General features: G+C 39.4%; 39 protein-coding genes (1 of these 39 cut by a window edge). 17 read left to right on the top strand and 22 right to left on the bottom strand.

Features of this window, described 5'->3' with window-relative positions; translation table 11 throughout:
• The 4 genes from JWG41_RS16065 to JWG41_RS16080 all read right to left on the bottom strand — a co-directional run.
• On the bottom strand, positions 1–270 hold the beginning of the coding sequence (locus JWG41_RS16065; RefSeq protein WP_205270787.1) for a hypothetical protein. The gene continues 474 nt to the left of window position 1, outside the view; 270 of the gene's 744 nt are visible here — the first part of the coding sequence; its start codon is at positions 268–270; its stop codon lies off the left edge, out of view.
• 53 nt (positions 271–323) lie between these two features.
• Positions 324–1280: an amidohydrolase family protein gene (locus JWG41_RS16070; protein WP_205270872.1), complete on the bottom strand. Its 957-nt coding sequence runs from the start codon at positions 1278–1280 to the stop codon at positions 324–326.
• Between the two features lie 43 nt (positions 1281–1323).
• Positions 1324–3081, bottom strand: coding sequence for an acyl-CoA dehydrogenase family protein (locus JWG41_RS16075; RefSeq protein WP_205270861.1), 1758 nt, complete (start codon positions 3079–3081; stop codon positions 1324–1326).
• Positions 3082–3207: 126 nt separating this feature from the next.
• Complete coding sequence (locus tag JWG41_RS16080; RefSeq protein WP_205270785.1) at positions 3208–4746, bottom strand: methyl-accepting chemotaxis protein; 1539 nt, start codon at positions 4744–4746, stop codon at positions 3208–3210.
• A 166-nt stretch (positions 4747–4912) separates the two neighbouring features.
• On the opposite strand from JWG41_RS16080, the gene zigA reads away from it, so the two are divergent.
• Complete coding sequence (gene zigA, locus JWG41_RS16085; RefSeq protein WP_205270784.1) at positions 4913–6157, top strand: zinc metallochaperone GTPase ZigA; 1245 nt, start codon at positions 4913–4915, stop codon at positions 6155–6157.
• A gap of 138 nt (positions 6158–6295) precedes the next feature.
• Here the strand turns inward: zigA and JWG41_RS16090 are convergent, their stop codons facing one another.
• From JWG41_RS16090 to JWG41_RS16125, 8 genes are all read right to left on the bottom strand, one after another.
• A complete protein-coding gene (locus JWG41_RS16090; protein ID WP_232374042.1) occupies positions 6296–6616 on the bottom strand; it encodes a DUF1330 domain-containing protein in 321 nt (106 codons plus the stop codon).
• Between the two features lie 73 nt (positions 6617–6689).
• A complete protein-coding gene (locus JWG41_RS16095; RefSeq protein ID WP_205270782.1) occupies positions 6690–7202 on the bottom strand; it encodes a VOC family protein in 513 nt (170 codons plus the stop codon).
• 74 nt (positions 7203–7276) lie between these two features.
• Complete coding sequence (locus JWG41_RS16100) at positions 7277–7834, bottom strand: dihydrofolate reductase family protein (RefSeq protein WP_205270781.1); 558 nt, start codon at positions 7832–7834, stop codon at positions 7277–7279.
• Entirely contained in the window at positions 7831–9393 is a 1563-nt protein-coding gene (locus JWG41_RS16105) for a HEAT repeat domain-containing protein (protein ID WP_205270780.1), read from the bottom strand. Before JWG41_RS16105 ends, JWG41_RS16100 begins: the two co-directional genes overlap by 4 nt.
• Positions 9394–9503: 110 nt before the next feature.
• Positions 9504–11015: a di-heme oxidoreductase family protein gene (locus JWG41_RS16110; protein ID WP_408611762.1), complete on the bottom strand. Its 1512-nt coding sequence runs from the start codon at positions 11013–11015 to the stop codon at positions 9504–9506.
• A gap of 20 nt (positions 11016–11035) precedes the next feature.
• Positions 11036–12862 (bottom strand): RCC1 domain-containing protein, encoded by a 1827-nt coding sequence (locus JWG41_RS16115; protein ID WP_232374040.1) that lies wholly within the window; start codon positions 12860–12862, stop codon positions 11036–11038.
• Between the two features lie 206 nt (positions 12863–13068).
• Complete coding sequence (locus JWG41_RS16120; RefSeq protein ID WP_205270779.1) at positions 13069–13746, bottom strand: hypothetical protein; 678 nt, start codon at positions 13744–13746, stop codon at positions 13069–13071.
• A 12-nt stretch (positions 13747–13758) separates the two neighbouring features.
• Positions 13759–15054 carry a hypothetical protein gene (locus tag JWG41_RS16125; protein ID WP_205270778.1) on the bottom strand — a complete coding sequence of 432 codons (1296 nt, stop codon included), beginning with the start codon at positions 15052–15054 and terminating at the stop codon, positions 13759–13761.
• Positions 15055–15280: 226 nt separating this feature from the next.
• Between JWG41_RS16125 and JWG41_RS16130 the strand changes: the two genes are divergently transcribed.
• The 5 genes from JWG41_RS16130 to JWG41_RS16150 are packed head-to-tail and all read left to right on the top strand — an operon-like array spanning position 15281 to position 22986.
• Positions 15281–16582 (top strand): imelysin family protein, encoded by a 1302-nt coding sequence (locus JWG41_RS16130; RefSeq protein ID WP_232374039.1) that lies wholly within the window; start codon positions 15281–15283, stop codon positions 16580–16582.
• Between the two features lie 21 nt (positions 16583–16603).
• Positions 16604–18130 (top strand): di-heme oxidoreductase family protein, encoded by a 1527-nt coding sequence (locus JWG41_RS16135; RefSeq protein ID WP_205270777.1) that lies wholly within the window; start codon positions 16604–16606, stop codon positions 18128–18130.
• Complete coding sequence (locus tag JWG41_RS16140) at positions 18127–19263, top strand: imelysin family protein (RefSeq protein ID WP_205270776.1); 1137 nt, start codon at positions 18127–18129, stop codon at positions 19261–19263. Before JWG41_RS16135 ends, JWG41_RS16140 begins: the two co-directional genes overlap by 4 nt.
• A complete protein-coding gene (locus JWG41_RS16145) occupies positions 19253–20608 on the top strand; it encodes an HTTM domain-containing protein (protein WP_205270868.1) in 1356 nt (451 codons plus the stop codon). The genes JWG41_RS16140 and JWG41_RS16145 overlap by 11 nt, the downstream gene beginning before the upstream one ends.
• On the top strand, positions 20605–22986 hold the full coding sequence (locus JWG41_RS16150) for a TonB-dependent receptor family protein (protein WP_205270775.1): 2382 nt from the start codon (positions 20605–20607) through the stop codon (positions 22984–22986). The genes JWG41_RS16145 and JWG41_RS16150 overlap by 4 nt, the downstream gene beginning before the upstream one ends.
• A 67-nt stretch (positions 22987–23053) precedes the next feature.
• Here the strand turns inward: JWG41_RS16150 and JWG41_RS16155 are convergent, their stop codons facing one another.
• Positions 23054–23944 (bottom strand): LBF_1199 family protein, encoded by an 891-nt coding sequence (locus tag JWG41_RS16155; RefSeq protein WP_205270774.1) that lies wholly within the window; start codon positions 23942–23944, stop codon positions 23054–23056.
• A 67-nt stretch (positions 23945–24011) separates the two neighbouring features.
• Entirely contained in the window at positions 24012–25283 is a 1272-nt protein-coding gene (locus tag JWG41_RS16160; RefSeq protein ID WP_232374037.1) for a Kelch repeat-containing protein, read from the bottom strand.
• Positions 25284–25466: 183 nt separating this feature from the next.
• On the opposite strand from JWG41_RS16160, the gene JWG41_RS16165 reads away from it, so the two are divergent.
• The 5 genes from JWG41_RS16165 (at position 25467) to JWG41_RS16185 (ending at position 28837) form a co-directional block, all read left to right on the top strand.
• The gene (locus JWG41_RS16165; RefSeq protein WP_205270862.1) at positions 25467–26567 is read left to right on the top strand and encodes a hypothetical protein; all 1101 of its coding nucleotides are present in this window, start codon (positions 25467–25469) and stop codon (positions 26565–26567) included.
• Positions 26568–26588: 21 nt separating this feature from the next.
• Positions 26589–27368 (top strand): helix-turn-helix domain-containing protein, encoded by a 780-nt coding sequence (locus JWG41_RS16170; protein WP_232374036.1) that lies wholly within the window; start codon positions 26589–26591, stop codon positions 27366–27368.
• Positions 27369–27469: 101 nt separating this feature from the next.
• Positions 27470–27778 carry an antibiotic biosynthesis monooxygenase family protein gene (locus JWG41_RS16175; protein WP_205270772.1) on the top strand — a complete coding sequence of 103 codons (309 nt, stop codon included), beginning with the start codon at positions 27470–27472 and terminating at the stop codon, positions 27776–27778.
• 268 nt (positions 27779–28046) lie between these two features.
• Positions 28047–28448 carry a hypothetical protein gene (locus JWG41_RS16180; protein WP_205270771.1) on the top strand — a complete coding sequence of 134 codons (402 nt, stop codon included), beginning with the start codon at positions 28047–28049 and terminating at the stop codon, positions 28446–28448.
• Positions 28448–28837 carry a hypothetical protein gene (locus JWG41_RS16185; protein ID WP_205270863.1) on the top strand — a complete coding sequence of 130 codons (390 nt, stop codon included), beginning with the start codon at positions 28448–28450 and terminating at the stop codon, positions 28835–28837. Before JWG41_RS16180 ends, JWG41_RS16185 begins: the two co-directional genes overlap by 1 nt.
• Positions 28838–29440: 603 nt before the next feature.
• Here JWG41_RS16185 and JWG41_RS16190 read toward each other — a convergent pair.
• The 4 genes from JWG41_RS16190 to JWG41_RS16205 all read right to left on the bottom strand — a co-directional run bounded on the left by JWG41_RS16190 (position 29441) and on the right by JWG41_RS16205 (position 33457).
• Positions 29441–30043 (bottom strand): YdcF family protein, encoded by a 603-nt coding sequence (locus JWG41_RS16190; RefSeq protein WP_205270769.1) that lies wholly within the window; start codon positions 30041–30043, stop codon positions 29441–29443.
• 257 nt (positions 30044–30300) lie between these two features.
• Positions 30301–31332 carry a beta propeller repeat protein gene (locus tag JWG41_RS16195; protein WP_205270768.1) on the bottom strand — a complete coding sequence of 344 codons (1032 nt, stop codon included), beginning with the start codon at positions 31330–31332 and terminating at the stop codon, positions 30301–30303.
• 225 nt (positions 31333–31557) lie between these two features.
• The gene (locus JWG41_RS16200) at positions 31558–32670 is read right to left on the bottom strand and encodes an MBL fold metallo-hydrolase (RefSeq protein WP_205270865.1); all 1113 of its coding nucleotides are present in this window, start codon (positions 32668–32670) and stop codon (positions 31558–31560) included.
• Positions 32671–32740: 70 nt separating this feature from the next.
• Positions 32741–33457 carry a hypothetical protein gene (locus JWG41_RS16205; RefSeq protein ID WP_205270767.1) on the bottom strand — a complete coding sequence of 239 codons (717 nt, stop codon included), beginning with the start codon at positions 33455–33457 and terminating at the stop codon, positions 32741–32743.
• A 269-nt stretch (positions 33458–33726) separates the two neighbouring features.
• Here JWG41_RS16205 and JWG41_RS16210 point away from each other — a divergent pair, with 269 nt between their 5' ends.
• Both JWG41_RS16210 and JWG41_RS16215 read left to right on the top strand, forming a co-directional pair.
• Positions 33727–34194, top strand: a complete 468-nt coding sequence (locus JWG41_RS16210; RefSeq protein ID WP_205270766.1) for a hypothetical protein — start codon at positions 33727–33729, stop codon at positions 34192–34194.
• Positions 34195–34342: 148 nt separating this feature from the next.
• Positions 34343–35029 (top strand): SH3 domain-containing protein, encoded by a 687-nt coding sequence (locus tag JWG41_RS16215; protein WP_205270765.1) that lies wholly within the window; start codon positions 34343–34345, stop codon positions 35027–35029.
• A 179-nt stretch (positions 35030–35208) separates the two neighbouring features.
• On the opposite strand, the gene JWG41_RS16220 is transcribed toward JWG41_RS16215, so the two are convergent.
• The 3 genes from JWG41_RS16220 to JWG41_RS16230 all read right to left on the bottom strand — a co-directional run bounded on the left by JWG41_RS16220 (position 35209) and on the right by JWG41_RS16230 (position 37566).
• Complete coding sequence (locus JWG41_RS16220) at positions 35209–35769, bottom strand: ClpP family protease (protein WP_205270764.1); 561 nt, start codon at positions 35767–35769, stop codon at positions 35209–35211.
• A 9-nt stretch (positions 35770–35778) separates the two neighbouring features.
• The gene (locus JWG41_RS16225; protein ID WP_205270763.1) at positions 35779–36357 is read right to left on the bottom strand and encodes an RNA polymerase sigma factor; all 579 of its coding nucleotides are present in this window, start codon (positions 36355–36357) and stop codon (positions 35779–35781) included.
• 135 nt (positions 36358–36492) lie between these two features.
• Entirely contained in the window at positions 36493–37566 is a 1074-nt protein-coding gene (locus JWG41_RS16230) for a M12 family metallopeptidase (RefSeq protein ID WP_205270762.1), read from the bottom strand.
• A 171-nt stretch (positions 37567–37737) separates the two neighbouring features.
• Here JWG41_RS16230 and JWG41_RS16235 point away from each other — a divergent pair, with 171 nt between their 5' ends.
• The 4 genes from JWG41_RS16235 (at position 37738) to JWG41_RS21265 (ending at position 41447) form a co-directional block, all read left to right on the top strand.
• Positions 37738–38085 (top strand): hypothetical protein, encoded by a 348-nt coding sequence (locus tag JWG41_RS16235; protein WP_205270761.1) that lies wholly within the window; start codon positions 37738–37740, stop codon positions 38083–38085.
• A 312-nt stretch (positions 38086–38397) separates the two neighbouring features.
• A complete protein-coding gene (locus tag JWG41_RS16240) occupies positions 38398–38898 on the top strand; it encodes a hypothetical protein (protein WP_205270760.1) in 501 nt (166 codons plus the stop codon).
• A gap of 242 nt (positions 38899–39140) precedes the next feature.
• Positions 39141–40061, top strand: coding sequence for an SH3 domain-containing protein (locus tag JWG41_RS16245; RefSeq protein ID WP_205270759.1), 921 nt, complete (start codon positions 39141–39143; stop codon positions 40059–40061).
• A gap of 261 nt (positions 40062–40322) precedes the next feature.
• Positions 40323–41447 carry a GGDEF domain-containing protein gene (locus JWG41_RS21265; RefSeq protein ID WP_332461302.1) on the top strand — a complete coding sequence of 375 codons (1125 nt, stop codon included), beginning with the start codon at positions 40323–40325 and terminating at the stop codon, positions 41445–41447.
• A gap of 363 nt (positions 41448–41810) precedes the next feature.
• On the opposite strand, the gene JWG41_RS16255 is transcribed toward JWG41_RS21265, so the two are convergent.
• Complete coding sequence (locus JWG41_RS16255; protein WP_205270758.1) at positions 41811–42275, bottom strand: ankyrin repeat domain-containing protein; 465 nt, start codon at positions 42273–42275, stop codon at positions 41811–41813.
• Positions 42276–42854: the final 579 nt, after the last annotated feature.

The following is a 42854-nucleotide window of genomic DNA, read 5'->3' on the forward strand; positions in this document are numbered from 1 at the left end:
AGTTCCTACAAGGCCACCGCTGAGAGAAACAGAAGAGGATGAAAAGCCGCTGGCAGCAAGAGCCGCATTCGCATCACCACGACAAGCAGTGAAATCAATCTTTCTTCCGGTGGAAGGAGAGGAAACATCAGTCACCGTACAACCGGCATTCAAAAGGAGAGCAAATAGTGCGTCGTTATTATCCTTCTTATCTTGTGACTGGAAGAGTTCCGCACAATTCATAACAGAGAAAAGGATGGTAGAAAATAGGAAAAGCTTGGCAAATTTCATAAATACCTCTGTGGAACAATCATTTGCAACACTGTTGCAAATGCAACCACGTTTCATTTAAAAAATAAGTTTTCTGCGTTCTGATAGAGAATTTTTTGTTTGGCCCGATCACTGATGGGTAGATCCAAAAGCCGAGTGATGGGGTGGTTTAGGTTGTAGGGGATGTTTGGGAAATCAGATCCAAAGTAAATTTGATCCTGGTAGGTTTCCAAATACGATACGGCCGAGTCCACATCTTCGGCTTTCCCTGTCGCGAGAAAGTCCACAAAAACCATAGTGGTATCAAGGCTTAAATTTGGATAAGTATCGAGTAACGAAGCATAGGCGGAGATTTCATTGGCTCCCATATGGGCCACAATGATCTTTAACTTAGGATAGGTTTCGAGAAATGGTTTGAAGAACTCGATCCCTGTAAACTCGCCCGGTAGGGGTGCCGTTCCTGTATGAATGAGAATGGGAATTTGTTTCTCTTGCAAATACGAGAAGGTATCCCCAAGTTCCGGTCGGTTTAAATTGAGTTTGGAAACTTCGCAGTGGAGTTTAAAACCAAGGAACCCATATTCTTCCACAGCTTTTTTTACATAAGTAAGAACACCCTCTTCTGGATAAAAAGTTCCAAAGGGAATGGCCCCTTTCCAATTTTTGAAATTAGCATAAGTCCAATCATTTAAAGACGAAGCCATATCGGCTTTGTGTGCATAATTGAGAGTGGTGAATCGTTTGATCCCATTGTGGTGGAGCCGCTCCACTCTTTCCGCTTCGGGAAGCCTATAACCAATGGCCCAGTTCACATTGTCAAACCAACGCCAAATTAGTTTCATCACGGTCTCAGGAAAAAAATGAGTGTGGATATCGAAGATATAAGGAATTCCCAAATTACGAATCCGATCCAAATGGTCGGGAGTTTCTGAATCTAGGATGGGAGGATAAGAATCTCCCCTCCAAGAAAAAGGAGAAGAGATCCGAGTGTCAGGTTTATTCGAAGATTCAAGTCCTTCCCCTTCTCCCATAAAACAAGCGTAACAAGGAAGAAGAGGAGAATGATCTACTGGTTTATGCAGTGACGGGAGCTTTTTTCTTTCCACGAATCTTTGTTAGGTTCGCTGCAAGGATCGCCGAACTGTCAAGAATGTAAGCATCAGAGATCGATTTACGATAGTTTCTTCTTTCTACCTTGGACCTGCCAATACTTCTTTCGAGTAACAAACTATTGTGAAAACGTGCTGCCGACTCTACTACTTCAAAAGCCAACTCTTCACGAAGAGGAGTGGAATCAATTTCTGCAAATTCTGCCACAACGGTTTCAAATTGTTTGAATAGGTCGTTTAGGCCTTGGCTCGAAGTAAAAGTAGCCATTTCCGATTTCAAATATTCGCGGTAAATTCCAGTTTCTGTCATACCAGAAACAATTCCACCGATACAAGCAACGGTTTGGAGTTGTGTGGTTCCTTCGTAAATATTAGTGATTCGCACATCACGATACAAACGTGCTACATCATAATCTTCCGTGTAACCCGATCCGCCGTGAATTTGCATGGAATCATAAGCAACAAGATTTGCCATTTCTGTGATATAGTATTTGGAAAGTGGAGTGAAGAGTGAGGCAAGTTTTTCCCATTTTTTGAAGGTTTCATCTTTTTTGATTTCCTTCTCTGTGAGACCTTTCATTTTTCCTCGTTCTTCTTTCCAACGATACTGGTCTACTGCGTAACTTGCTTCATATAAAATACAACGCATCGCAGCCACTTCTCGTTCCATTCTTTCCAACATCTTTTTCACTGCCGTGATGTTGTTGATGGTTTTTCCGAATTGAACTCTTTCTTCTGCATATTTTCTTCCTTCGAAGTAAGCAGCAGTAGCAATCCCCATCGCTTGGGCAGCAATGTTGAGTCGTGGTGGGGTCAGGATGGCCATGGAATATTTCACAAGGCCTTTCCCTTCTTCCCCAATGAGAATTCCAGGACTGTTTTCAAAAACCACTTCGCAAGTAGGAGAACAGTGAAGTCCCATCTTCTTTTCAATAGATGCTACAAATACATCTTTGGAATGAACTAAAAAGAAAGAGAGACCACGAGCACCACTGGTTGTATTTCCCGTTCTTGCAAGTGTTAGAATGATAGAAGGTGCGGATCCAAATCCACAAGCATGAGTGATGAAACGTTTAGTTCCAGTGATCTTCCAAGTTCCGTCTTCGCCTTTGATCGCTTTGGTTTGTAAGTTAGGAAGGTCCGATCCGTAGTTTGGTTCTGTAAGTGCCATAGCCCCACAAAGTTCACCAGCAGCCATCTTCGGAACAAATTCATGAATCATTTCATCGGTTCCAAATCGTTCTACCGTTTCTGCAAGGTTCATACATCCCAGAGTGATCGCAAGAGATCCATCTCCACGAGAGACACATTCAGATAACATCGATTGTACGACAGAAGGAAGGCCGAGCCCACCGTAATGTCTGTGGATTCCGTAAGGAAGGAGTCCCGCCGATTTGATTTTTTCTACCACATCGAGCATGGCTTTAGGAAATCCCACTTGTCCGTCTTTGTATTTCAGTCCCTCTTCATCCATTTGTTTGGCGATTTGAGAGATGTCGTTTCCGGCAATATCTCCACCGGCTTCCAAAGTAGAACGGTAGAATTCAATGGCGTCTTCATAGTTTCCAGGAGCAAAAGCGAGTTCTTCCTTTCCTGATTTTTGGTATTCGGCAAAGTCTTCAAAACCTTGTTCGTATTGGTCTACCACCTCATTCCAAGGGGTAAGGGAATCAAAATGATCAATCAGGTCATCGTTATCGATAAAATAGATATTCCAAATCATACTGTCGGCTCCTAAAGCAGGACTTTCACTCAATGATCAAACTGGGGAGGAGAATTACAAATAGTTTTCCCATCCCAAGGCCTGAACGAAAGGGGAAGGTGTTAAGTTAATGGTGTTAGACAAGGATTACTTGATGCGATTTGCCAAAGTCTGGATGTCTTCAATATGTTCCGAAAGGACCCTTGTATTTTCAGCTACAACTTGGACGGCATCCTCTATACTTTCTGCGGCCCGCATCACTTCCTGGTTTCCCAATGACTGTTCTTTGGCAATGGTTTCTAGTTGAGAGGAAAGGTCTTTTAGTTCTTTTTGTGATTCCACAACCCGAGCATTTAATCTTTGTAAGTCGACAAACTGTTCATTAAAATGAATGACCTTATTTTGGATTTTGGACATTTCCTTTTCTTGGTTTTGTGCGAGATCGTTGGCATCTTTCGCCGAGGTATTTCCTTTGAGTAAATCCGATTTGGATTTGAGAATGGTTTTGGAAATGATACTGGCATTGGTTGCTGAATTGTCGGCAAGTTTGGCAACTTCTTGGGCCACAACAGCGAACCCACGACCATGTTCCCCTGCCCTTGCCGCTTCAATGGATGCATTTAGTGCCAGGAGATTGGTTTGGTCGGCGATCTCTTTCATGATTTGGTTTACGTCTTCTACTTTCTGAAAACTGGAACTCACCTCGCTTAAAATGGAGTTTAAGTTTTCCATGGAACCCGTCACTAAATTACTAAATTTAGAAGATTCGTTGATTTGTTCTGAGATCGAATCCATTTCTATACGAACGGATTTGACAATTCCTTCTAAGGTGATACTTTCTTCGTTCAAAGTTTCAATGCGTTTGTATTGGTCTTTGACAAAGGAAAAAGAATTTTCTGTGGATTGAGAAATCTCTGTTAAGGAAGCCGAGATTTCTTCAATAGAAGCCGCTTGGTTTTGCACCAAACCATTCAAATCATTGGCAAAAACTTTTAAGGAAGCCACTGATTGGTTTAAACTTTCTCCTGTTTCTACCATAGCTTCTTTTTGTTTTTCCATTACTTTGGAATGTGCTTCCGATGTATTTTTTCCAAGGATGGCTTCATCCCGAATGGATGTGAGGAGTCCCACCATCTTAGCAATGGCGACAGAGGCCATGATCAGAAAAAAAACTTTTACAATTTCTACAGGTAAGGAAATGGAATAAGCCATTTTATGGGTATCGTTTCGATCCACAAATTCCATCCCTGTCTTTGCGGAGAGAACTAAAGACCCAATTTGCACCACCGCAAGCATTCCTCCCAAAACATAGGTTTGGCGGGAAGAAAATAGAAAACCAGAATAGAGTAAAATAAAAAACGATATAATATAATTCACCCCATCCTTTAGAGCGGAAGAAGCAATATCCAAATCAAGAATACTTTGTCCCCAGGTATTCGAACCAATGAGAATGATATCAATGAAAACAAACCAAAAGGCATGAGGATTCTTTCCTTTTTTTAGAAGGATGAATTGTGTGAGAGCCACCATTCCATAAAAGAAGGTGGTGAAAAGCATCATGATGAGTTGGTTTCTATGCAGAGATCCCAAACTCCCGAGAATTCCTAAAATAAAAATCACAAGGAGGGTGGTACGGATGGAATTGATGGTCTTTGTGGCTTTTAAGTAATAAGAATCCAATTGCATATCGAAAGAATTTGAACTTAGTTCATAAATTGCAAGGATTTCCTCATCTTTTTAAGGTAAAGTCCTAGTTTAAGATTCGCAATCAAATGCAACAAAATTGCGTTTACTGATTGACAGGAATTCCCCGAGAAAACAAATGCAACTATATTGCATTAAGGAAATCTCGATGAAACCAAAAATTCCTGTGACCGTCCTCTCTGGATTTTTAGGAGCTGGCAAAACCACCCTACTGAACCATATCCTTTCGAACAGGGAGGGGCTTCGTGTCGCCGTCATTGTCAATGATATGAGCGAAGTGAATATTGATGCGAGGCTTGTGGCTTCCGGTGGCAGTTTCAGTCGCACGAGCGAAAAACTAGTCGAAATGTCGAATGGATGTATTTGTTGCACTCTTCGGGAAGATCTACTCATTGAGATCACCAAACTTGCCAAAGATGGAAAATTTGATTCGATCCTGATTGAATCCACTGGAATTTCCGAACCCCTTCCCATTGCCGAGACATTTACCTTTGCTGATGAATCGGGTGTGAGTTTGTCTGATCTTGTTCAACTAGATTCTATGATTACGGTAGTGGATGCTCTTAATTTTCTAAAAGATTTTGAAAGTTTGGACTCGCTCAGAGAACGTGAATTAGGTGCCGGAGAAGAAGATGATAGAGACATTGTGGATCTACTTGTGGACCAAGTGGAATTTAGTGACACCATCATAGTCAATAAAATCAGTTTGTTGTCGGAAGAAAAAAAGAATCGGCTCCTTACGATTTTAAGATCCTTAAATGCGGATGCGGAGATCATCACCACTGACTATAGCAAAGTTCCTTTGACAAAAGTTTTAAATACAGGTCGATTTGATTTTGATAAAGCAAGCCAGTCTCCTCTTTGGCTGAAGGAACTCCGCGGGGAACATACCCCCGAAACAGAAGAGTATGGAATCAAAAGTTTTGTGTATGGAAATAGACGCCCCTTCCATCCAACTAGATTTTACGAGTGGTTACATTCGGAAAAACCAGGCCTCGTTCGAGCCAAAGGTTTTGTATGGGTTGCAACGAAAATGGATTGGGTGATCCTCTACTCCCAAGCCGGAAACCTATCTTCTTATAAACCAGAAGGATATTGGTGGGCGAGTATTCCCGAGGAAGAGATTCCGGATGATCCCGATGTATTCGAAAATTTGCAGGCCCATTGGTTGGAACCTTGGGGAGATAGACGCCAAGAGATTGTTCTCATTGGAAGAGATATGGATGAAAAGAAACTACGAGCCTCTCTCGACAAATGCCTGCTCAGTGATTCCGAATACAAAGCGGGGCCAACAAAATGGGCATCTCTCGAAGATCCATTTCCAAACTGGGATGGGATGATTGCAGAATCCGAAAAAAGATCTGAAAAAAACAAAGAAGAATCAAATATTTGAAAGTAGATTCACTACCACGATTCAACTTTCCAAGTCATTTAGAATGTACCTATGGCTAGAAATTTTGAACTGATTAGCGACCTTCGTTGTTAAAAAAAGCGGATTTGATTTTTAACCTTTCGTTTCGTAGTCCCTAACTTATTGGAACCGGTCATATTCGGAAATGATGGTTGTGGATGCAACGGAAGGCGTAAAATAGGTTTCTCTGATTTTTAAATATTCGGGATCCGCGAAGAAACGTTCCTTTGTTTCTTTACTTGGAAAAAAAATTAAGAACACTCGGTTAATCTCTTTTGGATTTTCACTAATGAGTGTTTCCTTAATTCTAAAATCATAACGAAACCCTCCTCCATATTGTTTCAATAGAGGAGTCATTGCCTTTCGGTAATCAGTGTATAAGTCTTCGTTTTTTACTTGTAAACCAACGATTGTTTCATACGCGAATTGAGTTTTGCCCATTGGATTTGTCATTGTAATTTGTTTGTTCGTTTTCCTGAATATTTTTTAATCTTAAATGGAACGATCACGCAAATTAAGCGACGGCTGCTTTCAATGCAGCGATGTCAATTTTACGCATCTTGAGCATTGCTTCTTGGGCTCGTTCGGCCTTTTCTGGATCGGGATGAGAAATGAGTTTCAAAAGAATCTTTGGTGTGACCTGCCACCACATTCCAAATTTGTCCTGAAGCCAACCGCACATACTTTCTTTACCACCATCAGCAAGAAGACCATTCCAATAATGATCCACTTCCTTTTGTGTTTCCACGCTAATCATAAAGGAGACACCCCAACTGAATTGAAAGCCAAGCCCTCCATTGAAGGCAAAAAACTTTTGACCATTCAAAGTGAATTCCGCCTGCGTGGGATTGACGACAAGAAATTTAGATTTTTTGAATATGGATTTATAAAATTTGGCAACTTCTTCGATGTTCGCATTGAACATAAGAAAGGGAGTGATAGTTTGAGTCGGTGAACCAATATATTCTACTTTTTTTACACCAGGTTTTGGTTTTTTAGAACTACTTTTCTTTTTTGCAACTGCCATCTTCTTCTCCTTTTATTTCGAACTGATTTTATGGGGATCACGGAACTGACTCAAGACAAAAATAAGTTTTTTCCTTAAGTCAGTTTTTTGTAATGAAGAACAACCACCCCAGAAGAAAACGTTTCCGAACCAACGAGTTCCAAATAATGACTTTCTGATAACTTTACCGTATCAAATAACTTTGGTCCTCTTCCAACAACCACCGGATGGATCACAAAACGATACTCATCAATTAAATCATGTTTGGAAAGTTGGGAGGCAATGCTTAGGCTACCGGCAAAAATATCCTTTCCCGGTTTTTCTTTCAAAGCAATCGCCTCTTCGATCAGGTTTCCTCGCAGAAGTTTTGTATTTTGATCCTGAGGCTTTTCTGATGTGGTTGAAAATAATACCTTATCAAGTGAGTCAAAAACACGGGCAAACTCATTCGTGATTTCTGACTCTGATTGGTTTTTCGCGATCTCAGGCCAATAAGGCACCATAAGTTCATAGGTAGTCCGACCATAAAGAATCAGACCTGCATCTTGTAAAAGTTTGGTGAAGTATTTATGAACATCTTCTGAGGGGGTCATACCCTCGTGGCCGCAGTACCCATCCGTTGAAATATTGATTGCGAATATAATTTTTCTCATTTTTCTTTTGCCCAGTGGTTCCACTCTTTAGCCGTGCGAAACTTTTGTCCTGTGATCGCAGTTAGCGCATAGTAACTGAGTTTTCGTTTTTCGGAGTCCTCTCCATTCACAAAAGTTAATAATAATGGAATGGATTTCCTGTCCTTTCGTTTGGCGATCTCTTCCATTGCAGGCCTATATACATCGGCATCTTTCGATTTGGTTGCCTCTTCAATGAGGATCCGTGCTTCGTCTGTTGTGATCAATGCCACTGTAGATAAAATTTGCGGAGCCATTTTCGGTCTTTCGGAAAGTAATTCTTTTAGTTTGGGCAAACTGGAGGGATCTGCTATGGAACCAAGAGCCTCTAATGCATAGACCATAAGTTTGGCGTCTCCTTTGTCGAGAGCTTGGATGAGATCCGGAACTGCTTCTTTGGCTCCAAGAATTCCGAGTGCCCAAGCCGAACCATAAGGCCCTTCTGTTGCACCTGATAACAAAACCTTTCTAAGGATGGGAACAGATGCTTTATCACCAATCCAACCAAGAGCTTCGGCAAAACTATCTCGTTCTGGGGTGGATGGTTTTTCTAATAACTCTTCGATCCGATTCCTAGCGGGTTTGAATTTTTGTCGGCCAAGAATTTTTGCCGCACTCCCCCAAGTCTTTGTCTCCTTTTCGTTTAACAACGAAAAAGCGAGTTCAGCCGCTTCTTTAGAGGGAATGGAACAAAGGACATCGGTGGCATAGAGTTTGGTTTCTGGATCATCAGATTTCAAGAAGGGAAAAACTTGGGAAACCACAACAGGGTTGCCAATTTCAATGAGAGCCACCGATGCATTTTCTTTTCCTTTACTGTAGGGAAGTTTGAGCGCACGAACAAGCACATCATTTGCTTTTTTAGCTTTGATTCTACCGAGAGCCAGATAGGCGGCAGCAAGGGTTGGTGATTCATCTTGGGTTTCTGTTAGTCGAATTAAATAAGATTCAGAAGAAGTGACTTTTAATTTTCCGAGTGCCATCGCATAAGTTTTGTCTTTTTCTCGGTCTTTGTTTTTTAAAGCCAAACTTAAAATCTGCGGACCAACAGTATGGGCACCGATTTGTACCAAAGCATCCACTGTTTGCAAACGCAGTGTGGGATTTGTATCATCTAACAAAGAATAGATTCGACTTCCAATAGAAGGGTCTTTCATTCGTGTGAGGGCATCCAAATACACATCTTTTGGGTTTTCAGAGTCCGACCAGAGTAAGTTGGCAATGGTTTGGGTGGAAGATTTGTCTTTTATATCTCCAAGAGCAATCGCAGCACCCGCCCGAACTCCCGGTTCTTTATCTGATAAAAGTTTTTTTAATTTAGGAATGGCAGAACGTTCTTCCCGACTCCCCAATTGGATCGCCGCTTGCGAGCGAGTGAAAGGATCAGAGGAATTTAGATTTTCCAAAAGTTCTTTAGTGGTTTGTTCTTCTGACACAACTTCCTCTACGGCCGTTGTATCATCCTTTGCGGAACCTGGATCACAATTCAAAATGAGGCTGAGGGCGAAAAAAAAAGGAAAAAATTTCCGATACGTTTGCATGCCAGACAAATTTAGGATTTTAAAAATCTGCCTACAAGTGTTAATTCAAAAGACAGGAATGAATTTTTTCATTCCATCCCTGTCTTCTTTAAGGAACTCAACTCAAATCGTTATAAGGATAATAAAAATCGAATCATACTGGCACGATCCGAAACATTGAGTGCTAAAAAGTACTGTTTACTTTTTTCGGCTTCGCCTCCGTGCCAAAGGATGGCCTCATCCAATGTTTTGGCTCGACCATCATGTAAGTAACGAGCTCTCCCATTCACAGTTCCAAAAAGTCCGATCCCCCAAAGAGGAGCCGTTCTCCATTCTCTTTCGCTCGCTTCCCCATCGGCCTTCCCATCGCTCAGATCTTCTCCCATATCATGCAGAAGCAAATCGGTATAAGGACGTATGATTTGACCTGCAAGTTGGGGAATGGATGGACTTGCCGAGGTTACCATCTTTTCCACATGACATTTGTTACACCCTGCAAAGAAAAAATGTTTTTTCCCCGTAAGTATCACCGATGCACTCACATTGCGACGAACTGGCACGGCTACCAATTGCATATATTTAGTAATGGCAGAAATTTTCTCTTCCGAAACTTCAGGACTTCCGCCGCTCACTGCACTCGCACAAGCAGTCTGCGAAGCCGAGCAGTTTTCCCCAGGGAACATAGGACTTTTGATTCCAATATCACCGGAAAAAGCGGCTGAGTTTTGGCGTTTGAGAGTGGATGTATTTGCCTTCCATCCAAACCGCCCTAAAGATTTTCCACTCCCGGTTAGGTCCCAAAGATAATTGGGTCTTCCGGAAATTCCATCCCCATCTAAATCCATAGGATCAGACCGAGAAAGAATGGTTTCTTCAGGAACAGCTTCTAAAAGTCCAAGACCAATCACTTGTTGTGTCAACCGAACTGATGTTTTGTGATTTCCATCCATAGGTCCATACCCGAGCCCACTAAATACCAAATTGGGTTTTCTGAGTGTGTAGGCACTCCCATCATGATAAGTCCCGCTGATGGTATCATATTCCAAATGAACATCTCCTTCTGGAGTGACACCGGCGACTGCATTCGGTTGGAATTGTGAACCATAAACAGGTTCTGGATCATTTCCCCTAGGACCAACACCTAACCGAACCAAGGTGAGAACCAACGGATCTCCATCATCCTCCACTGCCCTTCCATTGCCCACATGACATCCCAAACAAGAATTGGTATGAAAAAAAGGCCCGAGTCCATCCCGGTCAGGTAAACTAGCAGAAAAACCGGCAGTCCATGGAACTTCAAAAACGGCTTGCCCTACGGTAAAATCAGAGATTGTGGATAAGGGAGAATTTCTACCAAATTGAAGGAAGGCGCGAGCATCGGTGACAAAACTTGTCATCGCCCTTCCTCCCGATAACTCTTCTCCATCATCCAATTCCCAAGGTAACCTTGATGATGGACTAAGACCTAGTAAGACCAAACATGAGTCACCCTCACAGAGTTTTTTTTTGTTCGGACAGTTGGATATCGATGTAGAGTTTAGAACATCCGATAATCCTAGATTCGCAGAACAAACGTTCGCATCTACGAACGCACATCCATAATAAAAATAAACAGAAATAAAAAATAAAAGAAATCTGATCAAAATGAATTCACCATAGATCTTTATTGTGGAATGGTAAGAAAGATTGGGGTGGAAGCCGCCCAAGTTTCCTGTAAATCGGATCTTCCAATCGAACCTTTAAAGTTCCAGCCCCAACCGTATAAAGTGCCCGATTTGAGAATGGCAAAATTATGCAAGGCTCCACATCCGAAATATTGAATGTCTATAACACCAACGACAGTATCACCAGGTGTATAAATTTTAGAGGGAGTGGTAACTCCTGTTCCTAAATTTCCACTGGAGTTTGCGCCCCAACCTTTCACGGTTCCATCGCTTAGGATAGCGAAACTCTGTGTTCCATTCGCCCAAACAGAAACTACATTATAAAGACCAGTCACAAGCGTTGGGGTAGGAACAGGATTCGGTGATCCAGTTCCACCAATTCCCAATTGACCACTAGTCGCAAGTCCCCAAGCATAAACAGTTCCATCATTTTTGAGAGCAAGGATATGATCTCGGCCGTTAGCAATATGTATTATACCTGATAAAGAACTCACTTTTTTCGGAGTGCCATTGACTTCTGTGGCAGTTCCGAGAACTCCATCACCCAAATTTCCGTATTGGTCTCTACCCCAAACATAAACATCACCTGACTTGGTCAAGGCGGCAGAATGTTCAGAACCTCCAATGACTTGGATGACATCTGTGGGAAGGCCAATGACATTTACTGGACTTGATGAATAAGTTCCCGCTCCCCCGGTTCCGTTTCCGAGTTGACCAACTGAGTTTGAACCAAAACTAACAACAGTTCCATCTTTTTTTAAAACAAGCACATGGTCAAAACCATAGACACCCATAACAGCATTGGTAATCCCGGGAACTTTTCTTGGTGGATTTCTTGGGCCTGCATCTGCGGCTGCCGCTTGTAAGTCCCCAATATTTCCCATACCTAACTGGCCAACAGCATTCGCTCCCCAAGTCCATACAGATCCATCTTCAGTGATGGCAAGAGAACTGTTCTGGTTGAATCCAATCGAAGCAACATTCGAAATCGTAGATAGTTTAGTAATCTTAGGATTGGTAAGGTCTCCTGTGGAAGTTCCCGTACCGAGTTGTCCAAAATTATTCCTTCCCCAAGTGTATAAATTTCCATTCACCACATAACCAGAGTGAGATCCTCCAGCAGAAATCCGGTTCCCATAATAAGTCAGGACCGTTTTTTTAGCAGAAACTCCTGCTTCATTTGTGCAATGGACTTGGATTTTATTAGCACCAAGCAGTGGTTTTACGGAAATAGGAGAAGTAATTTCTCCCTTACCCACTGTAAAATTTTCTTTTTCCGTTTTATTTTGTAAAACATGGCAAGTTAATGAATCGGAAGTTTTTATATTTAATGCTAAATCATAAGTTTTAATGATACTTCCATCTTTTGGAGAAAGGATTTCAAATTTAGATCCAACCTCTCTTGGGTTTGCAAGAGAAACTAGGAAAATGGTATCCGATACATGAGAGATGTCTTCAATTGAAGGTTCTAAATTTTCAGCAGATGAGATTTTGAAAGTACCGAGTAATTTACCATTTCCATCCTTCACGAGAATTTCATAACTGCCATTCCCAAGGGCCAGTTGCCAAGATCCGGTTTCTGTGGTTGTGGATAGAGATTTAGAAGATCCGGCACTCCTGACACTTGCGGACGTGGCGATCTCCAAACTAGCGTTAGGGATTGGATTTCCTGCCCCGTCTGTCAAGGTTCCCGAAACGGAAGAGAAGTTCAAACCGAGTAGTGCCAGGGCAGAAGTGTCAGTTTCTTTCGCTTTGCAGAAAGTGACAAAGCCAAAGAAAGCGACAACGATCAGTAATTTTCCGAGGATATTTCTTTTTGTGTTCATGGAATTGGTTCTCCTTAGAGGATTGGACGCAGTACTGAAACCGAGTCTCAAATTCAACTAATTTTTTGAACGTTGTTCCTGTCAAGCAAAGAGAGAAAATTCCAAACTTTGGTCGAGTCTAGTCCATAGAATCCGCGGTTTTGGGTAAAAAAAAGAGGACGGTTCGTCCTCTTGAAAAGAAATACAGGTGGTTTGCGATTAGCGAATTATGAATTCGGAACCTGACTTCTTGCCTCTTTCAAGGTAGCAAGTTCACTTTTCCAAAGTTTTAAATCTTTTTCCGCTGAGGTCTTCGTATCCCCGGCCGGCTTTTTGTTTTCGATCCAATACTCTACCATTTGGATTCTCGATTCTAATTCATTGATCTTAAAATCGAAATAGGCTTTTTGAGTTTTTGCAGAAGGTCTGTCGGTCGCATTCGGTTCTTCTGCCGATGGTTTGTCGGACCACTTTTCCTTGGATATCGATGCAGAAAAACTGGCATCCATGGCAGTGAAAGAATCCAACATTTCGAGTTGTTCCTTTTCTTCCGCCTCTGTCATCCGAGTTTTGATTTCGCGAGGAATGTAGAAGTTCTTTGGATACTTGGCCGCAAAATCTCTCCACTCCTCTTTGATCTCTTCCTTACGATTTGGTTTTTTCTCCAAAGCAAACGGCCAAAGTACCTCAGCCTGTGCCAATTCCAATTCTTCTGGATTGGGAGCGTCGGCAAACTCTGGATCATCAAACAATGAATTGGCGTGACTTTCAGAATTCCCGAAATCGGAATTGGTGACCTCAGTTTGTTTCGTTGTTTTATGAGAAGAAAACTTCCATATCGCAAAAGAAAACAAAACTAACAGAAATCCACAAACCGAAATGATACCTATAAACCGTTTACTCATAGTCCTAACCTCTTAAGTAAAGATAGAAACAACCCAAGAAATTGCCTGACCAAAGATATTTTCTGTCAGGAATTTTTTCAAGTCCACTGGGTTTCTATTGAGTGAGTCGTAATACCAAGCTGTGTATTCGCTAACTTGTGGAATGGAATATCCATAACGATTGTTAATTGATTTAATCAATTCATTCGCAAATAGAGAATGTCCATACATGTTCGGATGAACACCATCTAAACCAAAAACTCCGGGTTGGTTAGGAAGTGGCCAGTTGGCCCGAGCATTTCCAGGAGACCAACCAGAAGCACTACGAATGGGTCTTCCATTTTCTTTTAGGTCATCAAAAATCACACGTAAATCAGCCACAGCAAAACGCATAGTTGCTGCTTGTGCTTTGATTTCGTTATTTAACATATTCAGAAAAGTGGAGATACTCGCAACTTCATTGGCATCAAGAACTTGGTTAGGATCCGATACGGAATTTCTAAAGAAGGCTTTGAGTCCTGTGTAATTTGCACGTCCATTTGGATCTTTGTAATTTTCTAGAAATGCAATCGAAGTTACGTTAGGAACGGTAAATAAAACCCCACCTTGTAAACTTCCCATAGCAGACATTCGGCGAAAGAATTCACGGATATCTCTTTTAAATCTTGTTTCATCTAAACAATCTGTTGATGTATGAAGTGCTGTACAAAGTACGTGGTTGGCTCCAGCCGATCCAAATAGGAAAGTTGGTTTTACTTTTTCCATAACTTGGGTTTGTGTTCCCGCATCTCTAAGTCCAAATCTGTGAAACTTATCTGGTTCTTGGCAATCAGCAACAGTCACCCAACGGTAAGTATACCAATACCATTTTGCCCAGTACCATTCTTTCTCTTGTTTGGTCGCAGTGATGTCTTCGCATTTACCGGAAGTTTTAAGAAGTGATGTATATTCAGCCCCAGTAATCCCCGCATGAGTGGGAAGAGAAACTGTGGATGCATTGCCACCAATAATACTTTCCGCAATACAGAAAATTCCGCAGTCCCATTTGAGTACATCTTCTAAGTTTACATAAGGCCCTTTCAGAACGTTGTAAGAAACGGAAGCACCTGCTTGTTTGGAAACCAAAACCGGATAGGCCCAGTCCTGTGTTTTTTTCTCTACGGTAACCCCAAAGAATCCATGGCTTAGGGAATCCCCGACAACCCCTACTCTTTGGAACATTTGGCTTTGTGTTTGTGCAGAGACAGATCCTGCGAAAACCAAGGACATTACAAGCCCTAGTGCTAGTTTTACGTTCATATTTCCTCCCAATCGGAACATTTTTAACATATTTTAAACAATTGCCATAATTTTGTGACTTTTTGAACGAGTGTCAAATAATTTATTTCCGAACCATTGAGATTTTTTGAACGAAGTTCATCAATTCTCAAATCAAACCCGCCTGATAAATATCAAGTGAGAGAAAAATAAAACCATTTGCTCTCTAAACCCCCTTTATGAACGTTGTTTAAATAATAATGAGAATTATTCTCATTTATAAAGGAGAGAACCCCATATGATGAAGTCGAAACGCACTCTTACATTCGTACTTTCACTTGGACTTGTAATGAATTACTGTAGTCTTTTGGAACCAGAGAAAACCGATTCCAATAATATACTCGCAGCACTGGTCTTAGTCGGCACTGCCCCCAACCAATCCGCTTTTTTGGAGACCTACTCCCAAATTGCCTTTCAAAATTATAGCGATGCGTATACGGACGTGGTGGCCTTACGACAAAAGGTAACTGCTTTTACCGGCAAAGCTTCCCCGACTCTCGCGGAACTGAATGAAGTAAAGTCTTATTGGAGACGGGCCAGACGAAGTTACTTACAAACGGAAATCTTTCGTTTTAGTAAGGGACCTATCGACAACCCAGCACTTACCGATGGTGTAGAACTGGAACCTTTAATGAATGCATGGCCTTTGGATGAAGGTTATATTGATACTGTGATCCTGACTGGTACGATCACAAAACAAGGATTAATTGATGCAAACGGAGGGGACTGTGCTACCGGAACTTGTCCTGATGGAGATCCTGCAAAGAATATTTCGGTAGGTTGGCATGCCATTGAATACCTTTTGTGGGGAGCTGATGCAGCAAATAACTTCACACCGGGAACTACAATTACCCAAACCAATTTTACAACAGCCAATGGTAGTGGAAGTGCAGCAGCAAAACGTTCCGCTTATCTTTTGTATTCCACTGAGATTTTGGAGACACATCTCCTACAGTTGAAAAATGCATGGGATCCTTCTCTTTCCACTTCCTATGTTTCTAAATTCAAATCCAGTTCCTCATCGTTTGAAAATATCCTTCGGGGGATTGCTCGTTTCTCTGGTGGAGAATGGGGTGGAGAAAGGATGACAGGTGTGTTTGGTGGGGAACAAGAAGAAGAACATTCTTGTTTTTCTGACAATACCAAAGCTGATTTTTATTACGATGCCAAAGGATTGGATAATCTTTATAATGGAACTTATACAGGTTCTAAAACCATCAATGGTTATGGATTAAAAAATCTTTTAGGAAATGAATCAACTTACATCAAAGAACGAATTGCAACAGCAGAATTATTCTGCCTGAATGAATTCACTGAAGATGTATCTCTCAACCAAGCTTGTAATAGTTCCATCATTTCGAGTCGTTTTGACCGAATGATTGCAACTGTGAACGTATCCGGCTCTGCGACAGAGAATGCTGATTACAATATCTTCCGTTACCAAATCCAACCAGCAGTACAAGAAATTGCAAAAGCTCTACAAAGATCGGCTGCCAGTTTCGGTGTCTCGATTGGAGATGATGGTTTAGTTCTCGAATAAAAGAAAAATAAAAATAGAAAAATGAAATTGAAACACCTTATCCTAATCATCAGTCTCGGATTGATATTCCAATGCAAAAAAAATGATGATGAAAAGACGACGACTGCCCTTATCCTTGCTGCTATTCTATCCTCTCCCCAATGTTCTTCGGGAGATTTTTTAAACGATCCTTGTGAACAATTCAGTGGTGGAGATACTACCACGTTTGACTCCACTGAGTCTGCTTTTGATTTAGAAGCAGCCAATGTGGTGGATTCAAAACGTTCTATTGATTTCCAAGATGGAAATGCAAACTTCAATCGCACCTGGCTTCCTGCAGGAAATTCTTCTGTTGCAGGACTTGGACCTGTCTTTAACAACCGTTCGTGTCAAGGTTGTCATGTCAAAGATGGACGAGGACGACCCCCCGCCGATGGAACGAGTCTTAGTTCCATGCTCCTTCGATTGAGTGTTTCCGGATCCAATCCTACGACAGGCGGACCACTTCCCTTGACCAACTTCGGTACCCAATTGAATACGGAAGGCATTTTGGAATTTGGAACCGGAACCCAAATTCCAAAAGAAGGAACTGTGGTGATCACGTATACAGAGGAAGCGGGAAATTTTCCTGATGGAGAAAGTTATTCACTCCGTAAGCCAAGTTATGCGATCACTTGGAATGTCGGAGGTGGTGCCACTCAAATCAATGTGGCAAATCCCGGACAACCTTATCATCCAACGGACAATGCCTCTGGTAGTTATTTGATTTCTCCAAGAACGGCACCCATCCTTCCGGGGCTTGGACTCCTCGAAGCTATCCCCGAAGCAACCATTAGGTCCTTTGCTGATGTAAGCGACTCTAATGGAGATGGAATTTCTGGAAAACCTAACATGGCTTGGGACACAACACAAGCAAAAGCATTCCTCGGAAGGTTTGGATGGAAAGCAAACCAACCGAATTTAAACCATCAAAATGCCAGTGCCTTCCTGGGTGATATCGGACTCACCACTCCTGTTTTCCCGAGTGAAAACTGTGCCACTGGACAATCGGTTTGTACAGCAAGTCCTTCGGGGAATGGGGGAAGTCCAGAAATCTCAAACGAACGTTTAGCGCGAGTTACATTCTATACAAGTTTAGTCAGTGTGCCAGGAAGAAGAGGTTGGAGAACAGAAGATGTAAGAAAGGGAAAAGAATTATTCATTCAGATTGGATGTTCCTCTTGTCATATCCCTAGATTGAAAACGGGAAATCATTTCATTTCAGAAATTGCCAACCAAGAAATACGACCTTATACCGATTTGCTCTTACATGATATGGGTGACGGTCTCAGTGACCACCGCTCCGATTTCTTAGCAACAGGGAATGAATGGAGAACCACTCCGCTCTGGGGACTTGGTCTCATTGAACGAGTCAATGGTCATGAACTTTTACTTCATGATGGAAGGGCGCGAGGCATGCAAGAAGCCATCCTTTGGCATGGTGGGGAAGGAGAACAAAGTAAAAACAATTACAAACAACTCCCGAAAGAATCGAGAACCAAAGTCCTTAGTTTTCTAAAATCTTTATGAAAGTAACGAAAACCCTATCAAAATTTTTTATCTATGGATTCTATCTATTGTTATATAGTTGCGCCGTCCAATCAGATAAGGCTTCCGAAAAAGCAGAAATTCTCGGATTGGTGGATACGTATTTAAAGACCTATACTACTTCCAGTTTACTTGCTGATATATCAAACAACCTAATCATTCCTAAATATAACAACTTAGACAGTAAGATATCGGCGTTACAAACAGCTGCTGCTACGTATACAGCCACACCCGATGTTACCAATTTAAACCTGGTTCGCAATGCTTGGATCGAAGCAGATTTTGCTTACAGACAAATAGAATGGGCTTATTTTGGACCGGCTTATATTCCTTATAATGTTTATTTATACTTGGATAGTTTTTCCAGAGCTTTTCCCATTGACCCCACATCCATTGAATCAAAAATCACTTCGAATCTAGCACCTAACGGACTCAGAGTGGACGGACTGGATGCCGTGGAGTATTTACTTTTTAAGGATAATGTCGGAACAACGAATACTGCATTTGCCGATACCAATAGAAAAACCTATCTCACAAAACTCATCCAAGATATCAAAACCCAAACGAGTTTACTCCTTTTCCATTGGGATAAATCTAGAACCTCTTCCTTTTATTATTCCTTTACTAATGCAGGAAAAGGAAGTCGCGATTATCCGAATACGAAAGACGGACTGACGGAGCTGACAAACCAAATCGTATTTTTTTGTAATACCATTGTTGATATCAAAATTGCAGAACCTTCAGGATTACGGGTCACAAATTTAGGTGTGAAGGATATCACAAAAGTAGAAACACCGTATGCCAACTTATCACTCGATTCCCTCTTACAAAACTTACAAGGCCTCTCCGATTTGGGCGATGTTGGCTTCTACCGATTTTTAGGACTTAGAAGTGAAACGGTGGTTCCCAGACTCAAAGAACAAATTAAAACCACAAGTGCATCCGTAACTTCTTTAAAAACAAAATACGGGACCTTCCAAAATGCCATTACCACAGGTGGTAGCGACGTCGAACTGATGTTAAATGAATTTAAAAAACTAAGAGTTCTCATCACAACAGAAGTGATCAGTTCCCTTGGCGGCACCATCGGGGTGAGTTCAAATGATGGGGATTAAAAACTTACTCCAACCAGTCCCTTCTCTTTCCCTACATTTTTTTAGGATTGGGTATGGGTTTGCGACTACCATTTTAATCTTCAGATATTTCTATTATGGCTGGATTCATTCTTACTTTATCAAACCCAGCTTTTTCTTCAAACATTTTGGTTTTGAATGGATCCATCCCTTAGCACCTGCTTTCACCTATCTACTATTTGGTGTTCTGCTAATCACAGCTTTCGGGATTTTTCTTGGGTATTTTTTAAGATTCAATCTCTTTGTATTTACGATTGGATTTACATGGTTCCATTTCTCTGATGCCACCATTTATCTAAATCATTATTATCTGATCTCGCTTCTTGGTTTTTTATTATGGTTATCACCAGTGAGTAAGTCAAACCTTCCTCTATGGCAATGGAGGGATTGGGTCAATCAAACAAAACCGATTCCCAAATTTTGGCTCTATGCTTTTCGTTTGCAAATGGGACTCATTTATTTTTTTGGAGGAGTTGCCAAACTCCAACCCGATTGGTTATTCGAAGCCCTACCGTTAAAACTTTGGTTGTACCAATCAGAAGGAAAACTCACATTTCTTGATCCCGTCCTTGGCCTTCCTATTACCGCTTATGCCTTTTCATGGATTGGCGTAATCTTTGATTTAAGTATTCCCTTTTTACTTTGTACGAAACGATTTCGATTCTTTGCTTGGTTTGTGGTTCTATTCTTCCACTCCTTTACATCCTTTCTTTTTCCCATTGGAGTTTTTCCCATTGTAATGAGTCTTTCTTCCTTGATTTTCTTTGCGCCGGACTGGCCCCTTCGATTGATCCATCGATTTTTAAAAAACAAAGTGGGCACTCCCAAATCTAAAGAAGCCGAAATCCAACGGGCGAACCAAAACCTTGACATCGGATCTGAATCAAGTTTTGCCACTGGCTTTCGATTCAAGGAATACGCACTCTTCACCTATCTTCTGTTACAAGTTACGATTCCCTTCCGACATATTTTTTATCCCGGACAAGTGATTTGGACAGAAGAAGCCATCAAATTTTCATGGCAAGTGATGGTCGCAGACAAAGTGGGATCTGCTATTTTTTTTGTGAATGGCAAATCTATCGATCCAAGAGAAACACTCACCGACTACCAATATCGAATGATGACCATCCAACCGGAACATATCTTACAATTTGCCAATTATCTACAACAAAGAGAATTTGAAAGGTCGGGAAAAAAAGACCTAGCCGTGTATGTTCAATCTCATGTTTCCATCAACGGGAAACCATCTAGGCCTTTATTTTCACCGAATGAAGATCTTACGAAAATCAAAATTAATCTTTCTCCCTTAAAAGGACTGCTTCGATGAAGTATCAATGCGTAAAACCAACTCTAGTTTTCTTCTTACTCTTTTCTGCGAATCTAAAGATTCATTCCCAATCCAATACAGAAGAAAAAGAAACAAAACCGCAAAAAAACGAAGGGATTCATGTCATTGGTAGCAAAAAGGAAGACTTAAAAAAAATACCAGGATCAGCTTATATCATCGATAAAAAATATCTCGAAGAAGCATCTCCCACAGATCCCATGGAAGCGTTACGCAGAGCTCCCGGTGCGAGCGTTCGTTTCCAGGATGCAGCAGGCCTCACACCAAACATTGGTTTTAGGGGGGTGAGTAACGAAGAATCTAGAAAAACTCTAATCTTAGAAGATGGAATTCTAACTGCCCTCTCTCCTTATGGACAACCAGAAAGTTATTACTCTCCTTCTATTGAAAGAATGGAAAGGATCGAAATCATTAAAGGATCTGGTTCCATTTTATTTGGACCAAATACCATTGGAGGGATTGTTAACTTTGTCACCAAACGCCCACCAGTTGAATCCACCTTCTATACAAAAAATGTGGGAGGTGAAAATGGATATTTATCTACATACAATTCTTATGGGAAAACTTTTAACTCTAGTTCTTTTGAAGTATCCTTACTCAGAAAACAAGGAAATGGATTTCGGAATTACCAAAATTTCGATGTTACAGAAGGGAACGTCAAATGGATCCAAGATTGGAACGAAAACCATAGCACGACGATCAAATTGGGTTATCATGTTCAGAATGCTCAATCCACATACTTAGGCCTCTCTCAAGGATTGTTTCGGATGGATCCAAAAATCAATCCGGCAGAATATGATGAAAAACAATTGAACCGAGGCCAGTCGGTCATTTCTCATAATTGGAAACTATCTGATGACCATAATCTCATCATCCGTGGATATTTTTCTCAGGCAGAAAGAAACTGGGCAAGGCAAGACTTTTTATCCGGCAAATCTTCGTCAGGTGGTTACCTCAATGCACCACAAGATACACTTCGCACCTACTCCCCTGGGATTATAGGAAATCGCCCCGGAGATACGATTTATATGCGCGAGTCTTACATTAGCCGAGACCAATCCTTTATGGTCGGCGGTGTAGAAACAAAACTCGAATCTAAATTTTCTACCTTGGGACTCAAACATGAAACCGACCTTGGGATTCGGCTTCATGGAGAAAATAACCTAACCCAAACCAACTTAAAAAAAACAGATGATCCCTCAGGATATCTCACAAAAGCCATTGTCCAAGAAGAGTCTCTTGTCACAAACATCGCACAACCGGCTTTACCCAATTTCAATCTCAACAGACAGGAAAGAAAGATCGAATCCTTTGCGGCTTATTTCCAGGACCGGATCCAACTTTCTGAAAACTGGAAACTCATACCCGGAGTTCGTTTCGAAGAAGTGAGACAAAAAGCCATCACAACAAGAAGGCAAGCCACTGCCGAAGATTACCGGTTAGGTGCAGTGATTCCCAATGATGTTTCTGTGAACCGTCGCAGTTCCAGTGAGTCAAGAACTCATATCATCCTGCCAGGAATTGGGGTTACTTATGATATCACAAAGAAATTCATTTGGTTTTCAGGAGCCCATAAGGGATTTTCCCCGCCTACCTTTGGAACTTCATTCAGTCCTCAAGGCAATGACTATCGCCTCAAACCGGAAACATCCACCAATTATGAAACGGGAGTCAGAGGAGATATCACTTCCTATTTGTATACGGAACTTGTTGGATACAAAATGTATTTCCGAGACCAAATCATCAATGTAAACGAAGTTGGTGGAGAAGCAGGGATTCGACCAGCAAACACGGGTTATTCAACCCATACAGGCGGAGAATCTGTGATTGTTTGGGATCCAGCAAAAATGCAAAATTCAGAATGGAGAGTGCCTATCGAATTGATTTACTCTCGCATCGAAGCCAAATCCAGAAGTTTCAATCCATTTCCTGTATCCCAAACCAGTGATGGTAGAGAAATAATAGAAATCCTGCCGGCGTATACAATCAACAACAACCAATACATTTCCACAGACACAACAGGAAACTATTTACCTTACGTTCCCAAAGAAACCATAACGACGGCGATTAGTGTTTCATCACCGCAAGGGTATTATGGCCGGCTGGAATACCAATACATAGGAAAACAATATTCTGATTTGTTAAATACTAAAGATGAATCAGAGGATGGGAACAAAGGTACAATTCCCAAAGTGGAACTTTGGAATACAAGTTTTGGATACCGGTCTCCTGATAAGTGGTCCGTATTTATTAACGCAAAGAACATCCAAGACAAACAATATGTTTCCGGAAGATTGCCAACGGGAATCCAACCCGGGCCTTTTCGTCAAATCAATGTAGGATTCACATTGGAACTATAGTCTTAGTCACAAAAGAATCTAGATGATGTGTCTTAAATTTGAAGATTTTTTTATCCGACAAAAGTCTTTAAAAATACTTTCCGACCCGATCATAATTGCCAAGTGCTGAAATAATGGTTGTTTCTTCCCAAACATCGAAAACGGCACCATTGGCTTTCATATACACCAAAACATCCCCTCGGTCTAAAGTGGGTATTTTGGTTAACTCTCGTAATACGAGCGATAGACGATCTGGGTCTCGTTTGTTTGGAGAAAGTTCTGCCTCTGACTTAAAATCAAATCGTTCTCCCAAATTCTGACAGAATGTTTCCCAAACTCGAATGGATTCCAATATGGATTCCAATCGAATTCTGTTTTCCATTTCTTTTGGCGTTTGTTCGCCGGACTTTTTAATTCCAGATACCATCATCATTCGCAAATAATAATAGAGTGTATGACTATTGAGCAAAATTTTACGAATTTCATTTTCACGAAGATTGGAAAATATTCCCAGCAAAGTCTGCATCGTCATATTCTTTTCTTCTAATATATCAAAATAAGCTTCCCAAGTTTGAGGATCCAAATTGGACAAAAGATGAATCTTTAAAGTGGGATCTCTGTCCATTTCCTCAGCTAGAGATAAAATTCGCAAACTTTGTGCCGAATTAAATAAGGTCCTAACTTGTAAAAAATAGGAATTGGAATCAAAGTTACCCGATAAAAATTGTTTTCCGTATCCAAAATAGATAAACTTCATCAAAAGTTCTGGCGTTAGGTTGTTATCATTCAAAAAACGTCTGGAACCTTCCTCGGAACGAAGAAGCCATAGATATTCAAAAACCAAATCACAAAATTCATCTTCCGCCAACATATGATCGGCTAAAGATTTTAGATCTGCTCCCTGTTCGATGGATTGGAAAAAGTCTAATAGTTCCGTGGGAGATGCATTTTTCCAGAACTCTGACGCTTTCCATCGCATCGTTATTTTGTATGTGTTTTCATGAGTTATGTCAATTGAATTTTAGAAAGATTCAAATTCTATTATATTAGTATAAATTCCAATAACTACTGCGCAATAGATTAGCACATAGTTTACCATTCGTTCGTGGATCGATGACAAGTACTCGATCATCTGTATGTGGAATAGAGTATATCTTTCCGTTAGGTGCCAATACTGCATCACCCCACTTATTTCCTCCAGAAATACCTGAGTTATAGGTGGTGGACGTAAGAGTCATCGGGTCAATCGCAATGAAATCGGTGATATCTGCAGGGATTGTGTAAATTTTTCCATCGGCAGCCAACATCCCACCTCTCCATTTACTTGTCCCACCGCTAGGCGAAGGCCATAAACTCATAGAATCATTCATAGGATCGATGATCAAAAAATCTGAGTCGTCAGATGCCATGGCAAAAATTTTCCCGTTAGGTGCCAAAACTCCATGTCTCCATTTATTGGTGCCAGTGAATGCCTTGGGATTCGGGAGTAGATAACTTCGTTCCGAATAAGGATCTAAGACAAAAATATAATTACTAATGACCGGGAATGCATAGATTTTTCCATTCGGGGCAAGAACGCCCCCTTCCCACATATTGGGTTCTACCAAAGGAGAATCAATGGTTCGGGTAGTGTCTGTTTTGGGATCAATCACTAGGATTTTACTAGAACTCAAAGGAATTCCATAAATCAAACCATTTGGCGCAAGCACTCCTCCACGCCACTTTCCAACTCCTGATTCCGGAGATTGCAAAGTATAACTTTCGTTTGTTTCTGGTTTGATGACTAAAATTTTATCGGAGTCTCTCGGGATGGCGTATATTTTTCCATTTGGTGCCAATACTCCACCTTCCCATTGTGCTGCTCCACTGATTCCAGTGGAAACAACGGAAGTTTCATTTGTATTTGGATCCAAAACTAGAAAGTCAGAACGGTTAAATGGAATGGAATAAATTTTTCCGTTATCGGCAAGAACACCTCCAAGCCACTTCGCCGTACCTGTATAAGGTGGAGTAAAGGTAGTAAAGCTAACACTGGTAGATCCGAGCGCGGCTTGTTTTTTCATTTCCTCAGATACATATTTCCAACGTCGGGGTTGGATGATGGAGAGTGGATCCATATCGCAAATAGAACGATTGGGGGCAACAGATCCGCAAAACTCTCGATCATCATCGACGAGAATTCGCGCGAGGTAAAAATCCTGAAAAGATTCTGAGCCTGGGTCACATCCGTTTTCTAAACCTGGTAACTTACAAGAAAGGAAAAGAAGATGGGTACAAAGACCAAACCAAATCAGGGCTAACGTTTCATGGGGCTTCAAGGGGAGAGATCTCTTCTGGAAAAGAGAGTTCTCATTGCTCTATAAATTGTCAAACGAAAGAAATTTACAAAAAAATCGAAGAGAAATCTATGTTTTTACCAGAGGGGTTCTCAAAATTGTCTCTTGACAATCCATTGGTTAAAGGGAACCATTTGCCAATACTTCTGGTGGTTTTCCTCTTCAATGAAAGTCTATAAACAATTTCCCACAAAACATTCGTTTTCTCACACTTTAAAAGTTATCACTTTAATTTTGTTCACAAGCGTTGGCTGTGCTTTCATAGCGATCCCAGATCCATTGCCGATAAAACAAAACACATCTTCATTGGATAAATTAGGAATCTTAATCACTAAGAAGGAATTAGATCCAAAAGTTATATATCGACCGAAACAAGAAATAATTCTCACTTTGATACAAAATGAAATCATTGAAGAAAATAAATCGAACGAACAATTTGTCCTAATCGACAATTTTGGAGACAAAGATGGTTTCGACTACAATCAAGAACATTTTGGTGTAGAAAGAAAGAATGTATTAGAATTACAATATAGCTACCGACAGTCATCAGTTCCAATCGTTATGAATATATTCGGGGTGCTTACATTAGGAATTTTACCGATAAAACAAAATTTTCAATTACATGTGACACCCATTATTCACGACTCAAATGGCCAACAAACAACACTTACCAAAATTGAATCTCCAGTTTTGTCGGAATGGAGGAGTTGGTTTTTATTTCCCTTTGGATACACTGAATCCAATGAAAGCGTTTTCCTACAGAACATTATTAAATATTCTCTCCATTCAGGATTGGAAGAAATAAAAGAGAAAAAAATTGCTGTTAGCTCTTACTCAACAAAAATCGACAAACTCAACTTACCCTTCCGATTGAAATTAGTTAGGGAAATTGAATGCGGAGGATCATTGTTATTTGCTTATAGACAAACAATCAACTCAGCAAAAGGTAAAAAAATTTGCAAAACAATCATTCACTTTGCAAACAAAACAGACAAAATCGTAACTTTAGATTCTAAAAGTTTTATCTTAAAAGTTGAGAACACAAATATTTCTCCCATTGAATCCATTCCAGGTCCCAATGGTGAAATGCAAAATTTGAGTCCCAAACTATCATTACAGCCAAAAGAAACTCGCCAATATAATGGAATTGCACTATATTTTTCGATGGACTCCAAATTAGGAATTCCTTCCTTCTTAGAATACAGCGATAAAAATATATCGGAACATCCAATTTTTATATCTGTAAAACCGCAAAAACATGAGTAGTGAGATTCATAATTACCGTTTATGAGCATGGAAGTTTATAGTTTTCTTCCATGTAAAACTTTAGAACCTTACGTTCAAAAATATCTAATCATAGAATCGGAAGGAGGAATCGAGAACCGAATCCTTCCGAATTCAAATCTTGTTTTATCTTTCCAACTGAGCGGAAACTTACGATCCGAAGAAACAAATACACTCTATGACTTACCTCGCGCTGGCATTGCTGGATTTAGAAAGTCACCAAGGAAGATCATCTACTCCCGAAATTCTTCGGCCCTACTTGTCATCCTTACGGAAATCGGCGCTTATGCATTTTTCAAAGAACCAATTTCTGAGTTCTATGGGAAAACCGTTAGTTTAGAAGATTTAATCCCGACATCCTTAGTTCGAAAAATCGAAGAACAACTATTTGTTTGCAAATCAGAGGAAGGGCGAATTTCTTTAATCGAGACTTTTTTACTTCAGAATCGAAAAGATCGAATCATAGATCCGATCATCAAACAAACTTTATTCAAAATCCAAAGCCATAAAGGGAATATAAAGATCAAAGATCTAACACAGGGTCTTCCCATTAGCCTAGATTCATTAGAAAAAAAATTTAAAACCTCGATTGGAACTACAATCAAACATTACGCAAGTCTCTTAAGAATTCAGTCGGTCATAAGATCCCATTCCCGGGAAAAAAATCTAACCGATCTGGCTTACTTAGCAGGATACTTTGACCAGTCCCACCTAAACAAAGAATTCAAACTTTATACTGGTCAGTCGCCCAAGGAGTTTTTCCAACACCCACAAAACTGGTGATCCAATTTCCTTTTCTGATTTTTTACAATTTTTTATCATTAGATTACTGTATCCTATTGTATAACCGGGTTACCGAAACCCCAAAAACATAAGAGGAAACAATGAACCAAATTCTTATCGATCGATTCGATTTCCCCAAAGAATCCAAAGAACCCTTTTTAGAACGAGTGAAAATCAACCGTGACTTGATCAAAACCATAGACGGATTTTTGGGTGATGAAACATACATCCGGGAGGAAAACGGAAGAATCCAGTTTGTAACCATTGCTATCTGGAAAGACCAAGGAAGTTTAGACAATGCAAAGACTTTGGTGTTTTCCGAATGCCAAAAGCAAGGTTTTGTGATGCCGGATTTTTTGGCTAGGTATTCCATCAAAATAGAACGTGGAATTTATAAGCGTATGCCATAAACATTATGATTTTTCTCTGAACATTGTTTAAGCCAAAATACAAAAACTGTTTGGCTTTTTTAAAACAAACAGCGGTTTTGTGAGTGACAAACAAAAAATAGTCATTTAGATACTGTTTGTGCAAAAGAATAGAAAGCATATTCTAAAATTTGAATTAATACAAAATACAATTAAAATTTTCAACAGGATCTGTCTTGGTGTTTTGCTTCTCGTCGTCATCCCCAAATGTGATGATAAAGAATCTGAACGGATATACCGAGATAATGTTTTGATTACTTTTTACATGGGTGTTTTGCCTGGAATGATCGATAATTGTCCAGCGGCTGAGTTTACAGTCGAAAAGGGAGTTGACTATCCTATCTCATTACAAAAGGGAAATACATCTTGGTTTCAATTTTCACCGAGAGGGAATGTGAAACCACAGGAGGAATCGAGAGATTATTTTCTCACCGTCACAAAGGATAGTTCAACTTCGATTCTATTAAAGGCTTGGAGATCTTGTAAAAACTTTTCATCACCACCTAGTGCGGGAATGACTCCCTATACAGAAACACCTACAGAAGTAAAATTTAAAATAGAATATGACTCTTTACAATTTCCAGAGCGCAACCGTTATCATTTAGAATTAACTTCCGAGAACCAAACAACAGTAACCATCCGACAAAACTGATGAAAAATACAAAAAATCACTTTTTAATTGATATCACTTCAACTTTCTTTTCTAAACCTATCTTGATTCTATTTTTATTCCTAAGCTCTTGCGGAGAAAAGGAACTCGGAGTGAAACCAGATCCTTTAGTCCAATTATTTGTTATCAATTTTGCGAATGATTATTATTCAAACTCCTGCCAATACCCTTCTTTGGTATTAAAAAAGGGAGAATCATACAAGTTAGAATTAAAGTTAGACGAACAGAAATGGTTTCGATTTTCACAAGAAGGAGTCACTACTAGTCCTTCTTCAGTATCCCACCATTCCTTTTTTATACAAAAAGCGACAAATACGGAAGTATCCTGGATCACTAGCTCAAACTGTCTTACATCACCATCCTATACATAGGACCGAACTCCCATCACGGCAATCGCTACTGAATTAAAATTTAATTTATGGAATTCCGATTTTATTTCTGACAACCGCCCTAACCCACCACCCTCAAAAAACGGATACTATGTAAAACTCATTTCCGGTGATCCCAATATTATCATTCGATTTGAATAACAAAAAAATCGTCCAGGAATTACTAACAGTTTCATTGTATAAAAGAGAGTGAAATTTTTCTCAATTCGTGACCTTGCAATATTTTCGATTCGCCTAGATTCACCATTGGTCTTCATTGATTGGGGAAATCATTTTATTTTGTGATCAAATTACTTTGGAAAGGCCCTCACTTTGGTAATTTACTTTCGATAGAAATCAATGCGCAAAGGAAAGAAAGTGTAGATCGAAACTAATGGAAAAAGGTAAGTGACTTACCTTTTACAGGGACTTACACTCCACACTGAATGGCTTTTTTCCACAAATTTCTAAATCGAGCAACTTACGAAAGTAAGCGAGTTACCTTTTCCCAACAGACACCACCCACAACTCCCCCAAACAAAATTCATCCAAAAGAATCCAATCCTCGAATCTCTATCCCTTACCTATTCCCCCTCACTCAGCTACCTATCTTTTAATCAAATGCAATCTATACCCTCTCATCATTAGAAAATCATAAGATGCCATCACTTCCTCTGGAATTTCTACAGAGTCTTGAAATCCTTTCTTGGGATATTCAAATAACCTTTGAAAATCACCAACGAGTTCATGAATGAATAACTCCAATGAGAGGAATTTGTGAGGAGCGTCTAAAAACGGATAATCAGGGGATGCGAGAATCGGTATGAGTTCCGGCCATTGTCTTTGCAATGCTAACTTTACCCTTAAAGTCATGGAAGGTTTTTGGATCACGATGACCTTTTTTGGAATCAATTCCAAATCAGCTAACAGAAGTTTAGAATACAGGATGTTTTCTCCCGTATTCGTCGATTTATCTTCTACTAAAATGCATTTAGGATCAACACCTTCTGCAATGGCCTTTTCTGCAAAAGATTTTGCTTCCGAAGATGGGAAAATATCTTTTGTAAAAAAGTTAACCCCACCGGAAAACAAAATCCTACTGGCAAAACCTCCTTTCCAAAGTTTGGCGGCATAACTTGCCACTCGAATGTCATGACTACACAAAACAAAAATTAAATCTGATTTTTCTAAAGGATCATTCCATATCATAAATTTCCACAGGATGGACGAATGGAATAGATCTTCTTTGGGTATTGAATTCAAAGACCACCAATTAGTTAATGTATTTTTTTTAAATCCCAGTGAGATATCTACCGGTCTTTTCAATTACAGATGATGCTTTTTTGAAAATAAGATCGAATGTATAAAAACTAAAATCCAACCCAGACTATTCGGACATTGGATTTTAGTTATAAACTTTTGTTAGATTAAACTTTTATATTGGACCCCGACGGAAAATTACGAATTCAATCGCAACTAGCAGTCATTACCTTAGAAGTTCCAGCATCACTAGAAACTGCCACAAAACGATTGTTTCCAAATGTAATGGCGCTCCAAGATTTTTGTTCAGGAGTTACCTGAGCTTTCCAATTGATTCCGTCTTGTGATGTCATTATCCGATTGGTTCCATTTGACGATACTGCAACAAAAAGTCCATTTCCATAAGTTATCGAACTCCATGTGTTAGCTTCCGTTGCTGTTTGTGCCGTCCATGTAATTCCATCAGGTGAAGTCATCAGCTGGTTCGAAACAGCCCCACTAGCTACAGCTACGAATTGACCATTTCCATAAGTTACGGAAATCCAAGTATTACCTACAGGTGCCGTTTGTGCTGTCCAAGTAATCCCGTCAGGAGAAGTCATAATCCGATTGGTACCACCAAAAGCTACAGCCGCAAATTTACCGGCTCCATATGCAATTGAAATCCAAGTATTAGTTTCCACCCCGGTTCGTCCTGTCCAAGTGATTCCATCGGGAGAAGTCATCACTTGATTGGTTCCATTTCCGGCCACAGCTACGAATTGACCATTTCCGTAGGTTACTCCCCTCCATTGGTTATTATTTGCAGAATTACGATCTGTCCAAGTGGCGCCATCTGGAGAGGACATTACCTTAACAGTCGCAGAGGGAGAAGTTGTAACATAAATACCATTTCCATAAGATATGGAAACAAATGAACCTACTGTTGAAGTAGTATGTCCTGTCCAAGTGATTCCATCGGGAGAAGACATGGATGGAGTAGTTCCATTGGTAGCAATCGCAACAAATTTGTCGCCGTATGTGACTGCGGACCATGTGTTTGTTTCCGCCGGAGTTTGAATTGTCCAATTGAGTGTTTTATTTTGGCATCCTAAACTCGACGTACTGTTGGCCGACGAAGCTAAGCCACCAAGTAAAAGTAAGGAAAGGGAATCATTATTTTCCTTTTCGGGAGTACAACCGATTGCGGAAAAAATAAGCAAACTGGAAAAAAGAACGGAACCATAGATTTTTCTCATTTTTGGGACACCATAGTAAATTTTAATCCTTATGATTCGAATTTACTAATGGACTGTCAAACCGCATTTTTGCATTTAACGAAGATTAGTAACAAAATCAACGACTGGGTTTTCAAGCTTCCCCAGCCACTTTCATGATTGATTTGTCTAAAATTTTGCTACGAATGGTCTAGAAAAATCAAAATCCTTATATTATTGGTTCGTAAAACATTGTTTAAATTGGAATCATTCTGATCCTATTAGCTTTTTCCACCATCTCTCCATTAGATTGGGCTCCCGAATTTTGACGAGTTGTCCAAACTTGGGAGTGAGGAGATCAATTTTATAAATCTCTGCTTGTTTCTCGAGTGCTTCCGCTGGTTCATACCAACTATGTAAGGCAAGATTAAACATTCCCCAATGGACTGGCACAAGTCTTTTACCTTTCAAATCCATATGAGCCTTTGCAGTCTGTTCGGGTAAAACATGCACAGCTTCCCACATAGAATTGTATTGCCCATTTTCAATAAATGTTAAATCAAAAGGACCATACTGATCCCCAATGTCTTTAAAGTGGACATCGTATCCAGAATCTCCGCTAAAATAGAATCTTTCTTTTTCTCCAATCACTGTCCAAGAAGACCAAAGTGTTTTATTCCCATTCGTACCACTCCTACCAGAAAAATGTTGAGCGGGGGTACAAACAATTTTTACTTTCCCTAAGTCGATACTTTCCCACCAATCTAGTTCCATTAGGCGATCTTCAGGAATCCCCCATTCTTTCATGTGCGAAGTGACTCCAAGAGGAGTTAAAAATTTTGTATTTTTAGTTTTAAAAAATTCGATTGTCTGCATATCGAGATGATCATAATGATCATGGGATATGATGATAAAATCAATCTTTGGTAATTCTTCCAATTTCACGACAGCATCTTGAAATCGTTTGACCATAAAACTAAAAGGAGCCGCCGATTCAGAAAACACAGGATCAAAAAATAATACTTTGCCTTCAATGTTTACGAGAAAAGTCGAATGTCCAAACCATATGAATTTAATACTTCCATCCGGTTTTAAAAACTCTTCAAAATCAGGTTTTTCTTCCGGCAATTTAACATCCGGCTTTTGGTTTTTATCCCCACCAAAGAAGAATTTAAAAAATAAGGAAAAGTAGTTTTGTCCTTCCCTCATCTTTTCTATGACATCGGGCCTGCGGTTTACGAACTGCTCTCTGGTTTCATCAAAGTGAGTGGATTTTTTTATTTTCTCAAGGTGTGTTCCGTGCGGATCCTTTCCGAACGCTTTGCATTGAACGAAGGAAAATGTAAAAAATAATAAAAGATAAAAAGGTAAATATTTCAAATACTTCTCTCCAGAAAATGAATTCGAATTTAGACTCATTTTCTAGAATAAAAAGTAAATTTGGTTCACTTCATTTTTCGAGAGATTGTAATTTTTGTTTCGCTTTCGCATGCCAAAAACCGGTTTTTTGCATTTCCACTATGGATTGTAAAAATCTTATTTCCGCAGACCGCTGGTTTTTTCCAAATTTCAAATCAAATATCTGTTTTTCTTGGTCTGGATCTATCCGTCTCTGGTAAAACTCTGAGTTATCAAGGATTTGATTGAATTCAATGGTAAAGTTTGCTGAGCTTGAAAATAAGGAAGTAGAAGAAGGAATTACTTTTGTTTTTATTGTAAATATCCCTAAAAAAACTATTTCTCCAGGTGCACCTTTAATTTTAAGTGTTTTATGGCTTTTGAAAGGATTTAAACGAGAATTCATATTCATTCTACATTTGTCACCGCAACTCCTTACCCACTTGAGTTCCCTAACCAAATATTCTTTATCACCGTTTAACACATTAGGGTTGAACATTGATTTTTTTGATGAGTGTGAGTAAGAAACATAAGATTTTTCTTCTTCTTCATAATAATAAAAAGGACTCTTCGTGGACTGACCTTTAAATATTTCTTTGGTTTCATCAATCTCTTCGATTTCGAAAATTTCGATATTTTCTCCATCCAATGATTGAAGATAGGTAAAACTACTCGCAATCAGGATATCTTTTCTTTCCGTTTCATCAAAAAGAAGAAAACCGACTAATGTTTTTTTGCCCTCTTCCTTTGCATCCCTTGGATCAAACAAACGTTCTGTGGTAGATTTACAAGACAAACCGAGCAATACAAAAAAAATACAAACAATTCTAAAAACAATCGATTTAACGGGAAACATTTTCTTATATGAGAAGATTTATTCAACAGTGTCAACAAAAAATAACTTGTCATTAGGTGGTAATTCATTAGATTTTGCTGATGCAACATTACTTTAGAATTATTTTTTATTTTATTATTCTTACATTATTCACAAACTGCATCACATTTGCGAACAAATTGCCCGAAGTCGATGAGGCTTTTATGAAAAGTTTAAAACAAAGCCCAACTTCGAAATCCATTACGATTTATCCACCCTCATTCATTGCCCATCCAGAAATCGTAGTTTCTGACGCAAAACGAATCAAACTAGCATTTGAAGAATCTGGATATTTTAAATCTGTGAAACTAGGCGATAAAGAAGACGAAATTTATGCATTGGTATTTTATTCTAGGAAGGCGGATACAGGGTATGGGCCAGTGATTAGTGGCATAACCTTTGGAATCATACCAGGTATTGGTTATGATAAAATAGCAACCGAAGTTACCTTTAGAAACAATGAAACAGGCAAAGCAAAATCTTATTCAAGAGAATCAGAAGTCAAGATATACATGGGTTGGATTTTCCTCCCACTATGGCCCTTTTTTCAAGAATCACCGGAGTTGAAGAAAATTATGCAACACCAAGTGAACTCAATTTTGAAAGAAGCAAAGTTGGATGGATTGATATAAAGAACTTTATAGGAATCTAATACAATCTCGCGGAGGTGGTCTTCAAAAATTCAGAATCCCTATCCCAAAACTTCAAAATTTAGTTGTTTTCTCTACGATTCTTCGACAATGATGAACAAAATTACCGAAGGATCAAATAAGAAACTAAATGAAACACCAAATCGTAGTTACATTCATTATAATCACATCGTTTTATTCCCAACAACTCCTGCCTTGTGAACCTTTCGACCCAGTACTTTTAAAACCGACTGACTCATCACGAGAAGATAAAGATTTTTTCTCTTTCAAACAAAAGTTAGAAAAAGCCATCCAAGAAAAAAATGTAAAATTCATAGAATCCATAATTGATCCGCAAATTTCTTTTGCATTTTCTGAAGACGGGATGGGCAAAACAAAATTTCTAAAATACTGGAAACTAGATAAGAAACCGAAAAATCCAGAATTCTGGGACCGGCTCTCCCAAACCATAAATCTTGGATTTACATTCAAAGACAATATCTGGTCGGCTCCTTTTTTATTTAACCAAACACCGGAATCCGTTGATTCATATAACTCTTCGCTCATCATAGGAAACACAGTCAATGTTAGAAACAAACCTTCAAAAAAAGGAGCAATCCTAACACAACTTAGCTGGGAATTTGTTAAAAATGAATATGATGAAAACTCAAAACAAGACCCAAAAGAACCATGTAACTTTAAAAAGGTTTGTATCTCCGACGGGCAAATTGGTTACATCTGCGAACAGTATTTACGCAGTCCAATGGATTACCGCGTTGGATTTTCTAAAAAAAACAATTCCTGGATGATGATTTTCTTTGTAGAAGGTAGCGATTAAAAGATACCAAAAGGTGAAAACTTTTGGTATAAAAATTCGATATTTTGGGAATAGATTGCGAATATTAGGAAGTTAGGATATAGGGGAAGAACGCACTTCCCACGAGCCACTCCCCTCCACCCTAACTCGGGCGGGGGTTTGTAGATTCGCCACAACATTATGTCTCTTACTCCACAAGATCAATCCCCTATGATCTTATCAATGATCCCATATTCCAGAGCTTCGGTCGCGGAAAACCAAGTATCTCGCTCCGTGTCTTCCATAACCCTCTCTAGTGGTTGCTCCGTTGCCTTTGCCATAATTTCGTTTAACAAATCTTTTTCCCTCCGAACGGATTCGGCAAAAATTCGGATGTCTTCTGCCGGTCCCTTAAATTCGCCCATAACATGTGGTTGGTGGATCAATACTTTACTGTGAGGGTATGCAAAACGATTTCCCTTTGCACCGGAAAGCAAAAGAACCGCACCAAAGGACATGGCCATCCCTAAACAAATAGTATAAACAGGATTATGTAGGCTCTTCATTACATCGAGAATCGCCAAACCTGCATAAGTGGAACCACCGGGAGAATGAATATATAAAGTAATAGGTCTTGTCGGATCTAATGCTTCAAGATACAAAAATCGATCAATTAGATATCTGGCGGAGTTATCATTAACTTCCCCCCAGAGAAAAACCTTTCGTTGTTCTAAATATACGTTTTCAATTTGCCCATTAGAATAAACTTGAGTTGCTTCCAAAAGATCCTCCTATGCTGCCATCAGATATGTGGCACAAGCTTCTGGTCGAAAGGTTTCACCGATTCTGCTCTTAAGAATTTTCTTTAGATAGATATGCCTCTTTTTAATAAAAGATAAAGTTTTTCCTTCGGAGATCGAAATTTCGGATAAGGAATAATTTTTGTAATAGTATAGTTCGATTAACTTTTGATCTGCTGGATCCAATTGATTTACATTTTTTAAAATAGTATCGAAACATTCTTTTTCTAAATAAGAGGAATCTGATTCTTTTGCATTTTGATCGATTTGATTTGGATCCACGAAGACTAAATTTTGGTTTTCCTTTTTTCTGAGAATGCGGTCTCCGTATTTGATCAGATTTCTTTTCAATAAAGTAGGAAAGGCAGCAGGAGTTGTGATTTTTTCCAGATTGCGATAGAGGTCCCAGAAAGATTCCTGAACTATATCCTGCGAAAGATCTTCGTCATTGATAATCTTGGATGCAAATTTGATAGCAAAACGGGAAAATCGATTTTGTAAAACGGTCCAAGCGCGCAAATCACCCGACTTTGCCCGTTGAAAAAGCTCAATATAAGATTTGTCATTCATACACTCAAATGTCCCAGTCAGTTCTCATTTGGTTCCAAAAAAAGAAAGTTCTTCCCTCTATTTTCAATAAAAGGGTTTTGAGGAAGAGATTTGTCTCTGGAATATCGGTGCCAGGAAAGCAAACGGACAAACGAATCAATTCGGTTTACCAAGCACAACCTTACCTTTCGATTTTGAGGTGGTGGTGAAGGCCAGTTTGCACTGGGAATTAGAATCAATGACCCAAAGATGGCCTACATAGGTTTCTTGTTCATACCTAGCGTTAGGACGAATCGTTGCATACTTGGTTTTTTTACCCGCGCTAAACCAATATAATGTAAGAATTTCTTTCGTATTATTTTCAACACTGAACGAACTTGCGCCAGACACTTTCTCCGGCGTATTCGCTACGTTTTGGCAATTGATTTCAGAAACTCCCGATATTGTTTGAGATTGGGCAACCGGAATGACAGGAGTTATATTTTCTTCAGTCAAAGAAACTTTACCCGGATACATTTTTGCGATATTCATCTTATCCATTTCGGAAAGTTCCTCATTCGCTTCTACCGATGAACCATCTAACGTCCATGAAGCGGGATACGAGTAAACCATAATTGATAAGGGATCGTATTGGCTGAAATTGACGAGATTGCGGTCATGCGGCTTGATCACAAAATCGTCGACCATTTCCATCGTCCATCCTTGCTCTGACAGTTCGGCAAAAATTGCCTTTCGGTTCCATGCTGTTTTGTTGGATGGATTCTGGTGTTCGTGGTCTAAACCCAGAGCATGACCAAACTCGTGTAATATGGTAGATTTATCGATCCATTCGAGATTCATCGTACGTTCATCTTGCTCGAAATATTCTGCCTCGTTACCGATTGCCGAATTGGCGCCGTCACCGGGCACAAAATCAATACGGATGTCGGATTTTTGTCCCCGGAGTTGCGGGGCAGAGTCAAAGAATTCAAAACTCAGATTCGCATAACGCGTCCATTCGACGGCAAAGCGGCGCACAGCTTGGCGTTCGGCATTCGTGCCACCGAGAAAGAGGATCCGTATCGTCTTACCGTTTTTCCAGCGGGTGCCTTTCACTTCGACGGAGCGAGCGACGACTGTGGGTTGCGCGGGCGGTTTGGCGAAGCTCATGCGTTTACCGCCCTGGCTTGCAAAAATGGCGGTGCCTTGTATGATCAGGCAAACCACAAATATGATGGCAACGTTTTTCATAGTAATTCCCACTTTTCTCAGACAGCAAATGAAGCGATTTGCATTTCGTAAAATTTTTTATAATCAATAGAAGAAGTAAAGCCTAAAGTAAAATGGATTTGGTTTATCAGGGGTTTACAAAGTAAAAAAGATTCTTGACGATAAACAAAAAATAACTCTGATACATACGATATGGCTATCCGGATTTTTTTACTTACCATTGTCGGTTTTTTCTGCACACATTGCACATCGCTTGATCTCGCGGGAAAAAGTTATGAAGGTAAACCGAAAGAAAGCGCGCAGAAACCGAGAATCATAGGTGCGGTGCAAGCGGGACGAATCGATTTCGCGCCGGAAAAAGTGACTTATATTTTACCTGGCTCTGACCTAAAAAACATCGGCACCTATACGGTCTCAGCCGGCACGGTGACTATCCGCAATGCCACGGGGGTTACTTACACTTTTACGATCAAAGAAGACGGTAAGATCTTACTATGGAATGGTGTCGAACTTCGTCGCACAGATTTTTCCTGGCCCTAATCAACTCGAATGTCCTTCGTTATCCGATTCACGAGTTTCTCCTTGTATACAATCGGGTTTTTGGGCGAGTCCCCAAACAACCGTTCTCCATCTCCTTTGTTTTTTAACTAGGAATGATCTTTTCTCTTCCTTGGGGTCGGGCTATCCAGGGCTTCGGTCGCCGTTTGCGACCGCTAACGCGCCCTTACTATCCCTCTCGCGAGTTTGCTTTTACTACGAAGGAATCACTGGCGCACAATGATTCCGTTCAAAATCTGACATGACTTGGCCTAAACACAAAACAAAACTTGAATCAAAAAAGAGGATATGAAAATGCTAAAAACAATACTATCGCTAGTCAGTATCACTTACCTATTTGTGGGTTGTTACTCCTATATGGGTAAGGAATTACCAAATCGATTAAATGAAAAGTTGACTCCCAAAACAGGCCCATTGTCTTTTACTATCAACACTAGTGATTTAGACGATAAAGCATTGTTTGAAACCATCGTTGAAACTAATTTAAAAAACACGAATCTCTTTGATAAAGTTACAAAAATAAATGCCGGCGATAAAAAAGAAACAACACATCTGGACATCTATGTTTTCCCTGGTAACACCTACCAAAATGGTTGGATCACAGGAATGAGTTCCTTCTTTATGGGAATCACATTCGGCTTACTTCCTGGGATAGCAGAACGGAATCAAGTTTGGGATATTGATGTATATCATTCAGGAAAACAAACAAAATCATTTACGTTCACTCAAAGTAAAAATACATTTTTGGAATCATCCCGCTATTCATTTATCTATTCAATGATAAACGGGATGTAAATCATGAAATTGGAAAGAATGTAATCAACAATTTGTTCTTAAAATTACAATAGTAACGGATTTCTTTAGAAACGATTGTCACCTATGCCATTTAGATTCGAAAACGAAATAACGATCACCTCTTTTATTATAAAAATACTAGGGAACAATTTTACCGAATGAATGGCATGGGAACAGAGTTATTTTCTATGAATTGGGCTATGGATTGAATCATAAAGGGAAACTAGTCAGAAATGTTTAGAATGAAATCACACGCAAAATTCCTTATTTTCTTTTTATTTTTTTCATTCGCTTACGGATCAGATCAGCCGAAGAAAAAGGTTACGACAACCTGTCCCAAAAACTATTCTTGTATAATCACATATATAAGTTCTGAAGCGATTGCCATCTACGCTCGCAATTGGCAAAAGGAAATTATTGATAATGATGGCCCAGCGCCTTTGGACCAAATCACCCTCCTCAAAGACAAAGCCGGAAATTTTTTAGAAGTTGAGATTTCAAAAAATGTTTATTATTACAAAGGTTTTTGGAAGGGTAAGGAAATATTAATTAGTCGATTCGACTTAGATATTTCCAAGAGTTTACGGACCCTTGGATTGCAGACTATAATTTTATCAAAAGAAGCAGATCCTAATTCACCCCTAGTCGGAATTGTCCCAAAAAATACCCTCTTCGCTGTAAAAGAAAATACAAACCCGTTGTCAGAGCAAAATGGTTTCGTAAAAATAGAATACAATCATACTGTTGGATGGGTGAATCGAAGTTCGCTCAGCAATGATCCGTATGACATTCGTTATTACAATATTGGAATACAAGAAATTTCCAAACCTTATCATTTTTCTGCCTTTGAAAAGGATTTTAGTACCAAAATTAGATTTCGGGGAATGGACTTTCACTTACTAGAATGTATGATTTCCGATACAGAATGCCAAGGGAATCCAAGAATGGGTCGTTCTAGTTTTGGCGAGGACCAAGAAGCAGTGTATTTTGATCTCACATCTAAAAAAGGCTCCCTGTATTATTGTGAAATTAGGCGAGCGGATATTTTAGATGAACTGGAACGATTGGCTGAAGAACAGATTACCGAAGAAGAATTAACTCCATTTATGAACTGCGCTATCAAAGAAGAGGAAGAAATAAAAGGAGAGGAGGAATCAGAATAAATAAATCTGACTCGATTATAAATTCAGATTTAACTTTTGTGAACAATTTACATAACTCAAAACGAATATATTATTTTCCAGAAAATCAGAATTTATAGATAACAAAGAAGACCAGAATTACTAATCAAATTTACCTTGACTTTACCTTTAAGATCCTATCCTAAGTTTAATTCATTTTTTTATTAACTGATTCTGATTTACAACGATTCAATTTATGAAACATATTGAATAAATAAGTTTATTTAAGGAATTAACAGTTTGGTGAAAAATTCAAAAAATACAACAAGTTCGAACCAAAATATAAGCACAAAATCAATCTCACGATCCGAAAAGTTCCAAACTGCGAATTTGGCTCGTTGTGTTTATACTTTAATTATGGTCTTAGTCTTTTACTATTTTCATTTACCGTGGATTGTAATTATAGGTTCCATTCATCTTCTATTTTCAGTTCTATGGTTTGCACTCATTGAAATTGAAATCTTAGTTGAAAAGAATCATTGGTGGAGCGGATATGTTCCAGCAAGTTTCGATTTGATTTGGCTGACTGTTCTTGCATACGGAACCGGACACATTACTTCGTTTTTTATTTTGGGATACTTAGGCTCCATTGCTCTTAGCAGTATGTCTCTCGACCGCAATTATGGAATATATAATGCGTTTCTAGCGACTCTTCTGTTTAGCTCCATGGGATTTTTAGTCTATTACGAAGTATTACCTTTAATCAATATATTAATGCCTCCAATTAAACCGACTCTATTAAGTATATTAATTTCTTCTATTTTGCTTGGTGGCAGCTCATTTATAGTAAATCAGATTGTCTCGAAGTTATTCTTTTCTCTAACGGACGTTAACGAAAAACTATTAGCGATAGCTATGACCGATCCACTCACAGGATTATCAAATCGTCGATCCTTTCTTTCTAATTTGGAAGTTGAAATTGCTCGTAAACAAAGGAGCAATGGGACTTATCCAATTTCTTTTATACTATTTGATTTGGACCATTTTAAGAGCATCAATGATAATTATGGACATGATATCGGAGACCTTGTTTTACAGGAATTTTCGTCTATTTTAAAAACTTCACTTCGAAAGCAAGATTTCTCAGCTAGGTGGGGAGGAGAAGAATTTATCGTTCTTCTTCCAGATACAAATTTAGATGGGGCTGAAATAGTAGCAGAAAAAATCAGAAATTTAATTTCATTGATACGATTATCTGTTAACCAAACAGAAATTAAATGTTCAGTAAGTGCCGGAGTTGCCATCATGAATTCAAAAGAAACAACGGCCGATTCAGTAATAAAAAAAGCAGACAATCTATTATACGAAGCTAAAAAAAGAGGGCGGAATCAAATTTGTTCAGAAAAAAACTTTCCTGAAATTGTTTGATGTGCCAATTCAAAAGATGGGATCAAATTTCTCAATGCCCTCCTCCTCCTCCCGACGAGGAATGACCACCACCTCCAGAACGACTACCTGACCGATTGGAGGTAGTAGCGCGGGATGAGGAAGAATGATATTTCGAATCACAACTGGAGTAACAACCCATATAAAGGACAGGACAGGTAAGATTCACTTGATTGGTATTTGTAGAGGAACTTTGCATAGTGATAATATAACAAAGTGATTGGTCAGAAACACACTTTTGCCTACAACTATCGATCGAATGATTGGAAAATGTATTGGAACATCTAACAAACAACAACAAAAATAAACATGAAATGAATAAACTCGGAGAGAAATGGAGAATCTTCATTTAGCACCTTTCTCCATTAACAACCTAACAATCTCTTCCCTTTCGGAAAAGAGAATTTCAGACAAGGCAGTGTGACCCTCATTCGTGACTAAATTAGGATTTGCTCCTGCATCGAGTAATATCTTAACTATTCTCGGATAACGATTATAAGATGCCATCATTAGGGCAGTATGTCCGTTTCTGGTTTTTGCATTTAATTCGACTTTCACGGAAACTAATAGTGATACAATTTCAGTGTGACCTTCTTTAGAAGCTATCATAAGAGGTGTTAGTCTTTCGAATGTGTCTTCAGGACTATTAATATCGTATCCTAAATTTATTAGTTGTCTGACTCTTTCCGTATTACCTATTGCAACCTGGTAATAAAGATTGTAAAATCGATCTTCTGATCTCGTTTGAACATTCGCACATTGAATCGTCAATAGGAGAAAACTGAATACAAGGTAAACTATTCGTTTCATGATTGCATTTTCGCATGACACAAACCATTTCGAAATAGTGGATTTCCGCAAATGTGGGAAACTACTAAGTGTAATATGGAATCATAGAAATATTTTCGTTTACTTTTATTAATACAGAACTATCAGAAAATAATTTATGCAAGCAGGAGTATAATAGAACGAAAAACACCATTTAAAATAAAGTATAGTCGCCTTTAAACTAGCGCCTATGCTCTGCATTGCGTCATCACCGTGCAATATGGTGCAAAGGTGAAAAGATTTAGAATAAAATTTCCGAAGCGATCAAGGTTCTTTTCAAAAACGATAGGTTGTGTTATAGAGGAAATTCGTGAAGCCCACGAGCCACACCCCTCCACCCTAACTCGGGCGGGGGTTTGTAGATTCACCCCCACATTATGTCTCATTAGAAATCTCTTCCTAACTTCTCCCCACTTTCCCTCTTGCGCATAAAAAAACCCCGCTTGTTTAAAAGCGAGGTTTGTAGTGAACAATGGTTAATGATTTTGGTCATTTCTGACCAACTTTTACAATATACAACGTAGCGTGACAACAATCCTAACGAAAGGTAATTGGTTTCCT

The sequence above is a fragment of the Leptospira chreensis genome, from assembly GCF_016919165.1.
In the GTDB taxonomy this organism is placed as follows: Bacteria; Spirochaetota; Leptospiria; order Leptospirales; family Leptospiraceae; genus Leptospira_A; species Leptospira_A chreensis.

Excerpts from the sequence above, each read along its gene's own strand:
- JWG41_RS16170 (WP_232374036.1), top strand. The coding sequence starts at position 26,589 with ATGAGCATGGAAGTTTATAGTTTTCTTCCATGTAAAACTTTAGAACCT.
- JWG41_RS16100 (WP_205270781.1), bottom strand. The coding sequence starts at position 7,834 with ATGAGAAAAATTATATTCGCAATCAATATTTCAACGGATGGGTACTGC.
- JWG41_RS16105 (WP_205270780.1), bottom strand. The coding sequence starts at position 9,393 with ATGCAAACGTATCGGAAATTTTTTCCTTTTTTTTTCGCCCTCAGCCTC.
- JWG41_RS16245 (WP_205270759.1), top strand. The coding sequence starts at position 39,141 with ATGAAATCACACGCAAAATTCCTTATTTTCTTTTTATTTTTTTCATTC.
- JWG41_RS16145 (WP_205270868.1), top strand. The coding sequence starts at position 19,253 with ATGGGGATTAAAAACTTACTCCAACCAGTCCCTTCTCTTTCCCTACAT.
- JWG41_RS16190 (WP_205270769.1), bottom strand. The coding sequence starts at position 30,043 with ATGATATGGAATGATCCTTTAGAAAAATCAGATTTAATTTTTGTTTTG.
- JWG41_RS16235 (WP_205270761.1), top strand. The coding sequence starts at position 37,738 with ATGGCTATCCGGATTTTTTTACTTACCATTGTCGGTTTTTTCTGCACA.
- JWG41_RS16210 (WP_205270766.1), top strand. The coding sequence starts at position 33,727 with ATGAAAAGTTTAAAACAAAGCCCAACTTCGAAATCCATTACGATTTAT.
- JWG41_RS16130 (WP_232374039.1), top strand. The coding sequence starts at position 15,281 with ATGATGAAGTCGAAACGCACTCTTACATTCGTACTTTCACTTGGACTT.
- JWG41_RS16240 (WP_205270760.1), top strand. The coding sequence starts at position 38,398 with ATGCTAAAAACAATACTATCGCTAGTCAGTATCACTTACCTATTTGTG.
- JWG41_RS16080 (WP_205270785.1), bottom strand. The coding sequence starts at position 4,746 with ATGCAATTGGATTCTTATTACTTAAAAGCCACAAAGACCATCAATTCC.
- JWG41_RS16230 (WP_205270762.1), bottom strand. The coding sequence starts at position 37,566 with ATGAAAAACGTTGCCATCATATTTGTGGTTTGCCTGATCATACAAGGC.
- JWG41_RS16185 (WP_205270863.1), top strand. The coding sequence starts at position 28,448 with ATGAAAAATACAAAAAATCACTTTTTAATTGATATCACTTCAACTTTC.
- JWG41_RS16120 (WP_205270779.1), bottom strand. The coding sequence starts at position 13,746 with ATGAGTAAACGGTTTATAGGTATCATTTCGGTTTGTGGATTTCTGTTA.
- JWG41_RS16115 (WP_232374040.1), bottom strand. The coding sequence starts at position 12,862 with ATGAACACAAAAAGAAATATCCTCGGAAAATTACTGATCGTTGTCGCT.
- JWG41_RS16125 (WP_205270778.1), bottom strand. The coding sequence starts at position 15,054 with ATGTTAAAAATGTTCCGATTGGGAGGAAATATGAACGTAAAACTAGCA.
- JWG41_RS16150 (WP_205270775.1), top strand. The coding sequence starts at position 20,605 with ATGAAGTATCAATGCGTAAAACCAACTCTAGTTTTCTTCTTACTCTTT.
- JWG41_RS16075 (WP_205270861.1), bottom strand. The coding sequence starts at position 3,081 with ATGATTTGGAATATCTATTTTATCGATAACGATGACCTGATTGATCAT.
- JWG41_RS16165 (WP_205270862.1), top strand. The coding sequence starts at position 25,467 with ATGAAAGTCTATAAACAATTTCCCACAAAACATTCGTTTTCTCACACT.
- JWG41_RS16155 (WP_205270774.1), bottom strand. The coding sequence starts at position 23,944 with ATGCGATGGAAAGCGTCAGAGTTCTGGAAAAATGCATCTCCCACGGAA.
- JWG41_RS16175 (WP_205270772.1), top strand. The coding sequence starts at position 27,470 with ATGAACCAAATTCTTATCGATCGATTCGATTTCCCCAAAGAATCCAAA.
- zigA (WP_205270784.1), top strand. The coding sequence starts at position 4,913 with ATGAAACCAAAAATTCCTGTGACCGTCCTCTCTGGATTTTTAGGAGCT.
- JWG41_RS16215 (WP_205270765.1), top strand. The coding sequence starts at position 34,343 with ATGAAACACCAAATCGTAGTTACATTCATTATAATCACATCGTTTTAT.
- JWG41_RS16090 (WP_232374042.1), bottom strand. The coding sequence starts at position 6,616 with ATGGGCAAAACTCAATTCGCGTATGAAACAATCGTTGGTTTACAAGTA.
- JWG41_RS16135 (WP_205270777.1), top strand. The coding sequence starts at position 16,604 with ATGAAATTGAAACACCTTATCCTAATCATCAGTCTCGGATTGATATTC.
- JWG41_RS16095 (WP_205270782.1), bottom strand. The coding sequence starts at position 7,202 with ATGGCAGTTGCAAAAAAGAAAAGTAGTTCTAAAAAACCAAAACCTGGT.
- JWG41_RS16140 (WP_205270776.1), top strand. The coding sequence starts at position 18,127 with ATGAAAGTAACGAAAACCCTATCAAAATTTTTTATCTATGGATTCTAT.
- JWG41_RS16070 (WP_205270872.1), bottom strand. The coding sequence starts at position 1,280 with ATGGGAGAAGGGGAAGGACTTGAATCTTCGAATAAACCTGACACTCGG.
- JWG41_RS16195 (WP_205270768.1), bottom strand. The coding sequence starts at position 31,332 with ATGAGAAAAATCTATGGTTCCGTTCTTTTTTCCAGTTTGCTTATTTTT.
- JWG41_RS16225 (WP_205270763.1), bottom strand. The coding sequence starts at position 36,357 with ATGAATGACAAATCTTATATTGAGCTTTTTCAACGGGCAAAGTCGGGT.
- JWG41_RS16255 (WP_205270758.1), bottom strand. The coding sequence starts at position 42,275 with ATGAAACGAATAGTTTACCTTGTATTCAGTTTTCTCCTATTGACGATT.